A 46,333-nucleotide genomic window follows, 5' to 3' on the forward strand; every position below is an offset into this window, starting at 1 on the left:
GCGACAAGAAAAAAATTTGGTTTAGCCATCTTTTCTGTTGTTGGATTGTTATTTATTTATAACCAAGGTTTATGGGAAGAGCTAATGAATACTATAACACTTGTAATTTTTGCAAGTATTATTGCCATTATAATAGGTGTTCCAATTGGAATATTCATGTCTAAAAGTAAATGGGCAGAAGGTATTATTAAACCTATATTAGACTTTATGCAAACAATGCCTGGTTTTGTTTATTTAATTCCAGCTGTTGCATTTTTCGGAATCGGGGTAGTACCTGGAGTGTTTGCGTCGGTAATCTTCGCATTGCCTCCAACCGTACGTTTTACTAATTTAGGAATTCGACAAGTTCCAAAAGAGTTGGTAGAAGCTTCAGATTCTTATGGTAGTACAGGATGGCAAAAGCTATATAAAGTAGAGCTACCGCTTGCGAAATCAACCATTATGGCAGGTATTAACCAAACTGTACTTTTATCATTATCAATGGTTGTTATTGCTTCTATGATTGGGGCACCAGGGTTAGGAAGAGAAGTTTTATCTGCTTTACAGCGTGCTCAAGTAGGTAATGGATTTGTTGCTGGCTTAAGTCTAGTAATCTTCGCTATTATCATTGACCGCTTAACGCAAAGTTTAAATAAAAAGAAATGATCGCTTCATAAAATGATTTTCTATTGTTCTTTAAAATACGAATCTTTTCAAAGGGGCTGCAAAAATGAGTAGATTAAAGTTAACTGGTATCGCATTAGGCTTATCTCTTTCTTTGCTTATTGCTGGATGCGGAAATGAAAATGATGGGAAAGATACAAGCGAAACTAGCGAGAATAGTTTAGGTGAAGCGTTGGATTATACGATTACAGGTATTGAGCCAGGAGCAGGACTAACTGGACTATCTAAAAATACTCTAGAAGAATATGAAAACTTAGATGGTTGGGAACTTTTAGAGAGCTCGACTGCAGGTATGTTAGGAGCTTTAGATGGAGCTATTAAAAACGAAGAACCAATTATTGTCACAGGTTGGACACCGCACTGGATGTTCTCTGCATATGATTTAAAGTACCTTGAGGATCCGAAAGGTACTTTAGGAGGAAAAGAAAATATTCAAACATTAGTAAGAAAAGGCCTGGAAGAAGATATGCCTAGTGCATTTGAAATCCTTGATCGCTTTTACTGGGAACCAAAAGATATGGAAGCTGTGATGTTTGATGCACAAGAAGTGTCTTTTGAGGAAGCGGCAGAAAAATGGGTAGAACAGAATGCTGATCGAGTTAATGAATGGACACAGGGGATAGAGAAGGTAAATGGTGATGAAATTGAGTTAGTTACCACTCCTTGGGATTCAGAACGTGCTTCTGCAAATGTAGTGAAAGTTGTATTAGAAGAACAAGGATACAAAGTAACTTTAACACCTGTTGATCCAGCGATAATGTTCCAAGCAATCGCTACTGGTGAAGGAGATGCAACTGTTGCTCCCTGGTTACCAACAACTCACGGTTCCTTCTATGAAAAATACAAGGAAGAGATTGTTGATTTAGGTGAGAACTTAAAAGGTACGCAAAACGGATTTGTTGTGCCTGCTTATATGGACATTGACTCAATTGAAGATTTAATGCCAAAAAAATAATGAATTATATATGTAATTATAATTATATAGGTCGTTATGAAGGACAAATAAAGGTTTAAATAGGAGGAATTTTTGTGAATTTCAAAAGGTTTAAAATGTTGGGCTTTGCCCTAGGTATGGGCGCAATGCTAGCAGCTTGCGGATCGACTGAAGAAGGTAGTAACTCTTCTGAAACGGCAAATGGCTCAGGGAAAACAGAGGAAAAAGAAATTAACTTAGCTTATGTAGAATGGGATACAGAAATAGCGTCTACACATGTGGTAGGAAAAGTGTTAGAAGATTTAGGATATGATGTAACTCTAACGCCGCTAGATAATGCAATTATGTGGGAAGCTGTTTCAACAGGTGAAGCCGATGCAATGGTCGCAGGTTGGCTACCTCACACACACGCATCTCAATATGAGAAATATAAAGATAAGTTAGTTCATTTGGGTGAAAACTTGAGCGGAGCAAAAATCGGTTTAGTTGTACCTTCATATATGAAAGATGTAAATTCAATCGAAGATTTAAAAGACCAAGCAGATATGGAAATCACAGGTATTGAACCGGGCGCAGGTATTATGGCCGCAACAGAAAAAGCTTTAACAGAATATGAAAACTTAGCTGATTATGAATTACTATCATCTTCTTCAGGTGCTATGACAACAGCATTAGGTCAGGCCATTCAAAATGAGGAAGAAATTATTGTAACTGGCTGGTCTCCACACTGGAAATTTGCTTCTTATGATTTGAAATATTTAGAAGATCCAAAAGGTGTTTATGGTGGGGAAGAGACAATTAATACATTTGTTCGCCAAGGCTTAGAGGAAGATATGCCAGAAGCTTATAAAGTAATAGATGCATTTAATTGGACTTCAGAGGACTTAGAGGCTATTATGCTTGAAATTAATCAAGGTACAGACCCAGATAATGCTGCTGAAAAATGGGTAGAAGATAATGCGGAGAAAGTTGCTGAATGGACAAAAGGAATTGAGTAACCTTCGTAATTGACCAGGAGCACGAAAATAGAATATTGAAAAACTCGCCATTGTGGATTGACCACATGGCGAGTTTTTTATTTGGTTACATCATATCCAATAACTGTCCAAATTCCAGTCGGTTCTTGGCGTACCACTCTTTTTAAATAAACTCTTTTAATATTTGTATCTTCATCGTTTACCTCTACTATAGCGAGTTCAACATCACTGTGTATTAATTTTAAATTTTCTTCTTCAATTGGATAATCGCCAACAATACCATCCGGGAAAAGATGGACACTTACAAAAACTTGAGTTGTGAATAAAGGGTCTAATCTCCAAGGAGAATGTCCTTCATCAACACTTTTTTGTGCATTTTGTTCGATTTCTATATGATAAGGAACCTTTATTTCTGGTTGAATTTCATATTCTTTCGCGTGAACAGGGGCGATGACATTATTGTAAATATCGACACTTTCTAATTCAATGATTAGCTGGTTCGAATCGATGAAAGCTGGAATTGAATGTTCATCAATGATGTCCACAGTAAAAACCTCCGTGATCATTAGGAATTTAAAACATTATCTTTATTATTTACATAGTCCCAAAATTTATGAATTATATTTTTCCTCTAATTGATTAATTAACTCATTAATTTCGTCAACATTAGCTTCATTAATTTGAGAGTTAGTTAATTTGTATTTTTCTTTTAATAAAAGTATACGACGAACACTATCATTTATTCTTTGTTCGGAAAGTTCTCCATTATTAATAGCATTCTTTATAGCCTGAACGGAAGAGGTAATATTCTCATAATTGTGGGCAATTAAAATTATGTCGCTTCCTGCCTTGATAGATTCTACACTAGCTCGTGAAATACTATAATTGTCTGTAATTGCTTCCATCGTTAGGTCGTCTGTTATTACAACACCATCAAATGATAATTCATCTCTTAATAAACCATCAATGATAGTTTTAGACATCGATGCAGGAGATGAAGGATCAATCTTTGGTAATAAAATATGTGCAATCATTATAACATCTGCCCCTTCTGCGATTGCCTTTTTAAAAGGGATTAGTTCTAATTGTTGGAGCTCCTCTTTCGATTTATTCACTAATGGAAGTTCGTAGTGTGAATCTACCGAAGTGTCACCGTGACCTGGAAAATGTTTAATGACAGAAATCACATTTTTAGATTGAATCCCTTTCATTGTTTCTACGCCTAGCTTTGCAACAAGATCTTTGTTATTTCCGTAAGAACGATTACCAATGACGGGATTATTCGGATTACTATTTACATCTAATACAGGCGCAAAATCAAGGTTAAATCCAAAAGTTGATAACTCTTTCCCAAGTATTGTTCCTAGTTCATAGGCAAATGATACGTTATTAACTTGACCTACAACTTGATTAGAAGGAAGAGGTGTAAACGCTGATTGTAATCTAGATATTTGACCGCCTTCTTCATCAATCCCAAAAAACAATGGGAAGTTATTATTCGAATTAACCTTTTTTAAATTGTTTAATAATTTTAGAATTTGTGAAGGAGAGTTTAAGTTTCTATTGAAAAATATTATACCTCCGATTTTGTCATGCAAAATAAGGTTTTCTGTTTGCTGATCCACAACTGTTCCAGATATCCCTGCAAAAATCATTTGACCTATTTTCTCATCTAGTGTCATTTCAGAAATCGTTTGGGTTAATTGTTCATGAGCTTGTGTGACTACCGAAATATGATGAACAGTTGGATTAGGGTCTTGTTCATTAGGTTTTGAGAAAATCCATTTTAGTTTATAAGATGAATTTACATGATAAGTAAGAATGATCTGATCGGTAGTCTGATCTTTGTAATACGTTATTTGATCAGGTTCTCCAGCGAATTCCTTTAATTCTTCCAAATGAATTTCGTTTAAAATGGAATTATTTAAACGAATATCAAAAACATTCGAAAGCTCATAACCGATGGATAGATCAGACTGCTGAAAGTTTGCATAATTTCCACTAACTGTATGAGTAAGTGATTGTGGATCACCTAATTCATTGATTACTTCTTTAAATGATGTTTCTCCTGCGATGAATGGAAAGTCGGGAATTCTACCCTTTTCAGCATTAGAGATTATTGTTTCAATAAGCTGATTTGGAGAGGTAGTGTTGGTTTCGGTTAACTGATTATTTTCTTCATTGTCTTTATTACTTTGTTTATTTTGTTTATTTAAAACATCAGTATCTTTTATAAGTAAAGTCAAAGTAAGCACTGCTGCAATGATAGCTAAAAAAATGAATATACCTTTTTTATACATATCTTCCCTCCATAACATTAAGATTGTTGAAATAACAAGTGGTATGAAATTTGTCGTTTAAGAAAATAAAAGGTTTCATTAACTATTGTTCCTGTTCCTTGAAAATTAATTTTCAAAAGAAGTGGGGAAATAAATATTTTCGTCTTAATTTCCCAGGAAATCAACTATTTCCTGTAAATTATAAAAATTTCGACAATTATAAAATTTGTTTCCTAGAAATATGTCAATTCAATAATATCTAGACTAATAATTTAATTAATTAGAAAAAGGCTTATCAAAGAGTTTTTCTCCCTGAAAGCCTATCATTTCTATTTAATCGGAATCCAAATCTCTGAATAATAGTCTGGATTAGAAGGGTTTCCGTTTGTATAGACTTCTAGCTCTGCAGTTCCAGTGTATTCATAAGGGTTAGAAGGGAACCATTCGGAGAAAATTTTCTTCCAAGTGTCTTGCATTGCATGTGGCATTGGACCATGGACTTCGAAAATTGCCCATTTAGAAGCGGGAATTTTAGTAGAGAGGAGATTTTTTGGTACCTCTCCATGATGTGCAGTTGCAATCCAATAGTCCATTAATCCTTTGCTCTTTTGATCTGCATTTACAATACACACACCTAACACACCATTTATTTCCCCATTATTCAATGCGAATAGTTGATCGTTTGTGCCATCTATATGGGCGTCTTCCCAGAACTGTGGAATTCCCATTGTATTCTCCCCAATTTGACAATTGTACGTTCTTTTTATTCCGACCACCTGAAATGCATCTTTTTCAACGATTCTGTAATTCATGGGTATTGCTCCCTTCAAATTAATTTGAATTATGAGGCGATTATATGACTGGAGGGTACCAATTTGTTTTCGAGCTTCCGTAGGTGATACCCCATGTTGTTTTCGAAATGCTTTTGTAAATGCTTCTGGTGTTTCATATCCATATTTTAGCGCTAGGTCAATAATCTTTTCATCTGTACTGATTAAATCCTGTGCTGCTAAAGTTAAACGTCTTCTTCGAATATAATCACTGACTGTATGGTCTGTTAAAATGGAAAACGTTCTCTGGAAATGAAAGACAGATGAATTTGCAACTTTTGCAATGTCGTAAGTCGTAAGGTCGGCATTTATCAAATTTGCTTCAATATAATCAATTGCTTTTTGTATTGATTCTACCCATCCCATTCAAAATCTCCTCCTGTTTTAAATAGTAACTAAGAAAGCGCTCCGACATCCTGTTTCATTGTGCTTTGTTTGGACTGCTTTTTTAATCTTATTGTAAGTTCAATTCCATTTGGGTAATAGAGACGATTATTTTAGAGAAGGACCGCACGCAGAATCGTCTTAGAAGTTTCATGGTCAGCATCTTTTAACTCTGATAAAATAATTATATTAATCATTGACTATAGAGAGGGGAGCTAAAATATGATTTGGTTTCTTTTCGTAATTATATTAATGGGAATTCTACTTTTAACTTCTTTATATAAATTTGAAAATCAGCAATTTTGCAAATTAACGGGGTACTCATATTTACAAGTGTTGATCAATAAAAAGGTACGTTCAACCTATAACTTAGTTCGTAAATTAGAAAAAGTAAAAGATGAACATAAGATATTATGGCATTTAAAACTACCTAATTCTAATAAAATTATTGACCTTGTATTCGTGCATCCTTCGGGAGTTTATATGCTTAATTTTCAAAAGAAAACAGGATGGATTTTCGGTAGGGAGCAAGATGATGAATGGGTTCAAGTACATCATAAAGATCAAGTGGGTAAGTTTTCAAACCCGATTGTAGATAATAATGATGCATTGTCTTTCGTGAATCGTGTAGTCCCAAATCTTGATTCAAAAGTAGTTTTTTCACTAATAATTTTTTCAGACAAATGTACTTTTCATAAAATTGAAATCAATTCTGATAATGTTGATGTTATTAAAACCAATCATTTAACAAAATACTGGAATGATAAAAATCAACATATTTTGTCTAATAATGATATAGGGAAAGTATATAACGCTTTAACGGAATTTGTGGAGATTACCGAGGTTCCAAAAAAGTCTGAAGTAAAACACCTTCCTGTAAACTAAATATTTAAATATATAGCTCTTACATGTTAACCTTGTCATTTTTAAAATACTAGGCCCCCGTGTAGAAGACAAATTTTATACATAAAGTATTTAGTGTTATGCTAATAACAGTAATAAAAAAGGAGCATTACAATGGGGAAAGTTTCAAAAAGAGTTGCTAGTATTAACTATATGAAAGAAAATCAAGTGATGTTTGCTTGTCCAATCTGTAGTACTGAAATGAGCATTAGTGATGATGGACATGTATCATGTCAACAGAGTCATTCATTTGATATAGCAAAGCAAGGTTATGTGAACTTTATGACAAAGCCACTAAACACAATGTATAGTAAGAGTTTATTCGAATCGAGAAAAGAGATTATGTGTAGTGGTTTATATGATGAAATCCAACAAGCAATAGCTAAGATAATAGGAGATCATTGCTACACGATTCTAGATACTGGTTGTGGTGAAGGTTCCCATTTAGACAGAATTTGCAACCAATTAAAACAGGAAGTAGTAGCTGTTGGTATAGATATTTCAAAAGAAGGTATTGTAGCGGCAGCAAAGAATTATGAACAAAAAATCTGGTGCGTCGGGGATTTAGCAAATAGTCCGTTTCAGGAGAAAAGCTTCGATGTTATCTTAAATATTTTATCCCCAGCCAATTATGATGAGTTTAACCGAATTTTAAAACCCGGTGGAAGAGTTATTAAAGTAGTACCTCAATCTAACTACTTAAATGAGGTAAGAAAACTTGCTTTTGCAGACTCTGAGAAAGAACAATATTCAAATGAGCAAACTGTAAAACGTTTTAAGGAACAATATACGAATGTTACACAAGAGAGAGTGACTTATAGTATTCCACTCGAAGAAAATCTTGTTCCTAAATTATTGGAAATGACTCCATTAGGCTGGCATATTGAATCAATACAAGACATTCGATTAGACGAAATTACAATTGATCTGGATATTTTAGTTGGCACAGCAAGTCTTAATCTATAACTAATTGAAACGTCCAACGACTTTCGATTACAATGCTATTAGAATATAAATATAAGTTAAGGTAGGAATCTAACAGTGGCTTTATATAATTTTGGTGCAAGACTCGTAAACGTATTCTTAAAGGTAAATGGATCAAAAGCAAAAGTGTATGGTAAAGAAAATTTGCCAGATGGCGGTGGCTTTGTTATTGCGTGTACGCATAACGGTTATGTCGATATACTAAATTTAGGTGTTTCTATGTTACCTCGTCAAATTCATTTTATGGCGAAAAAACAATTGTTCGATTCAAAAGGATTTGGCTGGTTATTTCCGCAACTAAATGCCTTTCCTGTAGACCGTGAAAATCCAGGACCAAGTGTAATTAAAATCCCACGACAACTTATAAAAGAGGGGAAAATTGTTGGCATCTTCCCAAGTGGTACAAGATCCACAGAAAATACAGAGTTAAAACAAGGTGCGATTACTATTGCGCAACTGTCGAAGGCTCAAATTGTTCCCGCAGCATATGTAGGACCAAAAGATGTTGGAGGAGTAGTTAAACGACAAAAGGGCTACTTAATTTACGGAAAACCATTTGCCGTTGGGAGTGGGAAAGAAGCTCGTGATGAAGCAACACAATTTTTAGAATCAGAGTTTATTCGTCTGACCGATGAGCTAAAGAAAATCTCAGGAAAATAATCTAATCTCTCTAAGCACTTTCCATTGGGAGAGTGCTTTTTAAAAGGAGAAAACGATGCAAAAATGACGTTACATATGATCCACTCGGCATTTCGCAACAGTTTATGAAAAAGTTTGGAGGGAAAAGTATGATCCGCATATTATTCGTTTGTTTAGGAAACATATGTCGTTCACCAATGGCTGAAGCTGTGATGCGTCACTTAATTGAAGAAAAGGGTTTAACTGATCAAATTAAAGTAGATTCTGCAGGGACAAGTTCTTATCATCTAGGGGAGCAACCACATAAAGGAACTCGAGCAAAGCTCAAAGAGTACGGAATTTCAACAAGTGGAATGAAAGGGCGTCAAGTTTCTTCCAACGATTTTGAACAATTTGATTATATTGTTGGTATGGATGCAAGTAATGTACGAAACATCCGTAAAATGCTTGGCCAGCCTGACCATCCGAAAATTTTCCGCTTTTTAGATTTAACACCACACCAAACAGATGTACCTGACCCGTATTATACAGGTGACTTTCAAGAAACGTATGATTTAGTTAAAGAGGGTTGTGAAGTTTTTATAAATAAAATTATAAGCGAACAAAACATAGACTAATTTCATCAATACGCTACCCAAAGGATGATTTTAATTATTTTGTTAGAAAAATAGGGCAATAATAATTGAAACATCCAAATTTAGGGGGCTAATGGATATGGAGTTTAAAGGAAGAAGAAAAAGTAGCAATGTTGAGGATCGCCGCGGTCGTGGAATGAGTAAGGGAGTCATTGGTGGTGGAATTGGCGGTATTGGAATTATTCTCGTAATTATTTTCACATTAATGGGCGGCGGAGATTCAGGAGATATTTTAAATCAAGTAGAACAAGGGATTCAAAATGGTAGTAATACGGAATATGTTCCATCTGATGAAGAAGAAGAATTAGCTGATTTCGTGTCTGTTGTTTTAGCAGATACAGAAGATGTATGGCAAGAACTATTCAAACAACAAGGTAAGACATATGAAAACCCGACGCTTGTATTATTTACAGAGAGTGTTCAATCTGGCTGTGGTGTAGCGGGTGCTGCAGTTGGACCATTCTATTGTCCGGCAGATCATAAATTATATATTGATTTAAGTTTCTATAAACAGCTAAGAGATCAGTTTAATGCACCTGGGGATTTTGCCATGGCATACGTAGTTGCTCATGAAGTTGGTCACCATGTTCAAACGTTGCTCGGTACTTCACAACAGGTACATTCATTAAACGGTGAGGTAAGCGAAGAAGAGTATAATGCTGAAACAGTAAAATTAGAATTACAGGCAGATTATTTTGCTGGAGTTTGGGCGCACCATGTTCAAGATTTAGGCTATTTAGAAGCAGGCGATATTGAAGAAGCGTTAAATGCTGCCAACGCTATTGGTGATGATACTCTTCAGTTAGAGGCACAGGGTTATGTTGTACCTGAAAGCTTTACACATGGTACAAGTAAGCAACGTGTTAAATGGTTTAAAAAAGGTTTTGACAATGGAACAATCGAAGGCGGCGACACATTTAAAGCTAGTGATTTATAATAATGGTGAGGAAGAACAGAAGCTTTTTCTTCACCATTTTCATTGTTGAAAAATTATTGTATAATATTACAGTCTTATTTACTTATTTTAGGTAAAAGTACGAGATGCCTTTAATTCTATATATAATATTTTATGAGAGAGAGTGAATCCAATGGGTCGTAAATGGAACAACATTAAAGACAAAAAAGCGGAAAAAGACAAAAATACTAGTCGTATTTATGCTAAATTTGGTACTGAAATCTATGTAGCTGCAAAAAAAGGTGAGCCAGATCCAGAATCAAATTCAGCATTAAAATTTGTTTTAGAACGTGCAAAAACTTATAATGTTCCAAAACATATCATTGATAAAGCAATTGATAAAGCAAAAGGTGCAGGCGGGGAAGACTTCGATGAATTACGTTACGAAGGATTCGGTGTAGGTGGAACAATGGTAATCGTTGATGCATTAACGAACAACGTTAACCGTACTGCTTCGGATGTTCGTGCCGCTTTCGGTAAAAATGGAGGTAACATGGGTGTAACAGGTTCTGTTACTTACATGTTTGATTCAACTGCTGTATTCGGTATTGAAGGAAAAACTGCGGATGAAATATTAGAAATACTTTTAGAAGCAGATGTCGATGCACGTGATGTATTTGAAGAAGAAGATACTGTAATTGTTTATGCTGAACCCGATCAATTCCACATTGCCCAAGAAGCTTTCAAAGCAGCTGGTATTGAAGAGTTTTCAGTAGCTGAACTTACAATGCTGCCTCAAACAGAAGTTGCACTTTCTGGTGTTGATAAAGAGAAATTTGAAAAAATGATTGATGCTTTAGAAGATTTAGATGATGTTCAACGTGTATATCATAATGCAGATTTAGGTGAATAATTGAAAAAGTCCAGTAGCATTATAGCTACTGGATTTTTTATGGAGGATTAGAGTGGAAGCGATAATAGCACTGATAATATTTTTAGTTACATTATTTTTCGTCATCGTACAACCAAGGAATTTATCAATTGGGTGGTCCGCCTGTATTGGTGCATTAATTGCTTTGTTAGTTGGTGTCGTAAGTTTCACAGATGTTATTGAAGTAACGAGTATAGTTTGGAATGCTACCATTTCGTTTATAGGAATTATTCTAATCTCGTTAATATTAGATGAAATTGGATTTTTCGAATGGGCAGCTCTTCATATGGCTCGTCTTGCAAAAGGAAATGGGGTTCGAATGTTTGTATTGATCATTGTGCTTGGCGCCATTGTTTCCGCGTTTTTTGCTAATGATGGAGCTGCGTTAATACTGACACCTATTGTACTTTCAATGGTTCGAAACTTAAACTTTACAGAGAAAATGGTATTTCCATTTATAATAGCAAGTGGTTTCATTGCAGATACAACTTCATTACCACTAATCATTAGTAATTTAGTAAATATCGTTTCAGCAGACTTTTTTGGAATAAGCTTTATGGAGTATGCAATTGTTATGGTAATCCCTAACTTATTCTCACTTATTGCAAGTATTTCCGTTCTATATCTTTATTTTAGAAAATCAATTCCACGTACATATAGTTTGGCACAACTTAAAGGACCTAGTGAAGCAATACGGGATAAAACGCTATTTCGATTATCTTGGTTTTTATTGGGGACACTAGTGGTCGGGTTTTTCTCAAATGAGTTTTTAAAAATCCCTGTTTCATTTGTTCTATTTGGAATCGCACTTGTATTTTTATTACTCGCTAGACGAAGTGATTATGTTAGTACAAAACGTGTTATTAAAGGTGCACCGTGGAATATCGTATTTTTCTCTATTGGTATGTATGTTGTGGTTTATGGGTTGCAGAATGTTGGTTTAACATCATTACTTTCAAATGTATTGCAAGTAGCTGTAGACCACGGATTGTTAGCAAGTACTTTTGTAATGGGATTTTTAGCAGCCTTTTTATCATCTGTAATGAATAATCTACCAACAGTTATGATTGATGCAATAGCAATATCAGATACAAGTGCCACTGGAGTTATTAGAGAAGCACTAATCTACGCAAATGTTATTGGTTCTGACCTTGGTCCAAAAATTACACCAATTGGCTCTTTAGCAACTCTTCTCTGGCTACATGTTTTAAGTCAAAAAGGTGTTAAGATTAGTTGGGGTAGTTATTTTAAAATAGGCTTTGTTTGTACAATTCCTACGTTATTCATTACCTTAGCAAGTTTGTATATATGGTTATTAATAATAAGATGAGAAACTAATGATGGCGTAGTTCCCATGTGGGGAATCTACGCCTTTTTCAGTTAAATAAGCTATTTAATTTCAGCTCTACTACCTTCTTAATATCTTCAATAGAGTATCTACGTGCATTTGCGGTTGTTCTTTAGTAGTACATGCATTAGAAGGGATGTGCTAATCATATGATGACATGAATGATTGTATAGACCATGGTCATAATCCGAAATCTGCACTGTTAGTAAAGTGGGTCAATGGAAACGTAAACCACCTCGGTAACTTCATGTAGTGGCTCTATTGGATAAGTTCTTCTTTGTGTAGTTGGATAATCGTATTGGGGCGATGAATGAGGAAATGGGTGTTTATGATTATAGGTATATTATTAGCTACTGGCGTTGCAATGTATGTCTGGACTGAAACAATCATGAAGCATGGTGCAGAACCAAAGGCTGATGGAACAAATGAATATGCCATAATTCTTGGGGCAAAAGTCAGAGAAGAAGGAATTCCGAGTCTAGCATTGCAATATCGAATTGTGGCAGCCGAGGAATATTTATTAAAGTACCCACACGTAAAAGTAATTCTGTCAGGGGGGCAAGGGGATGATGAACCAGTAAGTGAAGCGGATATGATGTATACATACCTATTGGAAGCTGGTATTGAAAAAGAGAGGCTAATTCGTGAAGACGCTTCTACTTCAACTTATGAAAATCTACTTTTTTCTAAAAGGCTTCTCCCACAGAATACTTCGAAAGTAACCATTATTTCAAGTGATTTTCATTTAGCACGAGCACAATTTATTGCGCAATATCTTAATTTAGATGTGGATGTTGTGGAGGCAAAAACGCCGAGAGTAGTTGAAAGAAAGTTGAGAAATCGGGAAAGGTTCGCATTGATGAAAGCTGTCATCGTTGGACGATAGCACTACCCTCAAAGTTGTATTCAATCATCATTTGGTCAATACTAGTTAGTAGATAATTATCTTCATTCAGCAAATCATCTGAATGAAGATAGAGCCTCTAGCGGATGTCACGGATTTTTAAAGGAGTTAAAAATGGAAGTTAGCCTAAGACTGTCGCATCCGTGCGACAACGGCTAACTGACCTACATCCTGTGGGCTGCGCACAATTCAAAATTTGGACGCAATTACGCCAAGGCGTAATTGATTAGTAAAACGGAAGGGGATGTAAGATGGTTACATTTAAGGAGTACGAATATAAACGCCCTAATTTAGAAGAATTAAAAAGGGAGGTACGTGTATTAGTAGACCAATTCAAAAAAGCAACAACAGTAGAAGCGCAGAGTGAAGTAATAGGTAAAATTAATGCATTCCGCAATGATTTTTCTACACAAGCCAATTTGGTCTATATACGGGCATCAATTGATACAAACGATGAATATTACCAAAACGAACGTGATTATTTAGATGACATATCACCTCAAGTTGAAGAAATTGTATTTGAGTATTATCAGGAATTAGTAAAATCGCCTTTCCGTCAGCAACTGGAAGAAAAGTGGGGAACTCAACTATTTGCTTTGGCTGAAAATCAAATAAAGGCTTTCTCCCCAAAAGTAATTGAATTGATGCAAAAGGAAAATAAACTTGTTTCGGAATATAGTAAATTAGTTGCTTCAGCACAAATCGAATTTGATGGGAAAACCCTAACCCTTGCTCAACTAGCGCCTTATGCAGAGTCTACTGACCGAGAAGTGCGTAAACAAGCAATGAAAATGCGTTTTAACTTTTTCGCTGAAAACGGAGATAAGTTTGATAATATTTTTGATCAACTTGTAAAACTACGTCATCAAATTGCGACAACATTAGGTTATAAAAACTATGTCGAACTGGGTTATATAAATATGAATCGTATTGACTATAATGCAGAAATGGTCAAGAAATATAGAGAGCAAGTTCGCGAATTTATTGTTCCGTTAGCAACAGAACTTTATGAAAGACAAGCTAAACGTATAGGAATTGATGATTTTAAGTTTTATGATGAAGGTCTTAACTTTTTGTCAGGTAATGCGAAACCAAAAGGAGAGTCATCTTGGATTGTTGAGAACGGTAAAAAGATGTATGAAGAGCTATCTCCTGAAACAGGAGAGTTCTTTAATTTTATGATTCAACACGAGCTGATGGATTTAGAAGCGAAAAAGGGGAAAGAAAGTGGTGGCTATTGTACATTTATCGAAAACTATGATTCGCCATTCATTTTCTCAAACTTTAATGGAACTTCTGGAGATATTGATGTACTTACCCATGAAGCAGGTCATGCTTTCCAAGTGTACTCAAGCCGTAACATTGGTATTCCTGAGTATTTATGGCCTACATATGAATCTGCAGAAATCCATTCGATGAGTATGGAGTTTTTCACTTGGCCATGGATGGAGCTATTCTTTAAAGATGAAACGGAGAAATATAAATTCGCTCATTTAAGCAGTGCCTTATTGTTTTTACCATATGGTGTTTCAGTTGATGAATTTCAGCATGTAGTTTATGAAAATCCAACGATGACACCAGCAGAACGTAAACAGGCTTGGAAGGAAATAGAGGCTAAATATTTACCACACCGTGATTACGATGGATATGAATACTTAGAACAAGGTGGATTCTGGCAACGTCAAGGTCATATTTACGCTAGTCCATTTTACTATATTGACTATACGTTAGCCCAAGTTTGTGCGTTCCAATTTTGGAAGCGCTCAAGAGAAAACTTTGATGATGCATGGAAGGATTATATTCACCTATGTCAATTAGGTGGTTCGATGTCTTTTACAAAATTGGTTAAAGAAGCAGGACTCATTTCGCCATTTGAGGAAGGGTGTATCGAATCAGTAATTGGTGCTATTGAAGAATATTTAAATTCAGTGGAAGATGAAAAATTATAAGGATTTTGTAAAATGAACCTCTTGGATGCAATCCGAGAGGTTTTTATTTGTATTCATTAAGTAAATGTTTTTTATTTTTTTGACACTTTTCTATCGTAGTTTACGTAAATAGTTCTATAATGGTTGAATAGGAAAGAAATGTATGAGAAACAATAATGAAAGGAGTGAGTATAAATGACGAAAAAAGTATGGTTTCAAGTAGGAGTAGGTATATTAATATCTCTTTTAATCTTAAAATATGTAGTTGAGATCCATTGGATTTTTAACCCTCTTATTATCATAATAAAAACAATATTTGTGCCATTATTATTGGGTGGCGTTCTATATTACATAACAGAACCTGTACAGCGATGGTTGGAAAAAAGAGGACTTCCAAGATGGGGAAGTATTTCGGCCATTGTTTTAGTTTTGGCTGGGCTAGTAACAGGGCTTCTCTTATTAATTGGGAATCCGATCTCCAATCAAGTGGATAACTTAGTAAAAAATGCTCCTTATATTGGAGATAAAATTATGGATACAGCAAACATTGTACTTGAAAATAAAGACACCCTCCCACCACAAGTTGAAAACTTTGTAGATTCAGTTTCTAACTCAATCCAAAACATTGCTGTAACAGGAAGTAAATATGTTGTAACGATTGTTAGTGGAGTTGTTTCTGTAACTTTTACATTGATTCTTGTGCCTTTTTTCTTTATCTACATGTTAAAGGATCACGAGAAGTTTGCGCCCAATATATACAATCTCTTTTCAGGAGAACGGCGTACATGGGTAAAAGAAACGTTAGCGGATATAGATTCTGCTTTACGTCACTATGTACAGGGGCAAGTATTAGTTAGCTATATACTCGCATTAATGGTCTTAATTGGGTATTTAATTATTGGGTTAGATTATTCATTGTTGTTGGCAATTTTCGCATTCTTTATGAATATGATTCCTTTTGTAGGGCCGTGGATTTCATTAGCACCGGCAGTGGTCGTTGCTATTATACAAGACCCTATATTAGTGATTTGGGTGTGTGTCATTACTCTTGTGGCGCAACAAATTGAAAGTAACCTGATAACACCGAATATTATGGGGAAATCTCTTGATATACACCCTTTAACAGTTATTACAATTGTCCTTGCGGCGGGAAATATTGGTGGATTTATTGCCATAATTATTGCAATCCCGACCTACGCTGTCATTAAAGTTATTGTAAAAAATGTTTATGAAGAACGTAAAAAGATTAAAGAAGCAGCCACGAAAAATGTTTGATATTATAGGAAAGTTACAGTATACCGTATGGTGTGCTGTTCTCTTATGAACAAAAGTACTAAGAGAGAATAAGTGAAAAGAGGAACCAACATGCTAACATTTGAACAAAAACAAGCGATTATTGAGTCATTTCCACAACTAACTAAAAAGGAAATTTCCCTTAATCGTTTAAATTATCATTATGAAGAAAGTTTATTTGAAAAGTCTATTGTGGTAGAAAAACTACATCCGAATGGCAACGGTTTTGTCTATGTTGGGGATTTATTAAAATATGAACCTATAGCAAATGATAAGGGCTTAGTAAATATTCGAGACTTTAGTGAAGATGAGTTAAAAGAAATTATTACAGATTCAATCAACTATCTATCAGAAGAAATCGATGAACAACCAATTGTAGAGGTATGGACTTCTAGAGAGGGAACGAAATTAGAGCTCGTTTATGAAAAACGAAACTGGAATGTTTATTTTAATAACAATTTAGAAGAAAGTTTTGGGTCGAAAGAGGCAGCAGTTGATTACTTACGAGAAGAAGGATTTCGATTAAAACAATAAAAAATACGTGATCAATAATAAAATGAGCTTGAAACTTTATTCAAGCTCATTTTTATATTTCCACAAATTCTATGTAAAAGAGGTGTCGAATAAAATTCAACACCTCTCCTTTAGTTAAAAAAATAAATTTAAAACTGTAAAGATTATTCCGGCCATTATTGCTGAGATTGGCATTGTAATAATCCATGTAAGGACGATTTTACGGGCAACTCCCCATTTAACACCTTTCACTCGTTGAGCTGAACCTACACCCATAATTGCTGAAGAAATAACATGAGTTGTTGATACTGGTAAATGTATTAATGTTGCACCGAAAATAACTGAAGCTGAAGCAAGGTCAGCTGCTGCTCCGTTTACTGGTCGGATTTTCATAATTTTACCACCGACTGTTTTAATAATTTTATATCCACCAATTGAAGTTCCTAGACCCATAGCGATAGCACAGGAAATTCGAACCCACTCTTGTACTTCATCAGATGTTTGTAATCCCGAAGCAATTAAAGCCATTGTAATAATACCCATTGCCTTTTGGGCATCGTTTGTACCATGTGTAAAGGATTGAAGGGCTGCAGTGAAAATTTGGAATGTACGGAAGCCTTTATTGGTTTTATATAAATTTAAATTTTTAAACATGACTTTAAATAAAGACATGACTAAAAAGCCCATTGCTAAAGCTATAAAAGGAGAAAAAATTAATCCCTCGAGGATTGATACAAATCCTTTATAATTTAAAATGTTAAATCCGGCTGCGGCAATTGCAGCACCAGCAATTGAACCGATTAACGTATGCGATGAACTTGATGGGATTCCATAATACCAAGTTAATAAGTTCCAGATAATCGCAGATATTAAGGCAGCTAGAATAACTACTGTTCCGGTTGTATCGTTAGCACCAACATTTAAAGCAAATGGATCTACGATATCTTTTGCAATAGCTTTTGCTACTCCCACAAATGTAATTGCACCAATGAAGTTCATAATAGCAGCCAAATATACTGCTACCCTTGGAGGTAATGCACGTGTTGAAACAGAAGTAGCAATAGCATTTGCCGTATCATGAAAGCCATTAATAAAGTCGAAACCAAGTGCAAAAATTACGACTAGTATTGTTAAGATTATTATTGTATCCATTTAAGTTCCACCTACGCGTTACGCATGATAATTGTTTCAAGAGTATTTGCTACGTCTTGACAAGAATCTGCAACTTCTTCCAATTGGTCGTAAATATCTCTGAATTTGATTAAACGGATAGGATCTTTTTCGTTAAGGAATAATTGTTTGATCGATGAACGAGATACTTCGTCACATTCACGTTCGTAGTCTTTAATTAAGATAATATGTTTACGCATTGATGGTAAGTCTTTTTTGTTTAGATGTTCAGTAGCAGCAACAATTTCATCTGCACTTTTAGAAATGAACTCCATGAAAGTACGCATTGATTTATCTACTTCAAAAAGTGAAAACATTTCAAAGTGAGCAATACAATGTTCAGCTCCATCTAAGACATCATCCATTTTATTTGCTAAAGATAAAATATCTTCACGTTCAATCGGAGTCATAAATGACTTATTCAACATTACGATTAATTCATGAATTAATTTATCTCCATCAGTTTCATACTGTTTCATTTTAATACTTAACTCTTTTAAATCTGCGACTGTTTCGATTTTAAAGTCGTTAGCATAATGTATAGCTTCTCTCATATTCTCAGCAATCTTGTGTAAGGCAACAAAGAAAGGGTCTGTCTTTTTAGAATTAAACATGTAAATCCTCCTGAATTGTAAATAAAATATAAACAAAAACAATAATAGAATAACAAAGTATTTACGAAATCTATATAATTATTTGGTTGAAATAAACAAAATTTACATTCCTGTAATATAAATAAGAATTTTTTAAACCAAAAAAGCAAGTATACGACTTCGGTATTGGTTTACCTAGTAAATATACTTGCCCAATATAGGGTTCATTATGAAATACAATTTTTAGGGTAAAAGATCATTTAATTCGTTTTGAAGGAATGGATTAGCTGATAAAAACTCAACAAACGCATTGTATCGAGCAAATTGTTCGTTGGATGGCTTTTTACCAGTAAAGTATGCACGAATTAAGATGTTTTTAGGTGTATGTTCGATATCTATAAATTCTAGTAGTTGGGTTTCATATCCAACAAGCTTTAATATTTCTGCACGAATTGAATCAGTTGCAAGTGAAGCAAAACGTTCTTTAATTAATCCGTGTTGTGTCATTACTTCGAGGGAAGGCGCATTTAACTGACGATTTAATTCATGTTGACAGCACGGAACACTTAAAATGACTTTAGCTCCCCAGCGAACAGCTCTTGCTAATGCCATATCTGTTGCTACATCACATGCGTGTAGTGTTACAACCATATCTACAGAGGTTTCATCATTATAATCATTAATATCACCAACTAAAAACTCTAAATCTTCATATTGTAAGTCTTTAGCAATTTGATTACACTCTTCAATTACTTCCTTCTTTAAATCAAGTCCGGTAACACGGATGTTTAAACCCTTTTCAATTTTTAAGTAATGATATAGGGCGAAAGTTAAATATGACTTTCCAGAACCAAAATCAAGAATCCTGATTTCACGATCTTGAGGTAAGTGCATTAATGCATCATCAATAAATTCAACAAAACGGTTAATTTGTTTGAATTTGTCGTATTTTTGCTTTTTCACTTTTCCTTCTTCCGTTTGTACACCTAAACGGATCAAAAACGGATAAGGAGTTGAATCATCTAATAAATACTTCTTTTTGCGATTATGCGATAAATCAACAGGTTTCGACGTTTTACCTTTTTCACTTTTCCATAAAACTTTATTCTTTTTCGACAATTGAATATGAACGGTTTCTTGGGAAAATTGTGCGTGTATTTGACGGAAACCTTCTAAAAATTGATCAAAAGCATCTGGAAAGTTTTCAAGTATAATGTTTTCGTGTTTTAAAATTCGTTCATACTGATACTCAATTTGAATATGATATACACCTTTTAGTTCAATTGGTTTTAATTTTATTCGTTTGACTTCATTTGATTTTTGTCTTGGTTGACTGATGGTTGCATTAACAAGTTGCTTCTTATCTATATATTCTAAAAACTGTTCTTTCATTTGTTCGATTTCCATAATTTCTGCCTCACTTTTAGTAATTGGCATAAGTTTATCATATGCAGTGTTCTAAGTGGTATTCACATGTTTCTATATAAATCTATTACTAAAATAATAAATAGCATAGTCAATATTCAATTAAAATAGAATTTTGGAAAAACTTTAATATTGCAATTGATATATTATGTGGTAAATTTGAAATAGGTATATGTTCTAGAATAGGATTAATAATTCTCTGTTTTACGACATTATTCTTAACGTAATATTTACTTACATCAAGGGGGAAGAGAAATGTCAGATTACGCATTTCAATTACTAGCGATTGTTATTTATATGCTAGCAATGATTATTATTGGTTGGTACGCATATAAAAGAACTACAAATTTAAACGATTATATGTTAGGTGGACGTGATTTAGGTCCTGCTGTTACAGCGTTAAGTGCGGGTGCAGCGGATATGTCAGGTTGGTTACTAATGGGGTTACCTGGAGCAATTTATGCAGCTGGTATGGTAGAGGCTTGGATTGCAATCGGTTTAACAGTAGGTGCTTGGTTAAACTGGTTATTAGTTGCTCCACGTTTACGTGTATATACTCAAGTATCTAAAAACTCAATTACTATTCCTAGTTTCTTAGACAACCGTCTTCGTGACAATACGAAATTGATTCGTATTGTATCTGGGATTGTTATTTTAGTATTCTTTACTTTCTATGTATCATCTGGAATGGTTTCGGGTGGTAAATTCTTTGAAAGTTCATTTGGTTTTGACTATCATACCGGGCTAATTGTCGTATCATTAGTTACAGTTGGATACACACTATTTGGTGGATTCCTTGCGGTTAGTTATACTGACTTCTTACAAGGTTTGATCATGTTCTTAGCATTAATATTAGTTCCAACGATTGGTCTATTCTTCACTGGGGGCTTGGGAGAGACAATTGATTCAATTAAATCCGTTGACCCACAACATTTTAATCTGTTTGCTTCAACTGCAACTGTTGCAGGGGTAATCTCCTCAGTTGCTTGGGGTCTTGGTTATTTTGGTCAACCTCATATTATTGTTCGTTTCATGGCCATTAAATCTGTAAAAGAAACAAAGCAAGCTCGCCGCATTGGTATTGGGTGGATGATTTTAAGTTTAGTTGGTGCTATTGGTACTGCACTAGTTGGGTTAGCTTACTTCCAACAAAGTGGTCAAGTTCTTGAAGATCCAGAGACCGTGTTTATTGTTATGGGTCAAATTTTATTCCATCCTTTTATTGCAGGAATTATGTTAGCAGCTATTTTAGCAGCAGTTATGAGTACAATTTCTTCACAATTAATTGTTACTTCATCTGCATTGATTGAGGATATGTACAAAGCTTTATTTAAAAAAGATGCATCTGATAAGCACTATGTAATGGCAGGTCGTTTATCTGTTTTAGTAATTGCAATTGTTGCAGCAATTTTAGGTTGGAACCCAGATAGTTCAATTCTAGACTTAGTTGGGTTTGCATGGGCAGGATTTGGTGCTGCATTTGGACCAACAATCCTACTTGCATTATATTGGAGAAAGTTAACAAATGTTGGTGCGTTAACTGGTATGATCGCGGGTGCAGTAGTTGCCTTCGTTTGGGGACAAAGTGAGACATTATCTGGAATGTTATATGAAATTGTTCCAGGTTTCATTATTAACCTAATCTTAGCGGTAGTTGTAAGTTTAATTACTTACAAACGAAATGCTGAAATTGAGAGCGAATTTGATGAAACGTTAGAACTTTTAAAAACAGATAGAGAATAATAAAATTTACCAAAATTCTAGACCCATAACTTTAATAGTTGTGGGTCTTTATTTGTATTTGTAAGGATATAATATATGATACGATAAGCAGATGGAACCGAAATTTGGTTATGGAGGTATTATATGGCTGATTTAAAAGAAGTTGAAATACTAGAGGAAAAGGGAATTTTAGTAGGTGTTAATTTAGTCAATGATCCAAATTTTGAATACTCTATGGAGGAGTTGGCTAATTTAGCTGAAGCTTTAAATGTACAAGTAGTTGGAACTGTGACTCAAAACTTAGAACGTGTTACACCTTCACATTATGTTGGGACAGGTAAAGTTGATGAAATAAAGTCGCTATTTGAAGAGACTGGAGCAAATTTAGTAATCTTTAATGACGAACTGTCTCCATCACAAATACGAAATTTAGAGCATGAATTAGAATGTAAAGTTATTGATCGTACGATGTTAATTTTAGATATATTTGACCGCCGTGCAAAAACACGTGAAGCAAAAATGCAGGTGGAGCTTGCACAATTACAATATATGTTACCAAGGTTAGTTGGTCTTCACGCCTCATTATCTCGTCAAGGAGGTGGCACAGGTGGGGGCTTTAGAAACCGTGGTGCCGGAGAGACGAAACTTGAATTAGACCGCCGTAAAATAGAAGATCAAATTGCAAAGTTAAGAAAAGACTTAGAGCATGTAAAAGAGCAGCGGGACACGCAAAGAAAGCAACGGAAGAAAAGTGAAATTCCTGTAGTATCTTTGGTTGGTTATACAAACGCTGGTAAATCGACAATAATGAATCAATTGCTCAAGAAAATTGGACAAAGTAATGGAAAGGAAGTATTCGAAAAAGATATGCTTTTTGCCACATTGGATACTTCTGTGCGAAATATAGAATTACCAGATAAGAAGTCGTTTTTATTAACGGATACGGTTGGATTTGTAAGTAAACTTCCTCATCATTTAGTAAAAGCATTCCGTTCAACGTTAGAAGAAGCAAGGGAGGCAGACTTATTACTACATGTTGTAGATGTTTCAAATGAAGAACATAAGTTTATGATTGATGTCACTAACAAAACGTTAAAGGATATTGAAATAGAAGATATACCGACTATTTATGTTTATAATAAGTCGGATATGGCCAATGTAACATATCCATTAGTAAGTGGTGATAATATATGGTTATCAGCAAAACAGGATACTGGACTTGATGAGTTAATTACAATGATTCGCCAAAATATCTTTTCAAATTATGTAACATGTCAAATGTTACTTCCGTTTGACCGTGGTGACATTGTTTCTTATCTAAATGCAAATGCAACGGTGCTATCAACGGAGTATGAGGAAAATGGTACATTAGTGAGTGTTGAACTAAAGGACACAGATTATAAAAAATATGAACAATATGTAGTGAAATAATTTTTAAAAGGGTAACGATCTAACCAATCGTTACTCTTTTTAGTTCTATAAATTATATCAAGATATTAATATCTTAATCTTTTTTTTCGTCTGATAGTGGTAAGTAAGTGGTTTCGAGAGAAAAAGATGGAAAATATAGAAGAAAGTAAACATTCAAACTTTTTTAAAATATATTGAAAAAACAATTAAAATGATTTAATGTAAGAGAGCAGTCGTCAGACAATAGAAGTTAATTTAAATTGTCAGAAAATATAAATAAAATGAAAGAAAGAGGGAACATTATGTATAGCAAAGACGAAATAGTTAAATCCGTCCCTCAAAAAGGATTCTTTGGGCATCCTAAAGGATTGTTAACATTATTCTTTACAGAATTTTGGGAGCGATTTTCGTATTACGGAATGCGCGCAATACTGATTCTTTACATGTATTATGAATTACATGAAGGCGGATTAGGATTAGACCGAGGTACAGCTAACTCGATTATGGCATTATATGGGTCGTTAATTTATATGTCGAGTATTATTGGTGGTTGGTTTGCAGACCGAATCTGGGGTACTCGAAAAACAGTATTCTACGGTGGAATACTAATTATGATTGGACATATCGCTTTATCGTTTCCAGGCGGTCTTACAGCATTATTAATCTCAATGGCATTTATTATTATTGGTACAGGCTTATTAAAATCGAATGTATCAACAATCGTTGGGGATATGTATGCAGAAGGCGATAACCGTCGTGACTCTGGTTTTAGTATTTTCTATATGGGAATTAATATGGGTGCGTTTATTTCACCTTTAATAATCGGATTTGTTGGCGAAAGATATAATTTCCATTTAGGCTTTAGTATAGCTGCTGTTGGGATGTTTATCGGCTTAGTTGTCTTTTATGTAACGCAAAAGAAATTTTTAGGTTTAGCGGGAGTTGAAGTTCCAAACCCGTTAACTGGAGAAGAAAAAAAGAAAACAATTCGAAATGCAGTTCTAGGGATTGTTGCAATACTAATATTTGGAGCAATTTTATACACAACTGGTAATTTAACAATGGCGATCTTTAGTTTAATCATAACTACGCTAGGTGTATTAATTCCAACAGTATTCTTTATCGTTATGTATCGTAGTCCAAAAACAACAAAAGATGAGAAGTCACGTGTACTAGCGTATATTCCATTATTTATTGCGGCAGTTATGTTCTGGGCGATTCAAGAACAGGGTGCTACCATTTTAGCAACATACGCGGATACTCGTACGGATTTAACTATTGGTAATTTTGAAATTCCAGTTTCTTGGTTCCAATCTTTAAACCCATTATTTATTATTATTTTTGCACCTGTTTTTGCATGGTTATGGATTAAGCTCGGAAGCCGTCAACCTTCAACACCTAAGAAATTCGCGGTTTCATTGTTCTTTGCAGGGGCTTCCTTCTTAGTAATGATTATTCCAGCAAAAATGTCTGGTGGAACTGAACTAGTTAGTCCTTGGTGGTTAGTACTTTCATTCTTCTTAGTAGTAGTTGGAGAATTATTGTTATCACCTGTAGGATTATCAGCAACAACAAAACTTGCACCAGCAGCATTTGCAGCACAAACGATGTCTTTATGGTTCTTAACAAGTGCAACTGCACAAGCTATTAATGCGCAATTAGTAAGAATTTACGAAGCTGTAACCGAAATCACATACTTTGGTGTGCTTGGTGGTTTATCAATTGTATTAGGTGCTCTTTTATTAGTTTTAACACCGTTAATTGCAAAAGCAATGCGCGGAGTCAATTAAATATAAATTTCCATCTCCGAAGTATTATGTTCATGCATAATGCTTCGGATTTTTTTATCATTAAATTACCTATAAATGGAAATTTAATGGATACTAGTGATGGATTGTTGGAAATTAAAGTAAATTCCTCCAATAAAGTGACTCTTTTTTCTGTTCTATCCGTAGATGAAGTGTACGTTTAATTTTGAAAGGGTGAGTAGAGTATGAAAAAGTCGTTCTTAATTTTTCTAGTAAGTGTGCTAGTAGTTGTTTTGTCTGCTTGTAATAGTACAGCAGAACCAGTGAGTGGAGATAATACAGAAAAGAATCCAACTGAACAGCCAGAAGTTAGTGAATTAACGTTAGAAGAAGTTTACGAGAAAGCAATAGAAAGACAAAATGAATTGACTAGTGTTAGTGCAGATATGAAGCTAAATCAAATAATGACCCTAGGTTCTGGAGAGGAAAGTCTTGAAATGGCAACAAAAAATGACATGGTCTTGGACATGGTTATTGAACCGTTAGCTATGTATATGGATGGCACAATGCTAATGACAAATCCTGAGTCGGGTGAAGATGTTAGTATTGATATGGAAATGTATATGAACCAACAAGGGATGTTTACTTTCGACTCCGAATCGAAAAAATGGTTGAAACTCCCGGTTACTGATTTTGAAGCAATGATGGGGCAAACGGCAAATCAAGTAAATGCTGCAGAACAACTTGCAGGCATGAAGTCGTTTATAAATGAATTTAAATTTGAACAAACAAATGATGCATATGTATTAACATTGAATGCAGCAGGAGATAAGTTTAGTGAGTATATAGTTGAACAAATGCAAATCAATCAAATGCTTGGGACGACTGAAGAGCAAAAATTATTTGATAGCATGAAGTTCGATAAAGTTGATTACGTTATTACAATAAATAAAAAGACTTTTGATATTACAGCAATGGATATGGTACTTGACTTTACAATTGATATGGAAGGTGAATCTATGTCAATTTCAAACGACACAAAGGTAACATTTAATAATTTTGATGGTGTAGAAGCAATAACTGTTCCACAAGAAGTAATTGATCAAGCAGTAGAAGTACAATATTAAGATTGTACTTTGAATAAGGAAGCCGAAAATATAAGAATGAAAAAAGCCCAGATAAAGGGTAAGAAGTAGTTTTGAAGGCCTCGTTTTATTTCAATATCAAAATATAAATCTACATCAAAAAACTGTCATTTTTTCTTGAAAGAATGACGGTTTTTCATTTTGTCCGAATCATACTTTTTCCTAGCTATACCGATTTGAAAAAAAGCTAAAATGATTACCATTCTCATCTATATATTGATTTTTGACAATTTACTACTTATAATAAGAATGTACTCAAGATGAGAATCATTTTCATTACATACTTGAGAATAAATAGAATTTGGGGATAAAAATGAGACTGTGGATGTTAATAATCGCAGCAATCGTTTTGTCATTAATTTCGCTATTTGTTGGTGCAATTGATATTAAACCGAGTGATCTTCTAGATTGGGATTCAGATAAAACACAAATTTTCTTAATTAGTCGTGTTCCTCGTTTAATGGCAATTATTTTAGCAGGTGCGGGGATGAGTATTGCAGGGTTAATTATGCAAAGTTTGAGCCGTAACAAATTCGTATCGCCAACGACTGCAGGGACATTAGATGCTGCTAAGCTTGGTATTATTATTTCAATGCTTTTCTTTACTAATGTAACATATTTTCAGAAAATTATATTTAGTTTTGTATTCGCTTTAGTTGGAACACTAATTTTCATGCAATTACTTGAACGTATTAAATTTAAAGATGTTATTTTTGTACCATTAATCGGAATTATGTACGGGAATATTTTATCTTCAGTTTCGACATTTCTTGGTTATGAATCTGATATTTTACAAAACGTACAAGCATTCTTTATGGGTAGCTTTACATTAATTGTTTCTGGAAGGTATGAATTATTGTATGTAGCTATACCAGCCATCATATTAGCCTATATATATGCTAATAAATTTACGGTTGCTGGTATGGGCGAGGATTTTGCAAAAAATTTAGGTTTAAGTTATAAACTGGTTTTAAATTTAGGATTAGTATTAGTGGCTATTATTTCAACTACTGTCGTACTAACTGTTGGGGTTATTCCTTTCTTAGGGTTAATCGTGCCGAATATCGTATCCATTTATATGGGGGATAATTTACGTAAAACGATCCCACATACAATTGTGCTAGGAATGGTATTCTTGTTAGCATGTGATATTCTTAGCCGCTTAGTGGTATACCCTTATGAAATTCCAGTAAACCTTACAGTCGCAGTATTTGGTAGTGCGATCTTCTTAGTGATGTTATTTAGGGGGAAAGCATATGCGAAAAAATAGTACGAAAATAATTATATTAGCGGTAATTGCGCTTATATTCATTTTACTTTTTGCTTTCTATAATATTAAAGGCGGATTTGGATATGCCTTCCCTCGCCGTTTAATTCGAATTGGAGCAATGGTTATCACAGGGATTGCGATTTCATACGCAACAATCATATTCCAAACGATTACGCATAACCGAATTTTAACGCCTTCTATTATGGGGATTGACTCCATGTATGAAGTTGTCCAAACTGTAATTTATTTCGTCCTGGGTTCAGCATCTATTTTTGTCGTAAACTTATATTTAAACTTCGGAACAGCAATTATAGCAATGCTTCTTTTTGCTTTGATATTATATCGCTTCTTGTTCCGTGCAGATAAACATCCAATTTATTTACTTTTACTAGCAGGGATGATTATCGGGACATTACTTGGGAGCTTCGTTAGTTTCCTCCAAGTAGTGATAGATCCTGTTGAATACTTAAGTTTACAAAGCCGATTATTTGCAAGTTTTAATAACGTAAAGGCAGAGTTATTGTATATATCAATGGTGATATTAGGAGCTGCTTTTATATATGGTAAACGAATGATGCGTGATTTAGATGTGATGTCTTTAGGTCGCGATTCGGCAATCAATCTAGGTGTAAACTACGATAAAATGGTACTAAAAGTATTAATTTTAGCATCTATATTAATGGCTACTTCAACTGCGCTAGTCGGTCCGGTTACTTTTTTAGGATTAATTGTATCAAACTTAGCCTACCAATTTATAAATACATATCGACATTCGGTTTTAATTGTAGCTTCCAGTTTGATCAGTATTATTGCTTTAGTAGGTGGACAGTTTTTGGTATTACACGTATTCCATTTGAATACAACAATTAGTGTCCTTATTAACTTTATCGGTGGGATTTACTTTATTTGCTTATTACTGAAAGAAAGTAGGGCTGCAGGATGATTGAAATCAAAAGTTTAACAAAGCATTTTGGCAAAAAGCCTGTCGTGGAAGATGTAACTGTAACGATTCAACCAAAAGCAATTACTTCTTTCATTGGACCAAATGGTGCAGGTAAATCGACGTTATTATCTATGGTAAGTCGCTTATTAGATTCTGATACAGGTGAAGTCCTTTTAGATAAGAGTAATGTAAAAAAGATGAAGTCTGATGAATTCGCAAAACGAGTGGCTATTTTAAAACAATCCAATCATTTAAATGTTCGCTTAACAGTCCGAGAGCTAGTATCATTCGGGCGATACCCTTATTCAAAAGGGCGACTAAATAGTGATGATGAAAAAATTATTGATCAAGCAATAGAATATATGAATTTAACTAATATCCAACATAAATATTTAGATGAATTATCTGGCGGGCAAAAACAGCGTGCGTTTATTTCGATGGTAATCGCACAAGATACAGAGTATATCTTATTAGATGAACCATTAAATAATTTGGATATGAAGCATTCTGTTCAAATTATGAAAATTTTACGTAAGTTAGTAGACGAGTTAGGGAAAACAGTTGTAATTGTATTGCATGATATTAACTTTGCATCTGTTTACTCAGATCGTATCGTAGCATTAAAGAATGGACGTGTCGTAAAAGATGGCCCAACAAACGAAATTATTAACTCGGCTGCATTACGTGAAGTTTATGATATGGATATTCCTGTTCAAGAGCAAGATGGCTGTCGTATTTGTGTATACTTCAATTCACACGCATAATAATATTAAAAATCGTTTTAGAAAAGTAAGAATTGTAACACTTTTCTAAAACGATTTTTACAAACTTAACAAAAAATTGTTGACGTTTTGTTTTGAAGTGCTATACTTTTTATTAGATTGATAATGATTATCATTATCGTAAACGTAAAAGAGAACAGGAGAGAACAATAAAATGAAGAAGTGGAGTTTTTTAGCTGCAACAGCAGTACTAGCTGTAGGTTTAGCTGCATGTGGATCAAATGAGGAGGCAGAGCCATCAAGTGATTCACAAGCTACTGAGCAAACAGAACAGAAATCAAATGAGAATGCAGAAGCATTCCCAATGACTGTTTCATCTCTAACTGGTGAAAGTGTAGATGAAGAATCAGGGGCAAAAACACTATTTGAAGATGTAACTTTAGAAGAAATGCCAGAGCGTATTGTTACTTTAGACTTTGGTTTCTTAGATAATCTTACAGCATTAGGAGTAGAAGGTATTGTTGGTCTTCCAAAATCAAATATGCCTGCAGACTTAGAAGAAAAATATTCTTCTGATGAATATACAGATTTAGGTTCTTTAAAAGAAATCGACTTTGAATTATTAGCATCACTTGAGCCAGATGTAATTTTCATTTCTGGTCGTCAAGCTTCAATGTATGATCAATTAAAAGAAATTACGCCAAACGTAATCTTTGTTGCATCTGATAACGAAAATTATATTGAAGGTATTAAAGAAGGAGCAGTACTTGCAGGTCAAATCTTCGGTAAAGAAGAAGAAGCGAAAGCTCTAAATGCAGAGCTAGATGCAAAAGTTGCTGAAATTAAAGAAAAATCTGCAGGTTATGAAAATGCTTTAGTTGCAATGTACAACGAAAAGAAAATCTCTGGTTTTGACAACGGTGAAGATTCTCGTTTCGCATACGTATATGATGATTTTGGTTTCAAACCATCTACTACTGGTATTGACTCAAGCTCACATGGTTCTGACTTCAGTTATGAGTCCATATTATCTGTTGACCCAGAAGTATTATTAGTGATTGACCGTAATGCAAAAGACAATGATGCGCTGAAAGCTGATGTTGAAAACGACATTATTAAAAAAACTCGTGCATACAAAGAAGATAAAATCGTTTACCTTTATGGTGGTAACTGGTACTTCGCAAGCGGTGGCGTACCAACTGAGTTAGAAAAAATCCAAGAAATTTTAGATGAATTAAAATAATCGATATTTCTATAGAGAAGGCTGTCCACTATGTTGGACAGCCTTTCTTATGATTAGGGGCATGATCATGTTTGTTCAAATGCGTAAGAGGACTGTTAATGAAGGAAATTTAGATAAAGTCCTAGAGTGTTTTAAAAAAAGCCAGGTCAGAATCCAACCTTAATCGAGCAATGAAAAGGTTTTATTAGTCGTGAGCTACTTGTGAAAAATATACGCCGTGGAGAAGAAGACGTAATGATGGTAATCCGTCGGGTGTCTATAGCAGCCTGGAAACAATGGGAGTAGATTCCAGAGCGTATTGCAGTACACAATGAAAAAATCAAGAACAAGGTGATAAGCCACCAAGACCTGAGTATGTTATTAATATAGGAACATGGTAACTATTTAGTGGTAGAAAGATCAATTTGCGTAACGTCCGATCAGGGGATATTAAAGGCTGTAGACAACTGGTAGAGAATTCTTTTTCTAGGGTCTTTTATCTTTTGACAATACATATTATGGAATTGTCCATTACTGGTTACTGTTTTTACTTTCATTAAAAATGTAAATTCCAAAGCTTTTATAAGTAAAAACTGATTAGTATGTGTAATAAAATACGAAAAGTATTAATAGAGTTTTATGTTACTATATATTTAGTAAATTTTTGTAGGGTGGAATTTGAATGAAAAAATGGGCTTATTCTTTAGCCATACTTACTTTTATGATCTTTACATACTTATTCTTTAGTTATGAAAAAGACTTTGTTATTCAATTAGATCACATGTTTTCTAAGTTATTAGCTGGCAATGATTTCATTACACTTTTTCATTATATAGGTGAAACAAAGTTCATTATTTTTGTTGCACTTCTTTTGTTAATAATATTGTGGTTAAGACAAAGAAATTATCGTGCTATGATTTTTGTTCTATTAACAATCGCATTAGGAAATGTACTAAATCAATTAGTAAAGAACTGGATTCAACGTCCTAGACCAGAACTATTGGATCAATTAACATCGTATAGTTTCCCATCTGGACATGCAATGATTGGTTTACTATATATATTTACGATAGCGTATCTACTTTCTAAAGCCCTGAAAACAAACAATAGGATAGTAATAACAATTTGGGTGGTAGCTGTTTTTCTTACATTTCTTACAGGGCTATCAAGAGTTTCTGAAAGCCGTCACTACATATCAGATGTGATCGCAGGCTGGAGTTTAGGGTATAGTTGGTTCATTCTTTGTGTCATATGGTATGAAAGTACAGTTAAAAAAGTAAAAAGGAACTCTTAAGGATTAAAATAAAAAGACTGTGATTCTAAACGGAACTCATCCTTTTTAATGGTCACAATCAACATATAAAAATGCAAATGGGGTGAGTAATCGTAGTGATTTTCTCACCCTATTTTTTTATTGCTCTATTTATGCTTTTGTCTAACTTAGAGGAAGTTAAACTGAATATCTTCATTATATCTGCTATATAAGCCTTCCTTACATACATTAGAAGTAGATTCTCCTCATTTATACTAAGGTCACAGTCCTTTTTATTGTGATAAAAGTTTATCTCACTCACAAAATATAACCTAGGCTAAAAAAGTTGCACTAAGGAAACTTCTGCAATATAATACTAATATTAAAAGAAGAATAAGGAGATCGACTAAATGGAAGGAAATGTTCTCTTCGCTTTAGGTTTGACGCTTTTTGCTGGTTTAGCTACTGGGGTTGGGGCTTTAATTGCATTTTTTACGTCTAGGACAAATAAGAAGTTTTTGTCTGTAGCATTAGGTTTTTCTGCAGGAGTAATGATTTACGTTTCATTAGTTGAAATATTCTTTAAAGCAAAACAATCATTAACTACAGCACTTGGTGAATCACAAGGATATTGGATGACGATTTTAGGCTTCTTCGGTGGGATGATTTTTATTGCTTTAATAGACAAATTCATTCCTAAAGGGAAGAATCCACATGAGGTAAAAACAGTAGAGGACGTCAATGCTGTTAAGGTGGATACAAGAATTGAGGAATCAGAAAAACTAATGAAGATGGGTGTATTTACTGCTCTTGCTATCGCAATTCATAACTTTCCTGAAGGGATTGCAACCTTTATGTCAGCGATCCAAGATCCGAACGTTGGAACTGCGATTGCAATTGCTGTGGCTATTCATAATATCCCTGAAGGAATCGCGGTGGCTGTACCGATTTATTTTGCAACGGGGATCCGTAAAAAGGCATTTAAGCTATCTTTCTTTTCGGGTCTTGCAGAGCCAGTGGGAGCAATTGTTGCTTATTTAATCTTAACGCCATTCCTTACTGATGTAATGTTTGGAGTTATTTTTGCAGCAGTAGCGGGTATTATGGTATTTATATCATTGGATGAATTACTGCCAGCTGCAAAAAAGTACGATGAAACTCATTTATCTATTTATGGGTTAGTAGCCGGAATGGCCGTGATGGCAGTGAGCTTGGTGTTATTAGTATAAGTCATAAATCCCCTTCGATCTCATGAAGGGGATTTATTGTTACTATTGATATAAGGGGAGTTACGAAGCAATTGTAGCGTTCTCAGAAGCGACAATGACTTGCTCATTTTCAAATTGAGGATTCTCAATTTCATCGATTACTGCAATTGCGTAATCTGCATAACTAACATAACTAAGGTATTGGGAATTTAACAATATGCGACCTTTACCAAGGATGTAGTGCCCTGTGCGAGGACCATCAGCGTCAAAAATGATTGAGGGGCTTAAAAATGTCCAGCGAATTGAAGACTGTTGTAAAAAACGTAAAATTTCTAATCTTTGTTTAGCTATTTCTTTATTTTTCTCAGAGAGGTTTGGAATACCGATAAGATGTGTACTAGATTCAGTATCAACAATTAAACTTCCAGCACCACCAATGACAAATAGTTTTGTATGGGTGTCTTCTAATAAGGAGATTAAATGACGCCCGACCTCGGTGTAAAGGTGTTGTTCTCCCGGATTTTCTTCAAAGGCATTCACAACAACATCAAATTGTGAAAGCTCATTTCTTGTAAGGTCGAAAATTTCCTTTTCAATGATGGGGATGTCTTGAATATAGAGTTTTTCTTTATTTCGTACAATTGCCGTCACATCGAAGCCCCTTAATAGTGCTTCGCGTAGAATGTTTTCACCAGCTTTGCCATTTGCACCTATGATGCCAATCTTCATCAAGCATTTCCCCTTTCAACGGTTCTTACTTATCCTATTAGATTCTCAAGGATGAGTAGATGAAAAAAGCCGGTTCAATTCGAAGAACCGACTTTCTTAATAAATTATATGATGAAGATTATTAATATATGACTACTGACTATTAAACTTCTACTGTAAGAACCCCTAAATGGTCAGCTTTCGTTAAAATAACTTGATGATTAGGGAATATTTTTTCCATTCGTGTTACAAACTGTTCACCAATAGCGGATGGAATAATTGATATTAGTGTTGGTCCAGCTCCACTTAATGCTGTACCATATGCACCAGCTTCTTTTGCGGATTGATGAATTTCATAAAACTCAGGCACTAATGATGCGCGGAAAGGTTCATGAAATAAATCCCTTTCCATATAATGACCGATACGTTCATAATCCTTTAAAACTAATGATGCAGCAAGCATATTTGCATTTGCACTTGCACGAACGGCATATTGTCGATCAAATTGTTCTGGTAAAACTTGTCTTGCTACTGATGTTTTTAGTTCTACATTTGGGATAAAAACAACAAAAGATGCATCAATATCCTGTACATGGATTGTATCAACAATTCCATCTTCATTCATTGAAGAAATTGTAAGTCCACCTAATACAGATGCAGAAGCATTATCAGGATGCCCTTCAATTTGAGAGGATATATTTAATTTATCTTGTGTTGTTAAATCTAAATCGCAGAGAATATTTGTTAGTTCAATACCAGCTACTATCGCTGCAGCGCTACTACCTAATCCACGAGCGAATGGTAGCTCACTAGACATCTCTATTTTGCAAGCAGGGAGTTCTTTCCCATATCGTTCTGCAGTTTCTTTAGCAATTTTGTAAATTAAATGATCTTCGATGACAATCTCTTTTGGAAGATGGTCAGATAAATGTACAATTTCCCAAGTGTCTTGAAGAGTAACGGTTAGCTTTAAGTAGAGAGACAAGCCTAATCCAATTGAGTCAAATCCAGGTCCTAAGTTAGCTGTACTTCCCGGAACAGTGATTTGCCATTTTTTACTCATAGAATCCCCTCAATGTATTTTTGAATCTCTTCTTCATCATTGTTAAGGGAAACTAAATCCACAGTAGAAACTTTCATTGCTGTGTCAGGGTCTTTTAACCCGTTACCAGTAAATACTGTAACTACACGACTGCCTTTTTCAATTTTGCCATTTTCAACAGATTTAATAACACCAGCAAGTGATGCTGCAGAACCTGGTTCAACAAAAATACCTTCAGTACTAGCAATTAATTTATATGCAGCTAGAATCTCGTCATCTGTAACTAAATCAATAATTCCGTTTGATTCGTCACGTGCAGCCTCAGCAAATTTCCAACTTGCAGGGTTACCGATTCGGATAGCTGTCGCAACTGTTTCCGGATTTGAAATAGGTTCACCTTTAACAATTGCAGCTGCACCTTCAGCTTCAAAGCCGTACATTTTAGGAAGGCCAGATTGTTTAACCTCATTATATTCTTTAAAGCCCTTCCAATAAGCTGTGATATTTCCTGCATTTCCTACTGGAATACATAGGTAATCTGGAGCTGAGCCTAGGCTGTCTACAATTTCAAATGCAGCAGTTTTTTGCCCCTCTATTCGATAAGGGTTAACAGAGTTAACTAATGCAACAGGAGTTGTTTCACTAACTTCACGTACTATTTTTAAAGCATCATCGAAGTTTCCGTCAATCTCAATAATTTTCGCGCCGTACATACATGCTTGTGCTAATTTACCAAGAGCTACTTTACCTTTTGGAATAACCACGATTGATTGAATTCCAGCACGTGCCGCATAAGCAGAAGCAGCTGCAGAAGTGTTACCAGTTGAAGCACAAATAACACATTTAGCACCATCTTCTATTGCTTTTGCAACAGCGAATACCATACCACGGTCTTTAAATGATCCTGTTGGGTTTGCACCTTCAACTTTACCGTATAATTCGATGCCCAATTCTCTCGAAAGATTAACTAGATGAATTAATGGAGTATTTCCTTCATTTAAAGTAAGTGCAGGTGTTTTTTCTGTAACGGGTAAATATTGTTTATATTCTTCAATTAAACCTTTCCACATAACGAAATTATCTCCTTTTGTTCTCACAAGATGAACAGTTGTTTGTATATAAGAGACATTTTACGCAAAAGAGACGTATATTTCAATAGAAATCGGTAAAATAACTATATAGTTTGTTTATCAATTTATTATTGTCATGTGATTCAATAATATGTATTGTTTACTTATATGTAACTAAAGTAAAGACAGGTGAATAGACAATGAGTAAAGTATTTGTTTCTGACCCATCAAGTGTGAAAACGAATGAAATATCTCGTAACAAATTATTAAGAGTTGCGGGAATTGGTTGGTTGTTTGACGCTATGGATGTCGGAATTTTATCGTTTGTAATTGCTGCACTAGCTGTTGATTGGGGGTTAAGTTCAAGCCAAATGGGTTGGATTGGTAGTATTAACTCCATCGGGATGGCTGTAGGTGCACTTATATTTGGTGTATTTGCTGACAAAGTCGGGCGAAAAACAATTTTTATTTGTACGCTTGTTATTTTCTCAGTAGCAAGTGGGTTGTCTGCCTTTACGACAACATTAGGATTATTTTTAATTTTGCGCTTCTTTGTAGGAATGGGGCTTGGAGGTGAATTACCTGTAGCATCTACATTGGTATCTGAAAGTGTAGAAGCTAAGGAACGAGGACGCGTTGTTGTACTACTAGAAAGTTTTTGGGCTGCAGGTTGGTTATTGGCGGCTATCATTTCTTATTTTGTAATACCAGCAGACTTTTGGCCAATAGAAGGTTGGCGGGTTGCATTAATACTAACTGCAATACCAGCATTCTATGCAGTTTATATTCGTTTACATTTACCTGATTCTCCACAATTTACAGCTAAAGAAGAAACGAAAAGACGATCAATTATGAAAAATATAGTTGATGTATGGTCCAAAAAATACTCTAGGCCTACATTAATGCTATGGATTTTATGGTTTACTGTTGTATTTTCATATTATGGAATGTTTTTATGGTTGCCGAGCGTGATGGTTGGGAAAGGGTTCGACTTAATTACTAGCTTTAAGTATGTATTAATTATGACATTAGCACAGCTTCCAGGTTATTTTACAGCTGCATGGTTTATTGAGCGTTTAGGAAGAAAATTTGTTTTAGTCACGTATTTACTAGGTACTGCAGTGAGTGCTTTTATCTTTGGTAATGCAGAAACTATTTCGATTTTATTAATTTCTGGAATATTATTATCATTCTTTAATTTAGGAGCTTGGGGTGCACTATATGCTTATACACCAGAACAATATCCAACTGTAATTCGAGGTACAGGAACTGGGATGGCTGCTGCTGTAGGACGTATTGGTGGAATATTTGGCCCTTTATTAGTTGGGTGGCTATTGGCTGTAGGTTATGAAATTGGGTCTATTTTTGCTATCTTCTGTGGGGCAATTATTATTGGTGCTGCTGCAGTATTGTTTTTAGGAAAAGAGACGAAACAAACAGAGTTGGAATAATTGATTTGCCTCTAAGAATCGGAATTTTGAATTGTGTTTACATTTCTTCATTTGATTAAAGATATAGGAACAAAAGACAGAAATTTATAAAAAACGAGAAGTTATCTATAAAAACTATAGATAACTTCTTTTTTTATTAAAGTATTTTGAAAAATAAAGGATATTTCTGGATTATGGCAATTTTTTGTCTTTTTTAATTTTTTAGTTTGATGCGTTAAAGTTTTTTCTGAAAACTCATTGTATTCGATTAATATTAATGATAATCTAACTTTTATTAAATTAGATTTGTATACAATTTTAATGAGGAGGAAAAGGTAACGAAAATGAGTTTCTGTGATGAAGTTAAAAAGCGATTTATAAGGCTATCAAGAGGCCAACGAAAAGTAGCGCAGTTTGTTATTGACAATCCAAACTTAGTTACTACCCATACTGCTTCTGAAGTGGGGAAATTAATAGGAATTAGTGAATCAACAGTAATTCGCTTTTGTTATGCAATGGATTTAACTGGTTATGTTGAACTTCAGGAAAAAATAAAGTCTGATATAGCTGGAGAAGTTAGAGGAGAAGTAAAGTCAAATCAAGTCTTATTTACAGTTAAACATGAACACTTGGTAAGTGAAGTTATGAATCGTGATGTAGCAAACATCCTAGATACGATTCAACATATCAATGACGTTCAATTTGAGAAGGCGTCTAAGTGGATGCATAAAGCAGAAGATATATATATATTAGGGTTTAGACAATCTGCTCCAGCAGCAAGTTTTCTTACATCAACTTTAAAGAACTTAAGAAAACATGTAAAACAAATTCAGCATGATGTGGATCATATCGTCCAACAAATTAGTAATATGGATGATAAATCACTTCTAATCGTCGTGGCGCTTGATTCAATTCTTGAAGATGCGTTAACAATTGCAAAATTAGCTAGTAACAAAAAAGTAAAGGTATTTGCAATTACAAACTCTGCATTATCACCTATTCGTGACTATGCTGAGATTTTATTTACAGTTGGATCGCAAAAGCAATCTTCAAATGAAACAATTACTTCATATAGTGCGTTAATGCATGCGTTAATCGAAGGCATGATAGCACAAAATAAGAGACAATATCTATCGTTTCAGGAGGCAAACTCCAAAATAGAAAGTAATTTTTTATTCCAAGAAACAGTTCGGTCACTACAATAATCAGAGAGCGTATTCGTAAATTGCGGGGGCATTTACGAATACGCTTTTTTGAAAGAAAAGCAAAGGCGGCTCGTTCACACCCGACAAGCACTGGAGGCAATACCGGCGAAGGCGCTTTTTGCCTTTGCAGGTATTGTCGAAGTGACCTCGAGGGTGTAGCCGCCGTAGCTAGACAATAAGAAAAGCAAAGGCGGCTCGTTCACACCCGCGTAGGTAAAAACGCTACACGCGCGAGCCCTATACATCCTACACAATTATGTTCTATTTTTAAATTTATGTAATGGTGTGATAAAATAAATGGGAATATTGGAACAAACCTTAGGAGGCACTAATTAATGAGCAAAGTGTTAGTTTTCGGACATAAAAATCCAGATACAGATACAATTACATCTGCAATCGTTTATGCCTATTTAAAACAACAATTAGGTGTAGATGCAGAAGCGGTTCGTTTAGGTGAAGTAAACAACGAAACAAAATATGCATTAGAGAAATTTGGATTTGAAGCACCTCGTTTAATTGAGAATGTTTCAAATGAAGCAAGTGAAGTAATTTTAGTTGACCACAATGAACGTCAGCAATCCGCTGATGGAATTGAATCGGTAAAAGTAACTGAAGTTATTGACCATCACCGTATAGCAAATTTCGAAACTTCAGACCCATTATATTACCGTGCTGAACCTGTTGGATGTACAGCGACAATTTTAAATAAAATTTTCAAAGAACACTCTGTAGAGGTCCCATCAAATATTGCAGGTCTTATGCTTTCGGCAATTGTTTCAGATACGTTATTGTTCAAGTCGCCTACTTGTACAGAACAAGATGTACAAGCAGGGAAAGAACTAGCTGAAAAAGCTGGGGTAGATGTTAATGAATATGGATTAGCAATGTTAAAAGCAGGGGCTGACCTTTCAGATAAATCTTTAGAGGATTTACTTTCATTAGATGCGAAAGAATTTACTTTTGGTAATGTTAAATCAGTGGTGGCTCAAGTAAATGCTGTAGATCTTAACGATGTTTTAAGTCGTAAAGACGAATTAGTAACATTACTCAATAAAAATGTAGAAGTAAATGGATTAAATTTATTTTTCTTCGTTGTAACAGACATTTTAAATAACGATTCTACAGCCGTTGTAGTAGGCGATGCTGCAGATGCGGCAGCCAAAGCATTTGGTAAAAACTTAGACAATAATTTAGTTGATTTACCAGGTGTAGTATCACGAAAAAAACAAATTGTACCAGTCTTAACAGATGGATTAGCATAAAAAAACCGGCGTTGACACTTCTGTGTCAATGTCGGTTTTTTTGCAATTTGGGGAAAAATGAAAATACTATATGATGAATTTAATAATAATTTTTGTGCTTCGGTCAAAAGTATGAGGCTATTATTCTTGAAAAAATACTATTTCTCTATTAGAATACTAATTGTATTTTGATTTCGAGATATTAGACATTGAAATAAAAGGAGAGCAAAGTTATTATGACAAACGTATTAGTAATTAAAGCAAATAATCGCCCAGATGGCGTTTCAACTAAAATGTATGAAACATATATTGAGGAAGCTAAAAAAGTTGAAGGTGTAAACTTAACAACTTTTGATGTTTACGAAGAAGATATGCCTTACTTCGGCCAACAATTATTCGATGCTTTCGGTAAAGTAGAAAGCGGTAAAGAGTTAACTGATCTTGAATCTCGTCTATTAGCTGCAAAACAAAAAGCTATGGATGCTGTAACGGCTGCTGATGTTGTAGTAATCGCATTCCCAATGTGGAACTTAACAATTCCGGCAACACTACATACATTCATTGACTATGTTTACCAAGCAGGATTCATGTTCAAATACACTGCAGAAGGTCAAGCAGTTCAATTACTGACTGACAAAAAGTTTGTTGTATTAAACGCTCGTGGCGGTATTTACTCAACTCCAGAAGCACAGCCAATGGAAATGTCAGCTAACTATATTAAAAATGTATTTGGTGGCGTAGCGGGTATGCAACTTCTTGATGAAGTAATTATTGAAGGACATAACGCTAATCCTGCACAAGCACAAGAAATAATTGCTGAAGGTATGGAACGCGTTAAACAATCTGTAAATAAATTAGTAGCAGTAAACGCTTAATATAGAAAATCCCAACATGTTTCCGTGACATGTTGGGATTATTTTTTTAACTTAAAATAGGAAGAACTCACAATAATGGCATAATCAAGGTTGGTCATAAATTATAAATTATAAATTATACGCCGGAAAAGAAGAATCCATTTATCAACTCTCTGTTTGTGCCTTTCTAACGTTGTCGATTAAAACTTTTATATCGAGTACCTTGAAAAGTAAGAAGTCCTAAATCCTGTTCTGCCAGCAATCCGTACTCTTCTCCCGGCATGCTAAATTCCATTCGATCGCCACTTTCAACTTCAAAAGTTGAATAATACCATGTATGTGAGTGGTCCCCTCGTACCTCAGTTCTTTTTGAAACGACTTGAGCTGGAACAGTTAATACAGGAGCAGCATTATTCTTCGCATTTTTCTTTATGCCGGAAATTATGGCAACCAAAATACTACCAAACACAATTAAAAAAACAATTACAATAAATATGTTTACGAAACTAAACATGATATCCCCATAAAACATAACAATCCCCCCCTATGTAACTTTGATTATAATTGAAATTGATTGTCGAAATGAATAGAATCATATATCGATTCATAGTATTGATGAATGAAGTGTTATGGATGTTCACCCAAAAGAAATTATTATAAATGGTTCCTTACTTAATTTACTTTTACGGAGGGAATTAAATAAAGTTTCCTTTTTATTGTAGAAATTTCAACATTGGTTAGAAAAGGGCTAATAAAAAGCGATAAATTGGCACCATCACACGTCAATCCCCATATTATTACATTAGTTACTAGTATTTCATTAAAAACAAATTAAATTTAATGTTATTAATTAGTGAATTTTTGGTACAATGTAAGTAAAGTTACTTTTCGTAACTAGATGTAAATTGCTACATTTATAGCTATACCCAATCATCAATATTTGTTTAATCAATATACTTAGCAGACACAGATCAGAGGTGAACATAAGTGAAAGAATCATCATTATGTCCTCGACTAGCAAAAGCAATGGAACTTTTAGGAAAACGGTGGACAACATTAATCCTATATCAATTATTAGAAGGCTCTCAACGTTTTAACGAAATTGAATCAGCCTTACCTGTAAGCGGTCGTTTATTATCAGAGCGTCTAAAGGAATTAGAGAAAGAGGGGATTGTTGAAAGAAAGGTATTTCCAGAAGTACCAATTCGAGTTGAGTATTCATTAACTGATAAAGGCTTTGCTTTAGAAGGGGCTATTCGTGAAGTTGAAAAATGGTCACAAAATTGGTTGGAATCATAGTATAAATACTTGTCAAAAAGCTTGAAATTACAGATACTTATGAAAGAGTATTGTATGTATACTGGAAAGGAATATGCTTTTATGACGATAAATAAATGGGCAGAAGACTTAGCCCAAGTAATAAATTCAAATAATATTAGACTAAATGAAAGTCTAAAAAACTATACCATGACGAAGCTTGGCGGTAATGCTGATGTATTCGTCTTGCCTGATACTGAAGAAGAGGCAGCTTTTGTTGTTCATTATGCCTATCAAAATAATGTACCACTTTTAATGTTAGGAAATGGCTCTAACATGGTAGTGCGTGATGGTGGCGTGCGCGGTATTGTTGTGTCTTTTTCGAACTTAAATGAAATTAAAGTGGATGGTAATGAAATCTACGCACAAAGTGGAGCATTAATAAAGGATGTTTCAAAATTAGCAGCTGAACATAGTTTGACAGGTTTTGAATTTGCTTGTGGTATTCCAGGCTCAGTTGGTGGAGCGATGGCAATGAATGCTGGTGCTTATGGTGGAGAAATAAAAGATATTATCCATTTATGTACAGTGTTAACACCTGAGGGAGAGCGTAAAGTTTTAACGAAGGATGAACTTGAATTAGACTATCGTAAAAGCGTAATTTCTAAAAAAGGATATTTTGTTTTATCATCACAGTTTGTACTTGAAAAAGGCGATCAACTTGAAATTGATGCAAAAATTGCAGACCTAACATATAAACGTGAGTCAAAGCAACCTTTGGAATATCCTTCTGCGGGTAGTGTGTTTAAACGACCACCTGGGTATTTTGCGGGTAAACTTATACAAGACAGTGGCTTGCAAGGAAAAGGCGTTGGCGGTGCAGAAGTTTCGACAAAACATGCTGGCTTTATAATTAATAAAGGCGGTGCAACAGCAACGGATTATATTGAAACCATCAAGATGGTTCAACGTGTAGTAAAAGAAAAGTTTAATGTAGACCTTGAATTAGAAGTGAAAATTGTTGGCGAAGATCAATAAACCGGATTTAAGACCCAATAATTTGGATATAGAGCGCCTTTCAAAACTGAAAGGCGCTTTTGTTTATGAATGTTATTTAGTAAACTTACTTCTAGTAAGGCTGCATGTCGAATAACGGCGACCTATTACGAATAGGAAAAAGGATGTTGATTTGCAAAAGCATAGTATACATAGAGGGAGTTTGAAAATGAAATTTATATCTTGGAATGTTAATGGAATACGTGCATGTGTGAAAAAGGGATTTGAAGAATATTTTCATGAAATGGATGCAGATTTTTTCTGTATTCAAGAAACAAAATGTCAAGAAGGCCAAATCGACCTACCGTTTGAGAATTACCTTCAGTATTGGAACTATGCCGAAAAAAAAGGGTATTCCGGAACGGCCATCTTTACAAAACATAAGCCTCTAACTGTGAAGTATGGTGTTGGACAAAAGGAAGATGAAGAAGAAGGACGTATTATTACTTTAGAATATGAAAATTTTTATTTAGTTAATGTATATACACCAAATGCACAGCGAGACTTAGCAAGACTTCCTAAGAGGTTACAATGGGAAGAGGACTTACTTGTGTATCTAAAACAATTAGATGAGGTAAAACCTGTGATATACTGTGGGGACCTTAATGTCGCTCATATGGATGTCGACTTGAAAAATGCAAAATCAAATATGGGGAATTCAGGCTTCACACTTGAAGAACGAGGGAAAATGTCGGATTTATTAGCATCAGGATTTACTGATTCTTTTCGATTTTTACACCCTGAAAGAACAGATGCCTTCACTTGGTGGTCCTATATGGCAAAAGTACGTGAACGTAATATCGGATGGCGTATTGATTATTTTATTGTATCTAATTGTTTAACAAAAAATATTAAAGTGGCAGACATCCATCCGCATGTTTTAGGTAGCGATCATTGTCCAATAATATTAGAATTAGATTCGATATAACTTCAGTATGAATTTTTCCAAAAATGATAGGGCAAGACTTTCTTCTAACTATCGGAACATGTACTATATAGTAGATAAATTACCAGAGGGGAATCTCCCAAATGAAAGAGGTGGGTTAAATTAAATGGAATCAAATTCAAATTCAAAACGAAGAAAAACTAGAAAACTTATAGATTTGATAATTTGGATTGTAGGGTTAGTCATTGTAGTAGGTGGATTGATTGTCATCGGAATTCATTTGTATGTTGGAAATTCCAAGCCAACAATCGAAGGAGAGGCAATTGTAACGGTTTTAGATGAAGATGTAGTCGTGAATCGAGATGGGACAGGAGTACCTCATATTGAAGCAAAATCCGATGCAGATTTATATCGTGCACAAGGTTATGTACAAGCACAGGACCGTTTATTCCAAATGGATTTAGCGCGACGTACAGCTAGTGGAACATTGGCAGAGGTTATAGGACAAGAAGCTGTTGATTCGGACAAATTGTTCCGTACGTTTAGTTTAAGAAATGCTGCAGAACAATCTTATGAAGCCTACGATGAGGAGACGAAACAAATTCTCGAGTGGTATTCCGAGGGTGTAAATGCATTTATAAACGAAGTAAATGGTACTAGCAAACTATCATACGAATTTAAACTTTTAGGTTACCAACCCGAAGCTTGGACACCTATTGATTCATTAACAATAGGGAAATATATGGCATATGATTTAGGTGGAACTTGGACAACTCAAGCATTCAATCATTGGGCATTACAAAACTTCACAAAGGAACAACTAAAGGATTTACTAATTGAAGATTCTGTAGAGGCAAAATCAATTATTGAAGCGAACTTAGAAAATCCAGTAAAAGTAGACGGACAATTTAATACAGAATTGTTACCAAATGAGTTTAGCGGTGGTAATAGCTGGGTTGTTTCTGGTGAAAAAACAGAAAATGGAAAGCCCTTAATAGCAAATGACCCACATTCAGGGTTATCAACACCTTCTATTTGGTATCAAATGCATTTAGAGTCACCAGAACAAAATGTAAGTGGTGTCATTATTCCGGGTGTACCAGGAATTCTATTAGGGCATAACGAGACAATTGCATGGGGTGTAACAGATGTTGGGGCAGACGTACAAGATCTATATATTGAAATACCAAATCCAGAAGATCCAACCCAATTTAAATATGATGGAGCATGGGAACAAGCAGAAGTACGAAAAGAACCTATTAAAGTAAAAGATGGGAAAACAATTGATTATGAAGTCGTTGAAACTCGTCATGGTCCAATTATTTCAGACTTCATCAATGGTGAAGAAAATTCAACTAGTGTCTTTTCAATTGAATGGACAGCATTAGAACCTACTTCAGAATTGAAGGCTGTACTCACATTTAACAAAGCAACGAATTGGGATGAATTTGAAACAGCATTAGCAGATTTCAAAGCTCCAGCACAAAACTTTGTCTTTGCTTCTACAGATGGGACAATAGCCTATAAAGCCACTGGAAATATTCCAATAAGAAAGCAAGGAGATGGAACATTCCCGGTACCAGGTGATTCCTCTGAATATGGGTGGGAAGGTTTTATTCCATTTGATGAATTGCCAACAATTACAAACCCTGAATCTGGCTATATCGCAACAGCAAATAATGAAATTATTGGCGATGAATATCCATACCATATTACGAATTATTGGGCGCCATCATATCGTTATGAACGAATTGTAGAATTGTTAGAATCCGCGGATAACTTGAAGTTAGGAGATATGCAAGGTATTCAATCAGATAAGAAAAACTTACGGGCAGAAAGCTTGCTTCCGAGTATACTAACGACGATAAAAGATATGGATGCTGAAGGGAAATATCAGGATATTATTACACTTCTTGAAGAGTGGGAGTTATACGATAATAAAGATGCAGGAGCTCCTTTAATATTTAATTTATTAATGTCAGAGATTCAGGATTCACTATTTAAAGATGCTATGCCAGAAGATGTTTATGACATGATGCCAAGTAAACTCCAACTAACAGACCGAATGCTAAAAGATGCATATGAAGGGTCTCCAAATGTTTGGGTTGAAAAAGCAGGCGGTGTAGAGCAACTTGTGTTCAGTTCGTTTGAAACAACGATTACCGATATAAAAGCAAAGTATGGTACATCAGTTTCTAAGTGGAAATGGGGAAGCTATAATAAACTAACTTTTGAACATCCTCTTTCAAATGCTTATGATTTCTTGGCAACTTACCTTAACCCTCCAAAACAAGCAGTTGGAGGTTCAAACGTTACTGTACAAGCAGCTGTTGAAGATGGTAATGGAAATGTTGATCATGGTGCATCTTGGAGATATGTTGCAGACTTAAGTGACTTATCGAATGCATATCATATGGTTGCACCTGGACAAAGTGAACATGTGAAATCAAAATGGTATGATAATCAAGCTTCTGATTGGGTCTTTGGTCGATATCATAAGACAAAGATTAGTGGAGAATTAGATGCAACATACGAACTTCAATTAAAAGCAGAATAATGGAAATGGGCGTTTAATCCAAAATAAGCGCCCATTTTTTATTATTCTTTTTTAATCATAAAGGCTCTATAATATTTGTTGGGGTTTGAAAAAATTTCATAAATAAAAAAGCACGTAATCACCGATTTCTATATACTTGAATTGTCGAAAAACAAGC

Annotated in this window: 42 protein-coding genes (1 of these 42 running past the window's edge); 32 read left to right on the forward strand and 10 right to left on the reverse strand. The window is 34.6% G+C overall.

The features are described from left to right. From JOD29_RS14035 to JOD29_RS14045, 3 genes are all read left to right on the forward strand, one after another. Positions 1–645: the 3' portion of an ABC transporter permease gene (locus JOD29_RS14035; protein ID WP_124765866.1), read on the forward strand. Its footprint begins 204 nt before the window's first position; 645 of the gene's 849 nt are visible here — the last part of the coding sequence; its start codon lies beyond the left edge, outside the window; the stop codon is at positions 643–645. Positions 646–709: 64 nt separating this feature from the next. Then, positions 710–1,618 carry a glycine betaine ABC transporter substrate-binding protein gene (locus tag JOD29_RS14040; RefSeq protein WP_124765868.1) on the forward strand — a complete coding sequence of 303 codons (909 nt, stop codon included), beginning with the start codon at positions 710–712 and terminating at the stop codon, positions 1,616–1,618. A gap of 74 nt (positions 1,619–1,692) precedes the next feature. Then, on the forward strand, positions 1,693–2,595 hold the full coding sequence (locus tag JOD29_RS14045; protein WP_420844559.1) for a glycine betaine ABC transporter substrate-binding protein: 903 nt from the start codon (positions 1,693–1,695) through the stop codon (positions 2,593–2,595). A gap of 77 nt (positions 2,596–2,672) precedes the next feature. On the opposite strand, the gene JOD29_RS14050 is transcribed toward JOD29_RS14045, so the two are convergent. The 3 genes from JOD29_RS14050 to JOD29_RS14060 form a co-directional block, all read right to left on the reverse strand. Then, on the reverse strand, positions 2,673–3,119 hold the full coding sequence (locus JOD29_RS14050; protein WP_124765870.1) for a hypothetical protein: 447 nt from the start codon (positions 3,117–3,119) through the stop codon (positions 2,673–2,675). Between the two features lie 66 nt (positions 3,120–3,185). Further along, on the reverse strand, positions 3,186–4,874 hold the full coding sequence (nagZ, locus tag JOD29_RS14055; protein ID WP_158610576.1) for a beta-N-acetylhexosaminidase: 1,689 nt from the start codon (positions 4,872–4,874) through the stop codon (positions 3,186–3,188). 308 nt (positions 4,875–5,182) lie between these two features. Next, the gene (locus JOD29_RS14060; protein ID WP_124765874.1) at positions 5,183–6,049 is read right to left on the reverse strand and encodes an AraC family transcriptional regulator; all 867 of its coding nucleotides are present in this window, start codon (positions 6,047–6,049) and stop codon (positions 5,183–5,185) included. Positions 6,050–6,289: 240 nt separating this feature from the next. Between JOD29_RS14060 and JOD29_RS14065 the strand changes: the two genes are divergently transcribed. The 11 genes from JOD29_RS14065 (at position 6,290) to JOD29_RS14115 (ending at position 17,061) form a co-directional block, all read left to right on the forward strand. Then, the gene (locus JOD29_RS14065) at positions 6,290–6,952 is read left to right on the forward strand and encodes a nuclease-related domain-containing protein (RefSeq protein WP_124765876.1); all 663 of its coding nucleotides are present in this window, start codon (positions 6,290–6,292) and stop codon (positions 6,950–6,952) included. A gap of 132 nt (positions 6,953–7,084) precedes the next feature. Further along, entirely contained in the window at positions 7,085–7,936 is an 852-nt protein-coding gene (locus JOD29_RS14070; protein WP_124765878.1) for a putative RNA methyltransferase, read from the forward strand. Positions 7,937–8,011: 75 nt separating this feature from the next. Then, positions 8,012–8,614: a lysophospholipid acyltransferase family protein gene (locus JOD29_RS14075; protein WP_124765880.1), complete on the forward strand. Its 603-nt coding sequence runs from the start codon at positions 8,012–8,014 to the stop codon at positions 8,612–8,614. 128 nt (positions 8,615–8,742) lie between these two features. After that, a complete protein-coding gene (locus tag JOD29_RS14080; protein WP_124765882.1) occupies positions 8,743–9,210 on the forward strand; it encodes a low molecular weight protein-tyrosine-phosphatase in 468 nt (155 codons plus the stop codon). Between the two features lie 97 nt (positions 9,211–9,307). Further along, the gene (gene ypfJ / locus JOD29_RS14085) at positions 9,308–10,165 is read left to right on the forward strand and encodes a KPN_02809 family neutral zinc metallopeptidase (protein ID WP_124765884.1); all 858 of its coding nucleotides are present in this window, start codon (positions 9,308–9,310) and stop codon (positions 10,163–10,165) included. A 151-nt stretch (positions 10,166–10,316) separates the two neighbouring features. Continuing rightward, complete coding sequence (locus tag JOD29_RS14090; RefSeq protein ID WP_124765886.1) at positions 10,317–11,036, forward strand: YebC/PmpR family DNA-binding transcriptional regulator; 720 nt, start codon at positions 10,317–10,319, stop codon at positions 11,034–11,036. Between the two features lie 52 nt (positions 11,037–11,088). Further along, the gene (locus JOD29_RS14095) at positions 11,089–12,384 is read left to right on the forward strand and encodes an arsenic transporter (protein ID WP_148090325.1); all 1,296 of its coding nucleotides are present in this window, start codon (positions 11,089–11,091) and stop codon (positions 12,382–12,384) included. Between the two features lie 328 nt (positions 12,385–12,712). Continuing rightward, positions 12,713–13,288 carry a YdcF family protein gene (locus JOD29_RS14100; RefSeq protein ID WP_239585726.1) on the forward strand — a complete coding sequence of 192 codons (576 nt, stop codon included), beginning with the start codon at positions 12,713–12,715 and terminating at the stop codon, positions 13,286–13,288. A gap of 269 nt (positions 13,289–13,557) precedes the next feature. Next, complete coding sequence (locus JOD29_RS14105; protein ID WP_124765890.1) at positions 13,558–15,255, forward strand: M3 family oligoendopeptidase; 1,698 nt, start codon at positions 13,558–13,560, stop codon at positions 15,253–15,255. Between the two features lie 174 nt (positions 15,256–15,429). Beyond that, positions 15,430–16,509, forward strand: coding sequence for an AI-2E family transporter (locus JOD29_RS14110; RefSeq protein ID WP_124765892.1), 1,080 nt, complete (start codon positions 15,430–15,432; stop codon positions 16,507–16,509). Between the two features lie 90 nt (positions 16,510–16,599). Beyond that, positions 16,600–17,061 carry a hypothetical protein gene (locus JOD29_RS14115; protein ID WP_124765894.1) on the forward strand — a complete coding sequence of 154 codons (462 nt, stop codon included), beginning with the start codon at positions 16,600–16,602 and terminating at the stop codon, positions 17,059–17,061. Between the two features lie 114 nt (positions 17,062–17,175). On the opposite strand, the gene JOD29_RS14120 is transcribed toward JOD29_RS14115, so the two are convergent. From JOD29_RS14120 to JOD29_RS14130, 3 genes are all read right to left on the reverse strand, one after another. Further along, positions 17,176–18,192 (reverse strand): inorganic phosphate transporter, encoded by a 1,017-nt coding sequence (locus JOD29_RS14120; RefSeq protein WP_124765896.1) that lies wholly within the window; start codon positions 18,190–18,192, stop codon positions 17,176–17,178. Positions 18,193–18,203: 11 nt separating this feature from the next. After that, a complete protein-coding gene (locus JOD29_RS14125) occupies positions 18,204–18,824 on the reverse strand; it encodes a DUF47 domain-containing protein (protein ID WP_124765898.1) in 621 nt (206 codons plus the stop codon). Between the two features lie 222 nt (positions 18,825–19,046). Continuing rightward, positions 19,047–20,210: a class I SAM-dependent methyltransferase gene (locus JOD29_RS14130; protein ID WP_124765900.1), complete on the reverse strand. Its 1,164-nt coding sequence runs from the start codon at positions 20,208–20,210 to the stop codon at positions 19,047–19,049. Between the two features lie 273 nt (positions 20,211–20,483). Here JOD29_RS14130 and putP point away from each other — a divergent pair, with 273 nt between their 5' ends. The 10 genes from putP (at position 20,484) to zupT (ending at position 32,891) form a co-directional block, all read left to right on the forward strand. Beyond that, positions 20,484–21,971, forward strand: a complete 1,488-nt coding sequence (gene putP, locus JOD29_RS14135) for a sodium/proline symporter PutP (protein ID WP_124765902.1) — start codon at positions 20,484–20,486, stop codon at positions 21,969–21,971. A gap of 123 nt (positions 21,972–22,094) precedes the next feature. Further along, positions 22,095–23,381 (forward strand): GTPase HflX, encoded by a 1,287-nt coding sequence (hflX, locus tag JOD29_RS14140; protein WP_124765904.1) that lies wholly within the window; start codon positions 22,095–22,097, stop codon positions 23,379–23,381. Positions 23,382–23,662: 281 nt separating this feature from the next. Continuing rightward, a complete protein-coding gene (locus JOD29_RS14145) occupies positions 23,663–25,150 on the forward strand; it encodes a peptide MFS transporter (RefSeq protein ID WP_124765906.1) in 1,488 nt (495 codons plus the stop codon). Positions 25,151–25,353: 203 nt separating this feature from the next. Further along, positions 25,354–26,235, forward strand: a complete 882-nt coding sequence (locus JOD29_RS14150) for a DUF6612 family protein (protein WP_124765908.1) — start codon at positions 25,354–25,356, stop codon at positions 26,233–26,235. Positions 26,236–26,566: 331 nt separating this feature from the next. Then, positions 26,567–27,523 carry an ABC transporter permease gene (locus JOD29_RS14155; protein ID WP_124765910.1) on the forward strand — a complete coding sequence of 319 codons (957 nt, stop codon included), beginning with the start codon at positions 26,567–26,569 and terminating at the stop codon, positions 27,521–27,523. Continuing rightward, positions 27,510–28,466 (forward strand): iron chelate uptake ABC transporter family permease subunit, encoded by a 957-nt coding sequence (locus JOD29_RS14160; RefSeq protein ID WP_124765912.1) that lies wholly within the window; start codon positions 27,510–27,512, stop codon positions 28,464–28,466. Before JOD29_RS14155 ends, JOD29_RS14160 begins: the two co-directional genes overlap by 14 nt. Continuing rightward, positions 28,463–29,230, forward strand: a complete 768-nt coding sequence (locus JOD29_RS14165; RefSeq protein ID WP_124765914.1) for an iron ABC transporter ATP-binding protein — start codon at positions 28,463–28,465, stop codon at positions 29,228–29,230. Before JOD29_RS14160 ends, JOD29_RS14165 begins: the two co-directional genes overlap by 4 nt. A 172-nt stretch (positions 29,231–29,402) precedes the next feature. After that, the gene (locus JOD29_RS14170; protein WP_124765916.1) at positions 29,403–30,431 is read left to right on the forward strand and encodes a siderophore ABC transporter substrate-binding protein; all 1,029 of its coding nucleotides are present in this window, start codon (positions 29,403–29,405) and stop codon (positions 30,429–30,431) included. A gap of 661 nt (positions 30,432–31,092) precedes the next feature. Next, entirely contained in the window at positions 31,093–31,704 is a 612-nt protein-coding gene (locus tag JOD29_RS14175; protein WP_124765918.1) for a phosphatase PAP2 family protein, read from the forward strand. Positions 31,705–32,072: 368 nt separating this feature from the next. Further along, on the forward strand, positions 32,073–32,891 hold the full coding sequence (gene zupT, locus JOD29_RS14180; RefSeq protein WP_124765920.1) for a zinc transporter ZupT: 819 nt from the start codon (positions 32,073–32,075) through the stop codon (positions 32,889–32,891). A gap of 60 nt (positions 32,892–32,951) precedes the next feature. On the opposite strand, the gene JOD29_RS14185 is transcribed toward zupT, so the two are convergent. The 3 genes from JOD29_RS14185 to thrC form a co-directional block, all read right to left on the reverse strand. Continuing rightward, a complete protein-coding gene (locus JOD29_RS14185) occupies positions 32,952–33,599 on the reverse strand; it encodes an NAD(P)-dependent oxidoreductase (protein WP_124765922.1) in 648 nt (215 codons plus the stop codon). A 142-nt stretch (positions 33,600–33,741) separates the two neighbouring features. Continuing rightward, positions 33,742–34,641 carry a homoserine kinase gene (gene thrB, locus JOD29_RS14190; RefSeq protein WP_124765924.1) on the reverse strand — a complete coding sequence of 300 codons (900 nt, stop codon included), beginning with the start codon at positions 34,639–34,641 and terminating at the stop codon, positions 33,742–33,744. Beyond that, entirely contained in the window at positions 34,638–35,690 is a 1,053-nt protein-coding gene (thrC, locus tag JOD29_RS14195) for a threonine synthase (RefSeq protein WP_124765926.1), read from the reverse strand. Before thrC ends, thrB begins: the two co-directional genes overlap by 4 nt. 200 nt (positions 35,691–35,890) lie before the next feature. Between thrC and JOD29_RS14200 the strand changes: the two genes are divergently transcribed. The 4 genes from JOD29_RS14200 (at position 35,891) to JOD29_RS14215 (ending at position 40,441) form a co-directional block, all read left to right on the forward strand. Further along, positions 35,891–37,141: an MFS transporter gene (locus JOD29_RS14200; RefSeq protein ID WP_124765928.1), complete on the forward strand. Its 1,251-nt coding sequence runs from the start codon at positions 35,891–35,893 to the stop codon at positions 37,139–37,141. 323 nt (positions 37,142–37,464) lie between these two features. Next, the gene (locus tag JOD29_RS14205; RefSeq protein ID WP_124765930.1) at positions 37,465–38,325 is read left to right on the forward strand and encodes a MurR/RpiR family transcriptional regulator; all 861 of its coding nucleotides are present in this window, start codon (positions 37,465–37,467) and stop codon (positions 38,323–38,325) included. Between the two features lie 335 nt (positions 38,326–38,660). Continuing rightward, positions 38,661–39,587: a manganese-dependent inorganic pyrophosphatase gene (locus tag JOD29_RS14210; RefSeq protein ID WP_124765932.1), complete on the forward strand. Its 927-nt coding sequence runs from the start codon at positions 38,661–38,663 to the stop codon at positions 39,585–39,587. Between the two features lie 215 nt (positions 39,588–39,802). Beyond that, positions 39,803–40,441, forward strand: a complete 639-nt coding sequence (locus JOD29_RS14215) for an FMN-dependent NADH-azoreductase (protein ID WP_124765934.1) — start codon at positions 39,803–39,805, stop codon at positions 40,439–40,441. Positions 40,442–40,607: 166 nt separating this feature from the next. Here the strand turns inward: JOD29_RS14215 and JOD29_RS14220 are convergent, their stop codons facing one another. Then, complete coding sequence (locus tag JOD29_RS14220) at positions 40,608–40,952, reverse strand: DUF2500 domain-containing protein (RefSeq protein WP_124765936.1); 345 nt, start codon at positions 40,950–40,952, stop codon at positions 40,608–40,610. A 455-nt stretch (positions 40,953–41,407) separates the two neighbouring features. On the opposite strand from JOD29_RS14220, the gene JOD29_RS14225 reads away from it, so the two are divergent. From JOD29_RS14225 to JOD29_RS14240, 4 genes are all read left to right on the forward strand, one after another. Continuing rightward, entirely contained in the window at positions 41,408–41,719 is a 312-nt protein-coding gene (locus JOD29_RS14225; protein ID WP_124765938.1) for a winged helix-turn-helix transcriptional regulator, read from the forward strand. An 81-nt stretch (positions 41,720–41,800) separates the two neighbouring features. Next, positions 41,801–42,715, forward strand: coding sequence for a UDP-N-acetylmuramate dehydrogenase (gene murB / locus JOD29_RS14230; protein ID WP_124765940.1), 915 nt, complete (start codon positions 41,801–41,803; stop codon positions 42,713–42,715). 187 nt (positions 42,716–42,902) lie between these two features. Then, a complete protein-coding gene (locus tag JOD29_RS14235; RefSeq protein WP_124765942.1) occupies positions 42,903–43,661 on the forward strand; it encodes an exodeoxyribonuclease III in 759 nt (252 codons plus the stop codon). A 124-nt stretch (positions 43,662–43,785) separates the two neighbouring features. Beyond that, the gene (locus JOD29_RS14240) at positions 43,786–46,176 is read left to right on the forward strand and encodes a penicillin acylase family protein (RefSeq protein ID WP_124765944.1); all 2,391 of its coding nucleotides are present in this window, start codon (positions 43,786–43,788) and stop codon (positions 46,174–46,176) included. Positions 46,177–46,333 lie beyond the last annotated feature (157 nt).

The sequence above is a fragment of the Lysinibacillus composti genome, from assembly GCF_016908465.1.
In the GTDB taxonomy this organism is placed as follows: Bacteria; Bacillota; Bacilli; order Bacillales_A; family Planococcaceae; genus Ureibacillus; species Ureibacillus composti_A.

What these genes read in the sequence shown, in the direction of transcription:
- JOD29_RS14040 (WP_124765868.1), top strand. Translation starts at nt 710, where the DNA reads ATGAGTAGATTAAAGTTAACTGGTATCGCATTAGGCTTATCTCTTTCT.
- nagZ (WP_158610576.1), bottom strand. Translation starts at nt 4,874, where the DNA reads ATGTATAAAAAAGGTATATTCATTTTTTTAGCTATCATTGCAGCAGTG.
- JOD29_RS14060 (WP_124765874.1), bottom strand. Translation starts at nt 6,049, where the DNA reads ATGGGATGGGTAGAATCAATACAAAAAGCAATTGATTATATTGAAGCA.
- JOD29_RS14065 (WP_124765876.1), top strand. Translation starts at nt 6,290, where the DNA reads ATGATTTGGTTTCTTTTCGTAATTATATTAATGGGAATTCTACTTTTA.
- JOD29_RS14070 (WP_124765878.1), top strand. Translation starts at nt 7,085, where the DNA reads ATGGGGAAAGTTTCAAAAAGAGTTGCTAGTATTAACTATATGAAAGAA.
- JOD29_RS14080 (WP_124765882.1), top strand. Translation starts at nt 8,743, where the DNA reads ATGATCCGCATATTATTCGTTTGTTTAGGAAACATATGTCGTTCACCA.
- ypfJ (WP_124765884.1), top strand. Translation starts at nt 9,308, where the DNA reads ATGGAGTTTAAAGGAAGAAGAAAAAGTAGCAATGTTGAGGATCGCCGC.
- JOD29_RS14090 (WP_124765886.1), top strand. Translation starts at nt 10,317, where the DNA reads ATGGGTCGTAAATGGAACAACATTAAAGACAAAAAAGCGGAAAAAGAC.
- JOD29_RS14100 (WP_239585726.1), top strand. Translation starts at nt 12,713, where the DNA reads ATGAGGAAATGGGTGTTTATGATTATAGGTATATTATTAGCTACTGGC.
- JOD29_RS14105 (WP_124765890.1), top strand. Translation starts at nt 13,558, where the DNA reads ATGGTTACATTTAAGGAGTACGAATATAAACGCCCTAATTTAGAAGAA.
- JOD29_RS14110 (WP_124765892.1), top strand. Translation starts at nt 15,430, where the DNA reads ATGACGAAAAAAGTATGGTTTCAAGTAGGAGTAGGTATATTAATATCT.
- JOD29_RS14115 (WP_124765894.1), top strand. Translation starts at nt 16,600, where the DNA reads ATGCTAACATTTGAACAAAAACAAGCGATTATTGAGTCATTTCCACAA.
- JOD29_RS14120 (WP_124765896.1), bottom strand. Translation starts at nt 18,192, where the DNA reads ATGGATACAATAATAATCTTAACAATACTAGTCGTAATTTTTGCACTT.
- JOD29_RS14125 (WP_124765898.1), bottom strand. Translation starts at nt 18,824, where the DNA reads ATGTTTAATTCTAAAAAGACAGACCCTTTCTTTGTTGCCTTACACAAG.
- JOD29_RS14130 (WP_124765900.1), bottom strand. Translation starts at nt 20,210, where the DNA reads ATGGAAATCGAACAAATGAAAGAACAGTTTTTAGAATATATAGATAAG.
- putP (WP_124765902.1), top strand. Translation starts at nt 20,484, where the DNA reads ATGTCAGATTACGCATTTCAATTACTAGCGATTGTTATTTATATGCTA.
- hflX (WP_124765904.1), top strand. Translation starts at nt 22,095, where the DNA reads ATGGCTGATTTAAAAGAAGTTGAAATACTAGAGGAAAAGGGAATTTTA.
- JOD29_RS14145 (WP_124765906.1), top strand. Translation starts at nt 23,663, where the DNA reads ATGTATAGCAAAGACGAAATAGTTAAATCCGTCCCTCAAAAAGGATTC.
- JOD29_RS14150 (WP_124765908.1), top strand. Translation starts at nt 25,354, where the DNA reads ATGAAAAAGTCGTTCTTAATTTTTCTAGTAAGTGTGCTAGTAGTTGTT.
- JOD29_RS14155 (WP_124765910.1), top strand. Translation starts at nt 26,567, where the DNA reads ATGAGACTGTGGATGTTAATAATCGCAGCAATCGTTTTGTCATTAATT.
- JOD29_RS14160 (WP_124765912.1), top strand. Translation starts at nt 27,510, where the DNA reads ATGCGAAAAAATAGTACGAAAATAATTATATTAGCGGTAATTGCGCTT.
- JOD29_RS14165 (WP_124765914.1), top strand. Translation starts at nt 28,463, where the DNA reads ATGATTGAAATCAAAAGTTTAACAAAGCATTTTGGCAAAAAGCCTGTC.
- JOD29_RS14170 (WP_124765916.1), top strand. Translation starts at nt 29,403, where the DNA reads ATGAAGAAGTGGAGTTTTTTAGCTGCAACAGCAGTACTAGCTGTAGGT.
- JOD29_RS14175 (WP_124765918.1), top strand. Translation starts at nt 31,093, where the DNA reads ATGAAAAAATGGGCTTATTCTTTAGCCATACTTACTTTTATGATCTTT.
- zupT (WP_124765920.1), top strand. Translation starts at nt 32,073, where the DNA reads ATGGAAGGAAATGTTCTCTTCGCTTTAGGTTTGACGCTTTTTGCTGGT.
- JOD29_RS14185 (WP_124765922.1), bottom strand. Translation starts at nt 33,599, where the DNA reads ATGAAGATTGGCATCATAGGTGCAAATGGCAAAGCTGGTGAAAACATT.
- thrB (WP_124765924.1), bottom strand. Translation starts at nt 34,641, where the DNA reads ATGAGTAAAAAATGGCAAATCACTGTTCCGGGAAGTACAGCTAACTTA.
- thrC (WP_124765926.1), bottom strand. Translation starts at nt 35,690, where the DNA reads ATGTGGAAAGGTTTAATTGAAGAATATAAACAATATTTACCCGTTACA.
- JOD29_RS14200 (WP_124765928.1), top strand. Translation starts at nt 35,891, where the DNA reads ATGAGTAAAGTATTTGTTTCTGACCCATCAAGTGTGAAAACGAATGAA.
- JOD29_RS14205 (WP_124765930.1), top strand. Translation starts at nt 37,465, where the DNA reads ATGAGTTTCTGTGATGAAGTTAAAAAGCGATTTATAAGGCTATCAAGA.
- JOD29_RS14210 (WP_124765932.1), top strand. Translation starts at nt 38,661, where the DNA reads ATGAGCAAAGTGTTAGTTTTCGGACATAAAAATCCAGATACAGATACA.
- JOD29_RS14215 (WP_124765934.1), top strand. Translation starts at nt 39,803, where the DNA reads ATGACAAACGTATTAGTAATTAAAGCAAATAATCGCCCAGATGGCGTT.
- JOD29_RS14220 (WP_124765936.1), bottom strand. Translation starts at nt 40,952, where the DNA reads ATGTTTTATGGGGATATCATGTTTAGTTTCGTAAACATATTTATTGTA.
- murB (WP_124765940.1), top strand. Translation starts at nt 41,801, where the DNA reads ATGACGATAAATAAATGGGCAGAAGACTTAGCCCAAGTAATAAATTCA.
- JOD29_RS14235 (WP_124765942.1), top strand. Translation starts at nt 42,903, where the DNA reads ATGAAATTTATATCTTGGAATGTTAATGGAATACGTGCATGTGTGAAA.
- JOD29_RS14240 (WP_124765944.1), top strand. Translation starts at nt 43,786, where the DNA reads ATGGAATCAAATTCAAATTCAAAACGAAGAAAAACTAGAAAACTTATA.